Raw genomic sequence first — 57,671 nt, forward strand, 5'->3', positions numbered from 1 at the left:
AATTTTCTTCTACATGCGTTTAACGACTGGACAGAACATGCAAGCAGCGCAACCGCAACAAGAGGGCATGCCAGATATGGCTAAAATGATGAAGTATATGATGTATTTTTCACCAATCATGATGCTATTCTTCTTTAATAACTATGCGTCTGGTTTGAGTTTATATTATTTCATTTCAAACTTAATTAGTATTGGTATTATCTTGGTGATTAAGAACTTTATTCTTGATGAAGATAAAATTCATGCACAAATTCAGGAGAATAAGAAGAAGCCTAAGAAGCAAAACCGTTTCCAAAAGAAAATGGCAGAAATGATGGAGCAGGCTGAAGCACAACAAAAAGCTCAGAAAAAAGGTAAATAATACCATTTGATATATTTTAAAAGCTGCTGAAATTTATTTTGGCGGCTTTTTTGTTATAAAAACATCTTGAATTTTTATGTCATTCAACCTCGAACTAATTATTGTCGTCTTCAAAATGACGAGAATTATAAATGTTATACAATTAAAGAGGTATTAGACGTTTGTAAAGTATATTTCCGCGAAAGCGTTATAAATAATTTAATATATGAAAAGGATAATAGGGTTACTACTTGTTTTAATGATAAGTTATCCAACTTTTGCTCAGGAGATTAACCAACTTGATGCTGAAGGCAAACGTCACGGCGTTTGGAAAAAGAATTTTGAAGGCACAGATATCTTAAGATACGAAGGGCAGTTTAAGCATGGTAAGGAAGTTGGTTTGTTTAAATTCTATAAGAATTATAAGAACAAAGCCATACTGAGCGCTACGAAGCAGTTTAATAACAGCACTTCGATTGCTGAGGTCAAGTTTTTAGCATCTAACGGAAAAGTGATTAGTGAAGGAAAAATGGATGGTAAATTACATATTGGTACTTGGAAATACTACCAAAAAAACTCAGAAGATATACTGATTTTAGAACATTATAATAATTCAGGTGAATTGACTGGTGAACGTTTGGTGTATTATCCTAATGGAGCGATCGCTGAAAAAAACAACTATATAAACGGGAAATTAGAAGGCACGGGTTATTCATACACTGAAAACAATACGATGCTCACTAAAAACGAATATGAAAATGACGTTTTTCATGGGAAGTCTGAGTTTTATAACGCTAAAGGCCAACTGGTGTCTGAAGGCATGTTCAAAAATGGTAAAAAAATTGGCATGTGGAAGTTTTACGAGAATGGCAAATTGGTTGAAGAAAAGAACTTTTCTTATGTCTCTAAGCGCACAAAAAAAACTCCTTAAATCTTAAGGAGCTCTCTTTTTTTATAGACAATTATTCGAGGGTGGAAAGAGTGATAATTGTCTACAAACTAACAAACCAAAACTAACTAAACTAATATTGTTTCAATAAATCGGTTTATCGATTATTGTATACTTTAAAAAAAACAGATACCGGTATTTAAAGATATCTTGTTTTGTAAATGTCAAATTTCACGTATCTATTAGTAAATATAATAAAAAAGACAGAAAAATAACACGAATTAAATTAATACTTTTCTGTATGTAGTTTTATTATTACTATTGATGTCGTATAAATATAGCAACAATTATGTTAAATAACAATTTTTGTAATGCTTTTTTTGTTAAACTGTTAAAAAAATCGTTTTATGTTACATTTGATATAAACTATATTGTTTTACGCATCTTGTAATTATATGTATCTTTGTGCCCTAATTTTTTTAGAATGAAACGAGTAATTATTGGCCTATCTGGCGGTGTAGATTCAAGTGTAGCAGCCTATTTGTTAAAGGAGCAAGGCTACGAGGTTATTGGTTTGTTTATGAAAAACTGGCATGATGACTCGGTAACCATTTCTAATGAATGTCCGTGGCTAGACGATAGTAACGACGCCATGCTAGTGGCTGAAAAATTAGGTATTCCGTTTCAAACCGTCGATTTAAGCGAACAGTATAAAGAACGTATCGTAGATTACATGTTCAATGAATATGAAAAAGGGCGTACACCAAACCCTGATGTGCTTTGTAATCGTGAAATTAAATTTGATGTGTTCATGAAAATCGCCCTTGATTTAGGTGCAGATTATGTGGCAACAGGCCATTATTGCCGGAAGGGCACTATTGAAAAAGATGGAGCTGAAACTTACCAGTTATTGGCTGGTGTAGATGGTAATAAAGACCAATCCTACTTTTTATGTCAGTTATCTCAAGAACAATTGGCTAAATCTTTATTTCCAATAGGGGAGTTAACCAAGCCTGAGGTACGTGAAATCGCCACAAAATTAGATTTGGTTACAGCGGATAAAAAAGATTCTCAAGGCCTTTGTTTCATAGGAAAAGTAAAACTTCCAGATTTTCTTCAGCAACAATTAAAGCCTAAGGAAGGGGTTATTGTTGAAATTCCTAATAATTTTGAAAACTACAATCAAGACGTTCCCGATTTTTCTTCGGAAGAAGAGAGTTTAGCCTTTTTATCTCAAAAACAACACTATCAAATTGCTGATGGTAAAGTAGTAGGTAAGCATCAAGGTGCGCATTATTTTACGAAAGGGCAACGTAAAGGTTTAGGTATAGGCGGCACCGTAGAGCCTCTGTTTGTTATTGATACCGATGTTGAAGAAAATGTCATTTACACAGGTCAAGGCAAAGAACACCCTGGCTTATATAAAAAGGCCCTGTTTGTAACCAACCAAGAATTGCATTGGGTGCGTGAGGATTTAGCCTTAGCAGATGGTGAAACCATGGACGTTAAAGCACGCATTCGTTACCGACAAGCTTTAGAAACGGCAACACTGCATAAAGTAGAAAACGGTTTATATGTGACTTTTGATAATAAGCAATCAGCCATTACCGAAGGACAGTTTGTGGCTTGGTACTTGGAAGACGAGCTTATTGGTTCGGGGGTAATTTCGTAAATTAGTCCGATTCTAAAATTGAACTATGAAGAAACAATTACTTTGTTTGGGCTTTCTTCTCTTACAATGCCTTGTGTTTTCTCAAGTCGAAGACGCTTGGGTGTACTTCATTGATAAAGAAAATGTCACTGCGGCTTTAAATAACCCTATCAGTATCCTCACTCAAAAAGCTATTGATAGAAAACAGAAAGATGGCGTAGCTATAGATTATAGAGATGTTCCTGTCAATGAACAATACATCACAGTGCTTAAAAGTGCTACCGGAATTTCTGTATTGGCGAAGTCCAAATGGTTTAATGCCGTTCATATTCGTGGTTCAAAAACAGCTATCGATAATTTAAGAAGCAATGCCACGCTTTCATTTATAGATTATATTGATTTTGCTGATAAAAGTTTGAATGCTAAATACGCTACACGGTCAAAAATAGCTCAAGTCACAGATAAATTCAGTTTAGAAAATTCAAATTCCGATTTTGTGTATGGTAATACGCAGAATCAAGTCGAAATGATTGCTGCTCATCAATTACATCAAGATGATTTTACAGGTGAAGGCATTAGTATTGCGGTTTTAGATGCAGCCTTTACGAATGTGAATACGATGAATGCTTTTGAACGTTTAAGAACCGCAGGGAACTTAAAAGATGGTTATGATTTTGTAGACCGTACCCATGATGTTTATGCTTATGCGCCAGGAGCTGGAAGTATTAGCCACGGCACACAAGTATTGAGTAGTATGGCTGCTTATGTGCAAGATGAATATGTAGGCACGGCTCCCGATGCGACTTATTATTTATTTAGAACTGAAGATGGCAATGATGAAAATCCCGTAGAGGAAAGCTATTGGGTGGAAGCTGCAGAACGTGCCGATAGTTTAGGCGTTGATATCATAAACACCTCATTAGGTTATAAAGATTACAGTCCGAATTACCCAAATTACAGCTATTCCAATGCCGAAATGAACGGTAACACAGCGTTTATCACAAAAGGGTCTAATATCGCTTTCGAAAAAGGGCTGCTTTTGGTGACTTCAGCCGGAAACTCGGGGAGTTCTGGTGTAGGAGCACCGGCCGATTCGCCTGTTGTGTTGTCTGTTGGAGCAGTTGATGCTTCAGAAAATTACGTGAGTTTTAGTTCTGTTGGCAGTGCAAACCAACCCTCTCAAAAACCAGACGTGGTGGCTAGAGGCTATCGCGCTTACCTTATAGATAGAAATGATGCCATCGTTCAAAATAATGGTACCTCTTTTAGCGGGCCTATTATGGCAGGGGGTGTGGCTTGTTTAATGCAAGCCTTGCCAGATAAGAGCCATGAAGATATTTTAGCACTCGTTCGAGCTTCAGGTTCTCAGTTTAATAGCCCAGATAATCAATTGGGTTATGGCGTTCCTAATTTGTACCAAGCTTTTCAAAAAGGCTTGTCGAATACCGAATTCAATAATTTAAGTTTCAAAATATACCCAAATCCTGTAATTTCAACCCTATTTATAACATTTGATTCAGGTAGCAGTGAAGCACAATTGAAGTTATATAATACATTGGGTGTTTTAGTATTAGATACTGTTGTGAATAATAAAAACGGTGTTTCTTTAAGTCATTTGCCTGAAGGGCTGTATCTAGGTGAAATTCATTTAGAAAATGAAAAGAGCAGCTTTAAAATCATTAAAAAATAATGAATCGTATTTGTGAATTGTTCCGAATAAAATATCCTATCATTCAAGCCGGTATGGTTTGGAATAGTGGTTGGCGCCTAGCTTCAGCGGCTAGTAATTCTGGTATATTAGGACTTATAGGCGCGGGGTCTATGTACCCCGAAGTATTACGCGAACACATTCAGAAATGTCAGAAAGCTACCGATAAACCGTTTGGCGTAAACGTACCCATGTTGTATCCGAATATTGAAGAGATTATGGGTATTATTGTGGAGGAAGGGGTTAAAATCGTGTTTACTTCTGCAGGAAATCCTAAAACCTGGACCGCTTGGTTGCAAGAACGTGGCATTACTGTTGTTCATGTGGTAAGTAGTTTAAAATTTGCCTTGAAAGCTCAGGATGCTGGGGTTGATGCTATAGTCGCTGAAGGTTTTGAGGCTGGAGGTCATAACGGGAGGGATGAAACAACCACGCTAACTTTAATCCCCATGGTTAAAGAAAAAATTCAAATTCCTATCATTGCCGCTGGAGGTATAGCCACAGGAAAAGCCATGTTGGCTACCATGATTTTAGGGGCCGACGGGGTTCAAATTGGTAGTCGTTTTGTTGCTAGTGTAGAAAGTTCTGCCCATCAGTCTTTTAAAAATGCCGTGGTTGAAGCCCAAGAAGGGGATACCAAATTGACTTTAAAAGAACTCGCTCCGGTACGTTTACTTAAAAATAAGTTCTTTACGGAAGTGGAAGACTTGTACAAAACGAGCCCGACTACCGAAGCATTGAAAAACTTATTAGGTCGAGGTCGTGCCAAAAAAGGCATGTTTGAAGGTGATTTAGAAGCTGGAGAATTGGAAATCGGACAAGTTTCAGGGTTAATTCATGATATTAAGCCGGTGGCTGAAATTGTTTCAGAAATTATGGCCGAATTTGAGCAGGCTAAAAACCAAAATCTGAATATTTATTAAGCTTAATAACAAGCCTTTTACTTTCAATAGTTTTTGATTATTTCCGATAAAATAAGGCTACTTTTGCAGCATGCAATTATCTCAATACACCAAAGAATTTAAATACAATTGGCAACTCGCAGCGCCTGTCATGCTTGGCATGTTGGGACATACCTTCGTGAGTTTTGTTGATAATATCATGGTGGGGCAATTAGGAACCGCCCAACTTGCAGCTGTGTCTTTAGGAAATAGCTTCATGTTTATTGCCATGTCATTGGGTATTGGGTTTTCAACAGCGATTACACCAATCATCGCAGAATCTGATGCAGCCAATGATTTTAAAAATGGAAAATCAGCCTTTAAAAACGGACTGTTTTTGTGTACCGTTATTGGTGTTTTACTATTTCTATTGGTGTTTTTAGCCAAACCACTTATGTATTTGATGCAGCAACCAGAAGAAGTGGTGACTTTGGCTATTCCGTATTTAGATTTGGTGGCTGTTTCTTTAATCCCCCTAGTGGTTTTTCAAGCTTTTAAGCAATTTAGTGATGGTTTGTCCATGACCAAATTCCCCATGTATGCTACGCTTTTAGGAAATGTGATTAATATTGTTTTGAATTACATGCTAATCTTTGGGAAATTCGGCATGCCAGAAATGGGTATTGTAGGTGCGGCTTATGGTACTTTGGTGTCTCGTTTAATTATGGTGTGGTACCTGTGGTACTTATTAAAAGGAAGAGAGAAGTCTAAAGCCTATGTGACCAACATTAAGTTTTTTATTTTAGATAAACTCATGCTTCGGAAGCTGTTAGATTTAGGGGCTCCAAGTGCCATGCAGATGTTTTTTGAAGTGGCCATTTTTACCGCGGCTATTTGGTTAAGTGGGTTACTAGGAAAAAATCCGCAGGCAGCTAACCAAATTGCTTTAAATTTAAGTTCGATGACCTTTATGGTGGCTACAGGTTTAAGCGTTGCAGCCATGATTAGAGTAGGAAACCAAAAAGGCTTAAAAGCGTATCATGAATTACGACGTATAGCGTTCTCTTTGTTTTTAATGGGCACCTTAATGGCAACTGTATTCGCCTTGTTTTTCTTTGCTTTTCATGCGTATTTACCTAAAATTTATGTAGATTTTGATGATGTAAAAAACCTTGCCGATAACACCGAAGTGGTGAGCATTGCCTCTAACTTACTGATTGCTGCAGCAATTTTTCAAATTAGTGATAGTATTCAGGTGTTGGTTTTGGGGGCTTTACGCGGATTACAAGATGTTAAAATCCCAACCCTAATCACCTTTATTTCTTACTGGCTTATTGGATTTCCCGTGAGCTGGTATTTTGGAAAAGCAGACCAACTGGGAAGCTTTGGTATTTGGACCGGACTTTTAGCGGGTTTAACTACCGCTGCGATTTTATTGTATATAAGGTTTAATTATTTAACGAAAAGGTTAATTTTGTCGAACAACAAATCATAAGAAACATGAGTCTTCCAAAGTTTATTTTAGGTGATAATACCGAATTTCCAAATGCTATCTATGTTATTCATACCGAATTTCCGCGTTTTATTATTAACCTTGAAAATGATGAGGTGGAGTGGTTTGAAGATTTTGATGCTGAAGACCAAAAGGAACTAGAATCTGAAACTGAAAATGCTATTAAATTGGCAACAGACTTTTACGATAACGAAGTAGCCAAATACGAAGAGTAAGTTTTTTTATGATTGAAGAATTAATAAAATACGATACCGAACTATTTTTATTTTTAAATAATTTAGGTACACCAGCTTGGGATAACTTTTGGTTGGTAGTAACCGATAAACTCACTTTTGTTCCTTTATACGCGCTATTATTATATTTAATTTATAAGAAACTCGGACTTAAATCTTTATTGATTATGGTGGTGGTGATAGCCTTAATGATTACTTTCACCGATCAAATTACCAATGTTTTTAAACGTGGTTTTCAACGTTTACGACCTTGTGGCGAGCCAAGTATTGCCGATCAGGTGCGTTTTATAGCTGTGCGTTGTGGTAAATATGGTTTTTTCTCAGGGCATTCTTCTAATTCTATGGCAGCTGCTATTTTTGCAGGATTGATGCTAAAACCGTATTATAAATACCTCATGCTTATTTTAATCGTGTGGAGTTTAATGGTAGCCTATAGTCGTGTTTACGTCGGGGTTCATTACCCGTTAGATCTTTTGTGCGGACTCACCTTTGGTGTTATTGCTGGCGTATTGTTTTACTATATAGCTCAGTTTGCCTTAAAGCGTTACGCGATGGATTAGAACTTTAATTTTAGAAGAACTTCAGCGGCGGCAAAAGGACTGGTTCTATTCCTTTCTAATAATTCTATTTGTTGGTTTAAAGCTTCTTGGATTTCTGGCTTACTAAAGAAGTTAGATGATAATTTGTTCGCAATGGTTTGAATGAGCCAGTATTTATTCTGTTCTAGCCTTTTTATACTGAAATAGTTGTTCGCTGTAGTGACATGTACATAGTCCAATATCAAGTTCCAAATCACATCAATACCTTCATTTTTTAATGCGCTACAAAGCTTTACAGGTGTTTGCCAACCCGATTGGTTTTTTGGGTAGAGGTGTAGGGCATTTTTAAAATCGGTTTGCGCGATTTTAGCCTGATTAAGATGGTCACCATCAGCTTTATTAATAGCTATCGCATCAGCCATTTCAATAATACCACGTTTGATGCCCTGAAGCATATCTCCAGCACCGGGAAGCTTTAAAAGTAAAAAGAAATCGACCATACTATGCACCGTTGTTTCACTTTGTCCCACACCAACGGTTTCAATGATTATGACATCAAAGCCTGCGGCTTCGCATAAAATTATAGACTCACGAGTGGTTCTAGCAACACCTCCCAAAGCTTTTCCAGCCGCAGAAGGTCTAATAAAAACGTTCTTGTCACTTACCAAAGCAGCCATTCTGGTTTTGTCGCCTAAAATACTCCCTTTGGTTATGGCGCTACTCGGGTCAATGGCTAAAACCGCAACACGTTTGCCTTGATCTGATAAAAACTTAGCAAAACTTTCAATAAAAGTGCTTTTTCCAACACCAGGTACACCGGTGATGCCAATACGAATGGATTTATTAGCATGGGGTAAACAGGCTTTAATAAGGGTGCTTGATTGCTCGGTATCGGAGGGTTTATGACTTTCAATTAGGGTAATGCTTTGGCTTAAAGCGCTGATGTTTTGATTTCGAATACCTTGGAACAAATTCTTAGGAGATGCCTTTGCTTTTTTATTTGCTTTAAATTTTTTGATGGCCGCGGCTTGCCCAAGTTCTGGGGTAGAATCATTGGCTTCTGAAGAAGTGCTATGTTTGCTGTGGTCTAACACGGATTTAAAACTTTTTATAAATGTACAAATTATGTGAAAGTGTTACGTGTTTTGTTTTTTCAGAAGAGACTTTTTGTAAATACAGTATACATGAAAACCTTTAAAGACTTAAGCTACTAGCTAGGTGCTCTCAAATTCTATTTTAGATTGTGTTCTTTTGATTTCGCGGTCGAGACCGGATGCGCTATCATTGACGTGATAAGACCCTTCAGATTTTTGAAACCTGAAGGGTCTGCAAAACAAAAATTTAAAACACGTCAATATCACCGTTTTTTTAAATTTTTATAGTGGGTCTCGCAAGGACAATTACAATTTAAGTGCTTTAACTCTAGAACAAAGAAGATAATACTACTTGATAAGGTTAAGTCACAAAAAAAAAGCGTTCATATGATGTTATCCACCACATGAACGCTTCATATAATCGTTTATAAAAAACTTAGTCTTTATCTCCGAAATAAGATACACCACCACCAGTTAAGAAATCTTCTCTTACTGGGCTAAATGTATCAATTAACATACCTTCTTCTAAGCAAACAGCACTGTGTAGTAAATTTGGCTCGATATAAACACCGTCACCAGCTTCTACGATTTGCTTAACACCGTCAATTTCGAATTCGAATTTACCGGCAACAACGAATGTAGCTTGTGTATGGAAGTGTTGATGTGGAGCTCCTAATGCACCTTTATCAAATTTTACTTTAACCATCATAATTTGGTTATCGTAACCTAAGAATTTTCTTGATACTCCGCCACCAAGTTCTTCCCAGTCCATGTTTTTCGTAATTACGTACTTCTGACTTACTCGTTCCATTTTGTTATTATTTTTGTTATAAAATTTAAGTTCTATTGATTTAATCAATATAATTTATTTCTAAAATTCAAAGAAATAAATACTGGATTTTTTGAATTTTTTATGATTTGACATCATTTTTTTTAGACAAAAAATCCAAGAAATGGTAGCGTGCGTTTAGTTACTTCAAAGGTAATGCTATTTTTACGTTATCCCAAGCCATTGTTAAAAATAAATGGTCGGTTGAATTATCAAACGCAATAGTAAATTGTTCTACGGTAGTGTCAAGTTTTTGGACAGGAACTTCTGTGGTAATCACATCGTAATTTGGGTCCCACATGGGTTGCATTTGTGCATTAACACCCCACTTGTATTGTTTTGAGTTGAAAATAACTGTCCAAGTAGAATCTTTTGGTACAGTCCACAGCGTGTATTTTCCTGGTTTCAAAGGCATCCCATTGATTTCAAGATCTTCGTTGGTTTCAAAAGTAGTGGCTTCGTTGGCACCTGTTCGCCATACTTGATTGTATGGCACTAAGGCTCCAAAGATTTCACGGTCTTTCTTAAAAGGCCTGTTGTAGAAAACCTCTAGTTCTAAATCGTTTAATTTAAACTCAACGGTGTCTTCCGGACTTAATCTCGGAGCAAAAATATTTTCAACAAAAACTGAATATAAAAATAACCCTAATGCTACCACAGATAATAGTATTAAGATGCGTTTTAAAAAGGTGTTCATACTAATAGTGAGAATTAAATAGGTGATAAAGATAAATTAAATGGAATAACTACTAAGCTGCAAACGCAGTTTTATTTGGCTTTGGTGTAAAATCAGTGAAATATGTGTCTAAAAACGCTCCGTGTGCTTCTGTGAAACCTCCGCGCACCTCTGTGTAATAATCTAGCAAGAGTAAGTAGCCAACGATCAACAACTAACAATTTTCTCGTGAAGACGTTAAGCCGCCAAGTAGTGGTGCATAAAAATCAGTGAAAATCAGTGAAATTCATGTCTAAAAACACCTCAGTGAAACCTCTGTGTAATAATCTAGTAAGAGTAAACAACCAACAACCAACAACTAATATGTTTCTCGCGAAGATGTTAATCAGCCAAGATGTAGTACGTATAAATTAGTGATTAATTTGTGAAATTCGTGTCTAAAAAGAACTTAGTGTAACTCAGTGAAACCACTGCGCACCTCTGTGTAATAATCTCGCAAGAGTAAGCATCCAACAACCAACAACTAACTTCACGTAACAGTCTAAAACTAAAAACTAATCAACCCATTTTCATATTTCTATAAAATTATAGTATTTTTATGGAGCTATGAATAATAAACAGACACTACGGAAAGGCTTTGTATTCAAAACCTTCGAAGCGCCTTATCAATCGCCTTTTGATAAACTTTTTGAAATTTTCAAAGAGTTGATTACCCATACTTCTGGCGATTTTGATGAAGCCATATCTTGGTTGCGCGAATTGGATGTGGAATACAAATTAACCACACCAGAATATACCATTGATGATTTTATTGAAGATCTTAAAAAGAAGGGTTATATACGCGAAGAAATTAAACCAGACGGTAAAGGTGGTACAGCGATTACAGCCAAAACCGAACGCGCTATCCGGCAGCAGGCTTTAGACCGTATTTTTGGGAATATCAAGCGTAGCGGACAAGGAAATCATATAAGTAAAAGCCTCGGAGCAGGCGATGAGCATACCGGTGATTTCAGAAACTATCAATTTGGCGATGCGCTCGATAAAGTTTCTATGACCGAGAGTTTGAAAAATGCACAAATTAGTCATGGTATTGATGATTTTACCCTTTCGGAAGACGATTTGGTGGTTGAAGAAACCTTGCATAAGTCGCAAATGAGTACCGTACTTATGATTGATATCAGTCACAGTATGATTTTATACGGTGAAGACCGCATCACACCAGCCAAAAAAGTAGCTATGGCTCTAGCCGAATTAATTACCACACGTTACCCCAAAGACACCTTAGATATTTTAGTTTTTGGAAACGACGCTTGGCAGATTGAAATTAAGGATTTACCCTACCTTAAAGTAGGGCCTTATCATACCAATACGGTGGCTGGTTTGCAATTGGCTATGGATTTACTTCGCCGTAAACGGAATACCAACAAGCAAATTTTTATGATTACCGACGGAAAACCAAGTTGTTTAAGGCTTCCCGACGGCGAATATTATAAAAATAGTATGGGCTTAGATGCACATATCGTGAATAAATGCTATGCCATGGCCCAGCAAGCACGGCGTTTGCATATTCCAATAACCACATTCATGATAGCTCAAGACGCTTATTTACGCCAGTTTGTTAGAGAATTTACCCATGCCAATCAAGGTAAAGCATTCTACACCGGCATTAAAGGCTTAGGCGAAATGATTTTTGAAGATTACGAAACAAATAGAAAGAAACGAATACGAGGGTAGGATGAAGTTGAATATTAAAAGTTAAATATTAAATATTAAAAGTTAAGAATTAAGAATTAAAAGTGAAAAATGAAGAATTAAAAGTTGAAAATTTCAGGTGTCAAGTGTCAAGCTACTTAACTACCACACTCCTTAACTCCTTAACTCCTTAACTCCTTTTCAACTGTACTCCTCAACTCCTTAAAAACAACTCAACATACAATGAACATAAAAACCTTAGGAGCTCTTAAAGCTTCAGAATATAAAAGTCAGTCGATAAAAGATGAATTACGAAACAATCTCATTCAGAAAATAAAAAATAAAGAAACCACTTTTGAAGGGGTTCATGGTTATGAAAACACGGTGATTCCTGAGCTGGAACGCGCCATTTTATCACGCCATAATATTAATTTATTAGGCTTACGCGGACAAGCAAAAACACGTTTAGCACGTTTAATGCTGAATTTATTGGATGAATATATTCCCTATGTAGAAGGTTCAGAGATTAACGATGACCCTTTGCAACCTATTTCAAGATTTGCTATAGAGTTGATAAAAGAAAAAGGAGATGATACACCCATTGCTTGGTTACACCGTAGCGAGCGTTTTGCAGAAAAACTAGCCACTCCCGATGTGACAGTAGCTGATATCATAGGTGATGTAGACCCAATAAAAGCGGCCAATTTAAAGTTAAGTTATGCCGATGATCGTGTGATTCACTACGGCATGATTCCTCGGGCGAACCGCTGCATTTTTGTGATTAATGAATTACCAGATTTACAGGCCCGTATTCAAGTAGCGCTATTCAATATATTACAAGAAGGTGATATTCAAATTAGAGGGTTTAAACTGCGTTTGCCTTTAGATATTCAGTTTTTATTCACGGCAAACCCTGAAGATTATACCAATAGAGGAAGTATAGTAACACCTTTAAAAGACCGTATTGGTTCGCAAATTTTAACGCATTATCCAATAAATATTGAAACAGCAAGACAAATTACGCAACAAGAAGCAAAACTTGTGGAGTCACAGAAATCTACTGTAACAGTTCCAGATTTAGCTCGCGATTTATTAGAGCAAATTGTTTTTGAAGCCCGTGATAGTGAATATATCGACGCTAAAAGTGGTGTGAGTGCCCGATTAAGTATTACGGCTTTAGAAAATTTATTAAGCACCGCCGAGCGTCGTGCTTTAATAGCCGGTGATGAAAAAACGACCGTGCGTTTGTCTGATTTTGTGGGAGTGATTCCGTCTATAACAGGCAAAGTAGAACTAGTCTATGAAGGTGAGCAAGAAGGTGCTGCCTTAGTAGCTTTTAATTTAATAGGTGAAGCGGTAAAAACTCTATTTGTAGAATATTTTCCTGAAATAGAAAAGCTTAAAAAGCAAGATGAAGATGGAGAGTATGATGATATTGTGTCTTGGTTTTTTAATCAAAAGGAAGGTTTTGAATTGTTAGATGATGCCAAAGACAAGGATTACCAAAACTTGTTAAACGTAATTTCGCCTTTAGATGATTTATTAGGAAAGCATCAGCCCAACCTCGCTGTTGAAGATAGTTACTTTGTGAAAGAGTTTGTGCTTTGGGCTTTAGTCGAGTTTAAGCAACTTAGTAAACATCGATTTACCGAAGGCTTGCAATTTAAAGATCCTTATGGTGGTTTTATAAGCGGAATTTAGTTTTGTATTGGGGTATTTCCATATTCATGGTATTAGCTGCTTATATTTTTAAATACATATTTTCATGCATGTAATATTTTTATTTCAGTAAAAATAAATTCAACAGTTAATATCAAATCCTATAGAGGACGTTTTTATGGCTTTTTTGCGTAAATTAAGCCAATAAACCTGTTTTTTTGATTGTTTTTAGTCGAAATCAATCAAAAACGCTTAAAAAATGTCTTTCTTATATATGGAAACAAACCCTGTTAATAAGAGCACCATTAAGCTCTTGTCCTTCGATATTGACAACACGTTAATAGAATTTCACACCTACAAAAGTAATTTTCGTAAAATTTGGGAACAGTATAAACCGTCAAACGATGTGTTATTAACCTATAACACGGGACGGCTTATAGATGATGTTTTAAATCTTATAAAAACTAAGGTTTTACCAGAGCCTGATTATATCATTTCAGGAGTAGGAACACACATTTATAATTATAAAACTAAAAGTGTTGTTAAGGAGTTTAATGACATTTTAGATGATGGCTGGAACTTAGAAGCCGTTGAGAAAGTGGTAAAAGGCATAACGCACCCTATAAGTGATCAACCTTCTAGATTTCAACATGCTTATAAGAGAAGCTACTTTCTTCACGATGCAGAACCTGCATTAATAGAAAGTATTGAAAAGGATTTTATCAAGGCCAATATGGACATCAACCTGGTGTACTCAGGAAACCAGTTTTTGGATGTCTTACCTAAATGGGCTAATAAAGGAAATGCTTTACAATGGTTACTTCGAAATCTCGATATAGAATTTTGTGAGGTTGTAGTCGCTGGAGATAGCGGTAATGATTCGGCTATGTTCGATTTAAAGGATGTTAAAGGTATTGTTGTAGCTAATGCTCATGAAGAACTTTATGCCTATACCAAACACCGTCAGGTTTACCATTCAGAAAAAGAACAAGGTGATGGTATAATAGAAGGTTTGGTGTTTTATGATGTATTACCAGAAGAAGCAAACTGTGCTGTAGATGTTGATCATACCGATGATTTCTTTGTTCAGCAGGAGTTAAATAATATGGCTTCGGAAGATGAAGATGAAAAAATCGCCCTCATTAAAGAAGGCTATAAAAAAGCGGTTGAAGCCTTAAAGAAAAACATTACGCCTCTAGGGTTTTCGGCATGTTCTATTGAAGATAATATTACCCATGGAACCGATGTTAATTATCATAGTGTTTGGGCAAGAGACGGCGCGATTACCGTGATTGGTTCTTTACCACTTATTCATGATGAAGAGATTCATAAGTGTCAGCGTCAAACCCTCTTAACCTTGTTAGAACACATTTCTAGAAATGGTCAGATTCCATCGAATGTGCGTATTAAAGACAATGTTCCTGATTATTCTGGTGTGGGTGGCATTTGCTCAATTGATAGTGGTATTTGGGTGATTATAGCACTGTATGAATATGTTAATGTGACGAAAGACATCGAATTCTTAAGAACTCATATAGACGATATTAAGAAAACCATGAATTGGCTTGGGGCTCACGATAGTAATAACGATGCTTTATTAGAAATTCCTGAAGCAGGAGATTGGACCGACTTATTCGGAAGAAGTTATAATATTCTTTACGATGAAATTTTATGGTACCGCTCTAATGTGTGTTTCGGACGCATGTTAGAAATGTTAGGCGATTCTGAACAGGCAGGAGAATACATTCGATGGTCACAAGTGATTAAAAAGGAAATCGTTCAGAATTTTTGGCCTTCCACAAAACAACAAATGTTTAATTCGGTGTCTTTTGCCGAAAAACAATTCACCCTAGGTGATACATCATATTTAATTGCACAAACCACACCTTTCGATTTTAGCTGGCGCTGTGATACTTTAGGAAATATTTTAGCTTTTCTACATGGTACAGTAGACTCAGAAAAGGCTCATCAAACCTTCCGATTTATGTTGGGCGCTGGAGTAAATGATCCTTTTCCAGTGGCCAATGTATATCCTGTTGTGATGCCAGGTGATCCTGATTGGCGTCCCTATTATACCGTGAATCTCTTAAACTTACCAAATCACTATCATAATGGTGGTATTTGGCCTTTTGTAGGTGGTTTTTGGGTGAAGTTTGTTAATAAACTCGGCCAAAAGGAAATGGCCATTTCAGAGCTGTACAAACTAGCCTTAATTAATAAAGAGGGGATGAGTGAAGAATGGGAGTTTACTGAATGGGCTCATGGCGTTACCGGAAAACCTATGGGTAAAGCCTATCAGGCATGGTCTGCTGCGCAGTACATTTCAGCTTGTCACGATTTAAAAATAACTAAATAATAACTAAAATATAGATACAATGAAGTCAATATTAATGATCTCGTTGCACGGTTACGTTGCAGCACAACCAGAATTAGGAAAACCAGATACAGGCGGACAAGTAGTTTATGTTTTAGAACTCGCCGAGCGTTTTAGTCGTTTAGGGCGTAATGTTGATTTGGTAACCCGTCAATTTGAGGAGCAGCCTGAATATGATGAGGTGAATGAAAATTATAATGTTTGGCGTATTCCTTTCGGAGGAAAAAAATTCATTCGAAAAGAAGATATGCACGACCATTTGAAGGCTTTTGTAACCAACACTTTAGCGGCCATTAAAAAAGAACGCAAAAAATATGATATTGTGTATTCGCATTATTGGGATGCCGGTTGGGCTGGACAAAAAATTGCTGAAGAGTTAGGTATTTCACACGTACATACGCCGCACTCACTAGGTTGGTGGAAACAGCATTCTATGGGGAGTGACATGGATGAAAAGAAAATGGAGCAGACCTACCGTTTTAAGGAACGTATTAGAAAAGAGTATTTTGTGTATCAAATGTGTAATTACGTGATTGCAACAACGCTACCTCAAGTCGATTTATTAACCCAGCAATATGATGTGTTACCGCGTAACTGTGGCATGATTCCACCAGGAATTGATGAAAACCGATTTTACCCGGTACCTACAAAGGAAAATGATAAAATTAGACTCAAATATGATATTCACCCTACCGATATTTTAGCCCTTGGCCGAATGGCACATAATAAAGGTTATGATTTATTAATTAAAGCATTGCCTACGGTATTTGATCTTTGTCCTGAAGCACGACTCGTTGCAGCTGTAGGTGGCGATTCCAAACAAGATCAACAAGGGGTTGAGAAATTAGTAAAGTTAGCCACAGAATTAGGTGTTGCCGATAAAATTAAGTGGAAAAATTACATTGCCGATGAAGATTTAGCCAATGTTTATCGTTCGGCGAATATTTTTGCCATGCCTTCACGTTACGAACCTTTTGGGATGGTAGCCATTGAAGCTATGGCCTGCGGTACACCAAGTGTCGTGACTGTTCATGGTGGTCTCTATGATTTAATTGATTTTGGAAATCAAGCCTTGTTTGCTGATCCACATCGCCCTGTGGAGTTTGGTGCTATGATGTCAATGCCTTTATTGTATCCGAATTTAAGAAATGAATTGTCTGTGGAAGGCGCTCGCTTTGCGCGTCGTAACTTTGGATGGACTGGTATTGCAAAACGTATTTTGGAGATATTCAAGAACTCCATTAATCAGCAAACCATGGAATCAAATATTTATTAAATTGAATGATTTCCGTTATGTAAAGGTTAAGTTCTCAGATCATACGTTTTTCAGCTAGAGCACTGCTGTTGATCTGAGATTGCGATGTCAGTTTGAGCGTAGTCGAAAGCGTTTTTAGAATGATAAACCTGAACTCAGGCCTTCTAGTGATGGTGTTCGAGCGGAGTCGAGAACATTGATGCTGTTGGTTACGACTGCGCCTGTCTTCGGATAAGCAGGCTTCATTTGACACATTGAGGAAAATTCAATTTGAGGAAGCTATTCCTAGTATAAAGATGATGAAATGCTGAAACAAATTCAGCATGATGAAAACTAATAAAAATTAAGACATGTCCAATATTGTTTGTTTTGGAGAAGTACTTTGGGATGTTTTTCCAAAGCATAAAAAAATAGGAGGCGCACCTTTAAATGTAGCCCTAAGACTGGCTTCGTTTGAACACGAAGTATCCATGATTAGTGCGGTAGGAAATGATGAACTAGGCGCAAGTTTATTAAGCTTTATTGAAGAAAATAGCATTAATACAGAGCACATACAAAAGTCAGAAAGCTTTCAAACCGGTGATGTTCAAGTGAGTTTGAATGAAAAAGGTTCCGCCAGTTATACCATTGAATATCCCCGTGCATGGGATAAAATCACTGTGGAAGCTCCAGCCGTTTCCGCGGTAAAAAACGCTGACGCTTTTGTTTTTGGAAGCTTAGTGACTCGTGATGCCATTTCAAAACAAACCCTTTTTGATTTACTTGAAGTTGCAAAATATAAAATATTTGACCTGAATCTACGACCACCTTTTTATACCGTAGAAATTCTAGTCTATTTGATGAATAAGACTGATTTTATTAAGTTTAATGACGATGAGCTTTTTGAAGTGAGCGCCTATTTAGGTTCAAAATTTAAGGGCCTTGAGCAAAACTTAAGGTTTGTTGCCGAAAAAACAAATACTGAAACGATTTGTGTGACCAAGGGGGCGCATGGTGCGGTTTTACTCTATGAGAATCAACTCTACTACAACAGTGGTTATCAAATTAAAGTAGCCGATACCGTAGGTGCTGGAGATTCTTTTTTAGCTTCATTAGTGAGCCAGTTATTAAATAATGTAGAACCACAAATCGCTATTAATTTTGCCAGTGCTGTTGGAGCACTTGTTACGGAAAGGGAAGGGGCTAACCCTAAGTTGTCTACTTATGATATTGAAACTTTTATTAACCCGAAGTAGAGGCTTATTGATTACATTGAGATTATAACACAGAGACTCATCAAGCTTCCTTTTTGATACGAATTTCAGTAATTCTCATAGATATAATTGTTTTTCAGACCCTTCAGGTTTTTAAAACCTGAAGGGTCTATTATCACTACAAATTATATGCGACATTATATGGTTAAAATGGTATTAAACTAAAAAAGTCTGAACCGAAGTCCAGACTTTTTATATAATTATACTAGTGTTAACTTGCAATTAGATATTACTTAATCTCTACAAGCTCTAAATCGAATGTTAAATCCTGACCAGCTAATGGGTGGTTTGCGTCAACAACGATGAATTCATCTTGTACTTCAGCAACTCTAAACTGTACTTCTCTACCATCTGGGTCTTTAGAAGCCAAGCCCATACCTACTTCAGGAGTCATATCTGGTGGTAATTGTTCTTTTTTTACCTCATAGAATAATTCCTGACGAACATCACCGTATGCTTCAGCAACAGGGATATTCACTGTTTTTTTCTCGTTTACTTTCATGTCAATGATACCTGCTTCAAAACCAGGAATAAGCATCCCTTGTCCTAGAGTAACTTCTAAAGGTTCTCTTTCTAAAGAGCTGTCAAAAACTTGACCATTTCCTAATTTTCCTGTGTAATGAACTTTTACAGTATCATTTTCTTTTACTTGACTCATAAATTATGATGTTTTCTGTTTTAATAAATCGAAAGGCAAAACTACAATTTATGAATTGAACACCACAGTTTTATACGTTAAATCCTGTTAATTTGGGAAATTTTAAAGTTCTATGGTTATAAAGTTATAAAGTCGAAAAGTTACAAAGAGGTAAAGTTTCAAAGAAACATACTGCGTAAAGCTTATTGCATAGAGCTTATGGCTTATTGCCTACCTGGGTGCCTTACCGGGAATTCAATAACCTCTAAATTATCAATTTTGCGACCGTCTATTGTGAAGCGCAACATGGTTCGCACTTTATGAAATCCGTGTTTACCAACGGCTCCTGGGTTCATATGAATTAAATTGAGTTTTTTGTCTGGCATGACCTTAAGAATATGAGAATGCCCACAAATGAATAAACGTGGCGGATTGGCTTTAATATCCTGAATCACGCGACTGTTATATTTGGGTGGATAACCACCTATATGAGTGATCCAAACATCAACGCCTTCACAGGTAAAACGGTTGTGTTCTGGGAATTCTACACGAACTTCAGAATCATCAATATTACCGTAAACGCCGCGTAGTGGTTTAAGTTTTTTAATAGCATCAGTCACTTTTAAGCTACCTATGTCGCCAGCATGCCAAACTTCATCGGCTTGCTTGACGTGTTTTAAAATAGCTTCATCAATATAGCCATGGGTGTCTGAAAGCAATAAAATTTTAGTCATGAAAATCTTTTAATGTAGAATTAAGACGCAGGCTTCTAAAGAAGCATAAAACTGTCTATCTTTGTTGATTGAACAAATGTATTAAAATTGAGATATTTTTTAGAACTTTCTTATAACGGAAAACCTTATCACGGTTGGCAAAATCAGCCCAATGCCATTTCGGTACAAGAAGTTTTAGAAAAGGCGCTAAGCACCATTTTAGGTGAAGCTATTTCCATTATGGGAGCGGGAAGAACCGATGCAGGCGTTCATGCTTCACAAATGTTTGCACATTTTGATACTGAGCGACCATTTGAAAACAACCACTTGCTATATAAACTTAATTCATTTTTGCCCTTAGATATCGCGGTGCATGATGTTTTTGAGGTGAAATCTGAAGCACATACACGGTTTGATGCTTTAAGCAGACAGTATTTGTACCGTATTACGACCAAGAAAAATGTGTTTCAATATGAAAGCACGTATTTTGTAAAGAAGTCCTTAAATATTGATAAAATGAACGCTGCTTGCCAGGTGCTATTTAAATATAGAGATTTTCAATGCTTTTCAAAAAGTAATACTGATGTTAAAACCTATAATTGTGATATCATGAAGGCGGAATGGTTTTATAAAGATGAAGAGCTTCATTTTGTGATTAAGGCCGATCGTTTTTTACGAAATATGGTGCGCGCCATTGTTGGAACCATGATTAACATCGGTTTAGGAAAAATGGAAGTGGAGGCCTTGCATGAGGTCATCCAATCGAAAAGTAGGTGTGAAGCCGGTTTTTCAGTGCCAGCTCACGGTTTGTTTTTAACCCATATTGAATACCCAGAAGATATTAAAAGAATAGATGAGTAAACCAAAAGAAAATTTATTTGACTTTCAGCTTTTTAAGCGGCTTTTTGATTATATCAAACCATATAAAGCGGTTTTTTATAGTCTTATTGTGGGCGTAATTTTGTTGGCAGCTTTTAGTGCCGCTACACCTTATTTGACGAAATATGCCATTGATGAAAGTATCACTAAAAAGGAGGAAAGAGATTTCTTGTTTTATGTGATGGTTATGCTAGGTGTGCTCATATTTTCAACCGTTTTACAATTATTCTTTATTTATTATGCCACTTGGTTAGGTCAGAATTTGGTGGTTGATGTACGTATCAAATTATTCAACCATTTGCTGCGATTCAAGATGAAGTATTACGATAATTCTTCGGTTGGGGTTTTAATCACGAGAGCGGTCACTGATATGGAGCGCATTGCCGATATTTTTGGTCAGGGATTGTTTATGATTGTTCGTGACTTATTAACCATGGCTGTGGTTTTTGGGGTGATGATTTACATCAATTTTCAATTAAGTTTGATTGTTTTTGCCATGTTGCCGCTGTTGTTATATGCCACACGTGTTTTTCAGAAGTATATGAAAAAGGCTTTTGAAGAAGTGAGAAATGAAGTGTCTAACTTGAATTCCTTTGTTCAAGAACGTTTAACAGGGATGAAAATTTTGCAACTGTTTACGCGTGAAGATATAGAATATAAAAACTTTAAAGCTATTAATGAGCGCCATAAAAAAGGTTGGTTAAAAACGGTTTGGTATAACTCTATTTTCTTTCCTTTAGCCGATTTATCAGCTTCCATTACAATCGGTTTGGTTGCCTGGTATGGTGGTTTAAATGTGGTATTGGAAACAGGCGGTGTCTCTCAAGGTGATTTAGTGGCCTTTATTATGTTTGTGCCTATGCTTTTTAGACCATTACGTCAAATAGCCGATAAATTTAATACGCTTCAAATGGGGATGGTTGCGGCTAACAGAGTTTTTAAAGTCATTGATACCACCTCTCAAATTGATGATCACGGTACAACTATTGCCGATAATTTTAAAGGCGCGATTTCTTTCGAGAAGGTATATTTTAATTACGTAGAAGAAGAAACAGTACTAAAAGGTATTTCCTTTGACGTGAAAGCGGGAGAAACCATTGCTATTGTTGGCGCGACTGGGGCAGGGAAATCGACCATTATTAATTTACTGAATCGTTTCTATGAAATTCAATCGGGTGTTATCTCAGTTGATGGCATCAATATCAAAGAAGTGACTTTAGGGTCTTTAAGAACCCAAATTGCAGTGGTATTGCAAGATGTGTTCTTGTTTGCCGATACGATTATGAATAATATTACATTGAATCACCCAGAAATCACTGAAGAACAAGTTTTTCAGGCAGCAAAAGATATCGGTATTCATGATTTTATTATGACACTTCCAAATGGCTACAATTACAACGTGAAGGAACGCGGTGTGATGTTGTCTTCGGGGCAACGTCAACTCATTTCCTTTTTACGTGCTTATGTGACCAATCCGAGTATTTTGGTGTTAGATGAAGCCACGTCTTCGGTAGATTCGTATTCAGAACAACTCATTCAAAATGCCACTGACAAAATCACCAAAGGACGTACTTCTATTGTGATTGCACACCGTTTAGCAACCATTCAAAAAGCAGATAAAATTCTTGTTATGGATGCTGGTGAAATTGTTGAACAAGGCACACACGAGCAATTACTTAAAAAGGAAAATGGCTACTATAAAAACTTGTATGAAGTACAGTTTTTAAAGGAGGATGTAGCGTAGGTTAACTAAAGTAAATCTCCCTTAATAATATTCTTCAATTCATTTAAATCATCATAAACCACAAATTCACCATCTTTAAAGCAAGAAATATGTCCGGTTTCCTCACTAACGACTAGAGCCAAGGCATCCGTTTTTTCGGAAACACCAATACCAGCCCGATGACGTAAACCAAAACGTTTTGGAATGTTCTTTTCATTGTTTACCGGTAAAATTACACGTGTCGCTTTTACCGTATTATGGTTTATTATGATGGCGCCATCGTGCAGCGGACTGTTCTTAAAGAAGATGCTTTCAATAATGGGTTGGGTGACTTTGATATTCATTTCATCACCAGATTCTGATAAAAAATCTAAGTTGTTATTTCTCTCAAAAACAATTAAAGCACCAGTTTTGGTCTGCGCCATTTTAGTACAGGCGGTCATAATGGCATCCACATCCGTTTCGTTACTCGCTTCAGTTTTTAAGAAATTAAACTGCTTAAATATTTGTCCGCGACGCCCTATATTTGTTGAGCCTACCATAAGCAAGAACTTCCGTATTTCAGGTTGAAAAACAACAATTAAGGCTATAATTCCTACCTTCATAAAACCTCCAAAAATACTGGTTAGGAGTTCCATGTTCAGGAAGTCGGTTAAACGCCAAGCCCCGTAAATAATAATGATTCCGATAAAAATGTTAATCGCTACGGTGCCTTTAACCAAACGATAGAGGTAATAAAGAAGGACGGCAACTAGAATAACATCAATAATATCTACTATAGTAAAGTTTAGGATGTTTTTAAATATTTCCAATAGTTAAGCGGTTTTTGGTAAATTTAGTGAAATATGATAAAGCGTTCTAATTAAAAATAAATTCGTGATTTGAGACGCTAACATTTTCTAAATGTAATGTGCTTAGTTCAGATTTAAAAGCAATATAATCGTTAAAGGATAGCTTGTCGTAAAAAGATAAGCCTATAGAACGTTCACCTATACCAACTGCGGTGGCTTCTTCAAGCGTTGCGAGTAAATCGTTGAGGTTGGTTTTATAATCGGCGCCTTCTAATCCATAAACAATAATCTGGTTCAAATCTAAAACAGCCACATGGTAGGTGTTTTCAGGAAGTATCTCGTCTTCTTCAGTAAAATAAACAACATCGGTAAATTCAATAAAGCCTAAATCTTTTCGGCTTAAGTCATTACAGGTATAGTAGTTTTTTGCATGTTCATTCTTATGACTAGAGTTTTCCTTTTTGCTCTGTAAAAACTGAATGTGTGGCAGCACCTGTCTTAAAGTAAGTCGTTTGTCAACATTCACCAACCAATTGGTTGATACAATTAAATTTTTTCGGTTGAGCTCTACACTGTCTTTTTGTGTTTCATCATAAAACAAATAAGCAGGAGAAACATCGTTAATTTCGTTAATTTCAGAATGGTTAATTACAGGAAGCTCAATTACTTTTTCGTTTCCGCAGGCAAAAAAAACAAAGGTTAACAGTATTAAAATAGAATATCTCATGTTGTTTATTGTTTTAAGGCTTCAATGAGTTTGATCGTTTCAACAGCTTCTTTGACATCGTGAACACGCAAAATTGAAGCGCCTTTTTGTAAAGCTACGGTGTTTAAAACTGAAGTACCGTTTAAAGCCTTATCAGCTGTAGTGTTTAAGGATTTATAAATCATAGATTTTCTTGAAACGCCTATTAGCAAAGGTTTGTCGGTCATTTTAAAAAGCTCAAGTTTATTGAGTAGTTCAAAATTCTGCTCTAAGGTTTTCGCAAATCCAAAACCAGGGTCTACAATAACATCAATGATTCCAAAGGCTTTAGCGGCAGCAATACGTTCAGAAAAATAGAATAACACCTCTTTTGTCAAATCGCTATAATCAGTTTGGTGTTGCATGGTTTTTGGAGTGCCACGCATGTGCATCATAATGTAGGGTACTTTTAAATCGGCCACCGTTTGTAGCATATTATCATCTAATTTCCCCGCTGAAATATCATTAATTAAAGCCGCGCCGGCTTCTATACCTTGTTTGGCGACTTCACTTCTAAAGGTGTCGATAGATAATAAAATATCAGGAAAGTTTTTTACCAGCGACTTAATAATGGGAATAATACGATTCAATTCCTCGGTTTCACTCACATGGTCGGCATTGGGTCTAGAACTGTAAGCGCCAACATCTATAAAAGTAGCACCGGCTTTGAGCATTTTTTCAACAGCAAGAAGTACCTCTTTTTCATTTTTATGAGCCCCGCCATCATAAAACGAATCGGGCGTGATGTTTAATATGCCCATCACTTTTGGTGACGTTAAATCGATGAGCTGTCCTTTGCAATTTATGGTCATTAATGTGGTTTTGTGAGGTCTAGCCATGTTAATATAACTTTAAGACATAAACCTTTGAACATTCTAATTATTTATGCGAAATTTACGCAAAATTCAATTTATTCATGCAAGATACTTCAAAACAATACGATGCCGTAATAGATACCTGCAAAAGTTTATTTATTAAGAAAATGAGTGACTACGGGAGTGCATGGCGAATTTTAAGATTACCATCACTTACCGATCAGATTTTTATTAAAGCACAACGTATTAGAGGCTTGCAGCAAAATGATGTTAGAAAGGTTGATGAAGGCGAAGTCAGCGAGTTTATTGGGATTATTAACTACAGCATTATGGCTTTAATTCAGTTAGAGAAAGGGGTAGTAGAACAACCTGATTTATCTACTGAAGAAGCGACCGAGCTATACACCAAAATGGCGGCAACCACCAAAAAACTCATGGAAGATAAAAACCATGATTACGGAGAAGCTTGGCGTGACATGCGCGTGAGTAGTTTAACCGATTTAATTTTGCAAAAATTACTTCGTGTCAAGCAAATTGAAGATAATCAAGGAAAAACATTAGTAAGCGAGGGTATAGATGCCAATTATCAAGACATGATTAATTACGCCATCTTCGCCATGATTCATTTAAACGCCCACAACGCATGAGAATATTAGTAGCACTTTCAAGAATTTTTGTTGGAATTTTATTTATCATTTCAGGATTTATTAAACTTAATGACCCGCTTGGGTTTTCATATAAATTACAAGAGTATTTTAGTGCCGATGTTTTGAACATCGAATTTTTAATTCCTTATGCCCTTGGTATTTCGATTTTAGTCGTGGTCTTTGAGGTAGTTTTAGGGGTATTCTTATTAATAGGGTATAGGCCTAAATTCACAGTTTGGAGTTTACTGTTAATGATTGTCTTTTTTACATTTTTAACGTTCTATTCAGCTTATTTTGATAAGGTTAAAAACTGTGGGTGTTTTGGAGACGCTTTAAAATTAACACCTTGGGAGAGTTTTACTAAAGATGTAATCTTGTTGATCTTTATTCTTATTCTTTTTGTAGGTGTTAAATATATTCATCCGGTGTTCGGAAAGTTACAAACCACCATTTTAGCTTTATTGAGTTTTATTTTAAGCTTGTGGTTTGGATTTCATGTTTTAGAACATTTACCTGCTATAGATTTTAGAGCTTATAAAATTGGAGCTAATATTACAGAAGGCATGACGGTTCCAGAAAATGCTCCAAAACCGGTTCAGGAATACAGTTGGACTTTCAATGTGAATGGCGAAGAAAAGGTCATCAAAACCAACGGATCATACCCCTCTGTAGATGGTGATTACGTGAGTGTAGAAACTAAAGTGATTGAAGAGGGTTACGTGCCACCAATTTATGATTTCTCTATTGAAACGGACGGCGAAGATCTAACCGCACAGTTCTTAAGTGAAGAAAATCTTATTGTTGTGGTGTCTTACAGCCTTGAAAATATTGAAAAAGGGGGCGCTATAAAATTAAAAGCCCTACAGGATAGAGCCCGTCAAAACGGATTCAAAATTATTGGCTTAACTGCTTCAGGAGAAGATGCTAAACAACGTATCAAAGACACTTATAATATCGATTTTGAATTTTATCTTTGTGACGAAAAAGCATTGAAAACTGTTGTTCGCTCAAACCCTGGAGTTATAGAATTAGATCAAGGTACTGTAAAACAAAAGGTACATTGGAACGATATTGAAGATTTAGAATTGTAACTTTAGCACAGTTAAACGAAAAAACAAACCAAACCGAAACTATTTGATAGGCTATTTATTAAATAAAATTTTATATGCGATACTGACTCTTTTTGGGGTGGTTACCGTGATATTCTTTTTATTTAATGTACTTCCTGGTGATCCTGCACAAATGATGTTGGGGCAGAATGAAGATAGCGAACAATTAGCGCTTGTTAAGAAAAAATATGGTTTTGATAAATCTATAAGTACCCAATATCTGTATTACATTAATGATTTATCGCCTGTATCCTTTCACTCAAATAATCCCGACGATTATACCTTTTTAAGAGAAGGGAAATATCACGAAACACAATTGTTTTCAGTGGGAAATACCACTGTAGTATTGAAATTACCCTATTTAAGAGAATCTTTCACCAAACAAGGCAAACTGGTGAGTCAGGTTTTAGGTGAAACCTTACCTAATACCTTTGTTTTAGCCATAACAGCTATTGTGATCGCCATGATTTTAGGCGTTTCTCTAGGGGTTGTTTCCGCTTTAAATAAAGATACTTGGCTCGATAAACTGATTCAAATTATAAGCACCTTTGGTATGAGTGTGCCATCCTTTTTTAGTGCCATTCTATTTGCTTGGTGCTTTGGTTATGTCTTGCATGAATACACCAATTTAGAAATGACAGGCAGTCTGTATGAGCTGGATGATTTTGGTGAAGGCATGCATATCCGCTGGAAAAACTTAATTCTTCCAGCTATTGTACTAGGTATTCGTCCGCTAGCTGTGGTGATTCAACTCATGCGTAACTCATTATTAGAAGTATTTAATCAAGATTATATCAGAACCGCTCGCGCCAAGGGTTTGAGTGAGTTTCAAATTATAAAAAGACACGCCATTAAAAATGCTTTAAATCCGGTGGTTACAGCCATTTCAGGATGGTTTGCGTCCATGCTAGCCGGAGCCGTTTTTGTGGAGTATATTTTTGGCTGGAATGGACTAGGGAAAGAGATAGTAAATGCATTAAATACCCTAGATTTACCAGTAATAATGGGAGCAGTACTTATTATAGCATTGCTTTTTATCATCATCAATATTTTTGTAGATCTTATTTACGTGTGGTTAGACCCTAAAGTGAAGCTAGAATAAACTTTACTAGTGTTAGTTTAATGAAGAAAGTAAGACCAATGAGTTTAATATTAAATTGTCTTCAAAATGAAAAAAATAGTTTACCTACTTGTTATCTTATTGAGTTTTACGGGTTGTGACGCACAAACCCCAGAAAAATTTACCGAAGCCGCTTTAAATGATGAATTTTTAAGTTTATCAGGCCAATCTGTGGCACTTAAAGATATTTTAAAAGCACACGAAGGCAAGGATATTGTCGTCGAAATTTGGGCATCATGGTGTAGTGACTGCATCAAAGGGATGCCTAAAGTGAAAGCCTTACAAGCTAAGCACAAGGATGTCGCTTATATCTTTTTATCTTTAGATCGTAAAATTAGTGCGTGGAAAAACGGGATTGAAAAATATGAAGTAGAAGGTGAGCACTATTTCCTAGAGCAAGGGAAAAAGAGTGCTTTTGGTGAATTTGTAAATATTGATTGGATACCACGCTATATGGTTGTTGATGCCGCAGGAAACATTAAGTTGTTCAAAGCAGTTGAGGCCGATGACCAAAACATAGAACACATTTTAAACAACTAAATAAAAATCCTTGATAAAACAAGGTACAACTACCATGAGAAAACAAATTGTAGCAGGAAACTGGAAAATGAACAATGATTTAGCGCAAACTGAAACGCTTATTTCAAGTTTAAAAGCTCAAGTGAAAACCTCAAATGCAGAAGTCATGATTGCACCTACCGCAACCAATCTATGGCATGCTTATAACAGTACAAAGAATGCAGGTATTGAAGTGATTGCTCAAAACATGCACTTCGCTGAAAATGGTGCTTACACAGGCGAAATTAGTGCAGCCATGCTAAAGAGTATCGGAATCAATACAGTGATTTTAGGGCATAGTGAGCGTCGTGAGTACTTCAATGAAACCGATGAAACTCTAGCCAAAAAAGTAGATGCTGCGCTTGCAAAAGGCATGCGTATTATTTTCTGTTTCGGAGAAGAATTAGCCGACAGAAAATCAGGAAACGAAGAGAATGTTGTAGGCGATCAGATTAAAAAAGCCTTATTTCATTTGTCTGCAGCCGATTTTCAAAATATCGTATTGGCTTACGAGCCTGTTTGGGCCATTGGAACCGGAGAAACAGCCACAGCAGAGCAGGCACAAGACATGCACGCTTTCATAAGAAAAACTTTAGCCGATAAATACGGTAACGATATTGCTGAAGACGTTTCTATCCTTTATGGTGGTAGTGTAAAACCAGCAAATGCCGAAGAGATTTTCTCTAAACCAGATGTAGATGGCGGATTAATAGGAGGTGCTGCGCTTAATGCCGAAGACTTTTTCGGAATCGTTAATGCCTTTTAATTCATAAAAATATAGTTCACTTTCAATAATATGGAAATGAATTAAAATAATTTGGGCGTTACCCCGATGAAAAATCGGGGTCGCGCTTTACGTTATATCTTTTTCTCGTATCCTCAAAAAAGGATGCCACTTCAATCGCTAACGCGGCACCACGTGTTTATACCTGATTTTTTATAGAATGTTAAGTCATTTAGACTCTTGATAGTGGTTAACTTCGCATTTCTTTCTCTAAAGTAGAAGTTATTGTATTCAGACTTTCTTCATAATCAAACCATAGCGTATTTTGGTTTCTTTTGAACCAAGTAAGCTGGCGTTTTGCAAAACGGCGAGAGTTCTTTTTAATTTCTGAAATGGAAAATTCTAAAGACCATTCGCCATTTAAATAGTTGAAAATCTCTTTGTAGCCTACCGTATTTAGGGCGTTTAATTGTTGAAATTCTTGTAAACTTTTAACCTCGTCCAGTAAGCCTTGTTCCATCATAATGTCTACACGCCTGTTAATACGGTCGTAAATGATTTCGCGGTCGGCTTTTAGTCCAACGGTTAAGGTCTTAAATGGACGTTTATCTTTGCCTTTATTTAAAAACGAGCTATACGGTTTGTTGCTACCCAAACAAATTTCAAGAGCACGGATAACGCGATGCGGGTTATCTATAGCAATGGTGTTGTAGCTTTTTAGGTCTAATGCTTTGAGCTGGTTTTGTAGGTGTTCTAAACCTTTAGTTTCTAAATCCTGATTTAGGCTTTCGCGTATTTTGGGGTCTACTTCAGGGAAATCATCTAAGCCTTTAACCACAGCATCTACATACAAACCCGAGCCTCCTACTAAAACCACTACATCATGTTTTTTGAACAAGTGTTCTAAGCAATTAAGGGCGTCTTTTTCAAAAGCACCAACATTATAATTTTCTTCAACAGATTTATGCTGAATAAAATGATGCGGAGCAGCTGCGAGTTCTACTGGACTTGGGGCAGCGGTACCAATTTGCATTTCTTTAAAAAACTGGCGGGAATCGGCTGAAATAATTTCGGTGTTGAAGTGTTGTGCTAGCTTGATACTAAGCGCTGTTTTTCCAATAGCCGTAGGGCCAACAACAGCAATAAGGTATTTGTTTGTTGAGTTTATGATATTAAAATTTAGATATTTTGTAAAGTTATATTGAAAAACGGATTGCACAAATGTTTCACATGAAAATATGTTTGGAGTTCTGGTTTGCGTTAAGGATTGCAGTGGAAATCCTTTTTAAAACATGAAGTTAGCCATAGCCATTAAAAAATACCGATAAGCTTAATGGTGTACGGAAATTTCAAATGAGTAATTTTAAAAAGATTGCAACGGAAAGCCTGACCGCGCCAGAGCGTGGTAACGCCCAAAATACATTTATAAGTTTTCACCACAACGGTAACAAAACTTAGCTTTGTCTTTATGATGTTCGGCGGTACAATTAGGGCAGGATTGTGAATTTAAGTGAACAAAGGGCTCGGAATTCCCTTCTTTTTCAGGGTTTTTATTGCTTTGGCTGGTGTATTCGGCAGAGACAATTCCGGTGGGAACCGCAATAATTCCGTAACCTAAAACCATAACTATGGCGGCGATAAATTGACCTAGTGGGGTTTGAGGCGCAATATCTCCAAAACCAACGGTTGTGAGGGTTACAATACACCAATAGACGCTTCGTGGAATGTTTGAAAAACCGTTTTCTTCACCTTCAACCAAATACATAATGGTACCTAAAATGATAGCAATAATGACTACGGCAAAAAGAAATACCCCAATTTTGGCACGACTGGCTTTTAAGGCATTGACTAAGTTTCTTGAAGCGCCTAGGTAACGAGCGAGTTTTAAGATTCTAAAAACACGAAGTAAACGTAGGGCACGTAAAGCTGCCAAAGCGTGGATGCCTCCAAAAAACAATGAAATGTATTTTGGTACGGTAGAAAGTAAATCTATAATGCCATAAAAGCTACAAATATAACGGATGGGCTTTTTGACGGTAACAATGCGTATGATGTATTCGATGGTAAAGAGTATGGTGATAATCCATTCTGAAATATTTAAAAACGCATGATATTGTTCGTCTATACTTTTAACGCTTTCCAACATCACAAGTAAAATACTGGCAATGATGGTGATGAGTAAAATAACATCAAAAAGTTTACCCGCACGGGTGTCTGCTTCATAAATGATTTCATGAAGTTTGCGTTTCCACGATTTTTGGGGTTGACTCATAGGGCTTAAATGTAATAAATGATTACGAGCTTTTGGTAATGAGTATGGTTGAATTGTTTTGTACCTCTAGAATTTTACTCATAAATTCCTTTAAGTACTCATAATATTCCGGTTCGTAAATGGATTTATTGAAAGTAATCTTAAGCATGACGTTTATAGCATTATTGACTTGTTTTGAAGTAAAAACGAAAGTACCCGTGTTATTTGGTAATTGAAAGGCCATATCTTCTGGCATGCTTTTAACAGCATATCCGCTGCCTATATTGATGTTAGCAGAATAAAAATAGGTGTCCTTATAACCAAAATCGATAGGGTAGGTGCGCTCTTGTAGTTTAAACGGATTTTCGCTAAAAAACTGCATTAAAATCGGGCTTAAATAAATGTTACCTGCGATGCTTTCCAGTTCATGTTTGATATGATAACTTTCCTTAAATTCGGGACTACTGTGGTCTTCTAAGTCGGTTTCAAGATCTGAAACTTCGCTATTGAGATGCATTTCTTCTAAGTCTTTAAGATAGGCGTTTTCATCATTGCGATAGGCTTTTTTACTATCATAAGCATGATAGCCTGTTTTTTTAGTGCGTACTTGACCACTAAGTGCATTGTTGTCGTCTAAACTTAATTCAGCCATATAGTAACTGGCTGTTTGATTGTTGGGTTTTAAATCAATCCATTTACTTTCGTTTTTAAAATCAAATAATCGACCGTGGTGATTTAAACATCGGTACGGAATTTGGCCAAAGCTTAGGTAGTCATCGGTAGCATCAAGTAAATAAGTTTTATCGTTTATTATGGCTTGAACAAGTATATAATTATAGTCTGAAAGCACAGGGTAAAGCATAGTAGGAAAACCGTTATTTCTAGTAGAAAGCAAAACCGGTTTAACCTTAACTCCAGCTTCGTTTAATAGATTATGGAGTAAAATATTTATAGACGAAACGTTACCCGATTTATTTTTGATAAGGTCTTTTACAGCTACATCGTTGAAAATGTCGTATTCTTCATTCCAAGTGTAGTTTGTTTGAACATAGGAGAAAATGGCTTGTGCTTTTTTAAGTGGGTCGTTTTCAGCTATAATTTCTGGGGCTAGAAATTCTTCTAAATCAATTGATTTTTTTAACTGTTTGCCAATGTCTTTATCGGTTCTAAGTTCTTTGTCTACATCTTTCCATGATTTGGTATAGTGTTGCTTGACACCATCAGCTTGAGTAAAAGTTTTGAGCTCATATTCAATACGAGCTAGGTAATTTTGTTTGGTTGTAATAAAATCTTCTTCAATAAAAGCAGGAACGTCTTTCATGACATAAGTGGAAATGGCACAATCTGCAGATCCACGGCCAACTTCCAAACAGGTTTTCTTGAGTTCAGAATCGTTTATTGCTAGTTTTTTACCGCCTACAAGTTTTATGTGGTAATCCCAGTAGCCTGGAATGCTCGTATCATACTGACTATAAAGTGTAGGGATATCACTTTGAAAAGCCCAACCATGATATTTAAACATAAACGGTGAGGTGATGGTATAACTATAGGTAATTACCGAACCTGCTTTGATGTTGGGCAATGTAAACTTGACTAGGGTATGGTTTTCATCGTATTCTTCTCTGAAGATATGGGCTTCTTTTAGTTTTGTGGTTTCAACTTGTCCGCCAACTTGATTGCGGGTGGTCCCAATGATTTCAGAAGCTTTTTCGTAGCGTCCGCTATCATTTTTGTATAAATGAATGAGTACGTTGGCATGGTCAAAACCTTCTTGATTTAAGATTTTGATTTTTCGTTTTACTTCTGTTCTTAGTTTGAAGTCGTTTTTATCTACATAGCTATTACCATATTCATAAATGACGATAGCGTTGGCGGTAGAATCTTTTTTAAAGGTGTTTGTGGTAAGGTCGCCAGAAGTAATATTAAAGGAATCGGCGTTGTAATTTTCTTGAGCAAAAATGTGAAGGAAAGTGCATAATAAGAATAGCACCAGTAAGGCTTTATTCATGTTTTTTAGTTGGTTTGGTGGTTGGTTGGTGTTGGTTTTAATCGAAGTTTATAATTTTTAAGCGTTTGTGTTTTCGTAAATAGCTTTGAATAATATGTTGGGAATCGCGGTTATTTTCCATAGGGGTGATGATGGATTCTAGAACGTCTAAGTTGTTAATTTGGTAGTTGAGGTTGTAGAACCCTGTACCTTTAAATACACCGTTTTCAATGAGGATGGCACTGCGTTCATCAACCTCGCGACCGCGGTCAATAATCACCATGTTTTTATTGGCGTAGCTATATTTATCAATGAGCGCTTGAACCCGTTTGTTATAAGATTCTGGTGATTCTTCTTGTACACAGGCACCGTGACAACTTTTTACCTCGTAATGAAAACAACTGTTTTTAGTTTTGTATATGCCCGTTAGTTTTTGGCAGAGTTCGAATTCCTCATCAGCACGTGTGATAAAACTTTTGGCACTTTGGAGGTTAGTAAAGGTTGTTATGGCTTTTTTTCGGCCGTCAGCCTTGTCAATTTTTAGATTAATGTAGCCGTTATCATCTACAAAATGATAAAGAGCATAATTAAAAATGGAGCGTTTTAAAGCGTGATTAAATCGTGGTTTTATACGTTTTATGGCTTCGTTTTCTTTCAAAAGGGCGATTAACTCACTGCCTGTGAGTTCATAAGTGACATTGGTGACTTTAGATTGAAGCCTTTTGGCTTTTGAATTGGTATTGGTAAAATGCTGGTTCACCCGTTTTTTGATATTGTTGCTTTTACCGATATAAACAATGTCGCCATCTTCTTGATGCATGTAGTATACGCCAGTAGTCGCAGGCATTTCAGCTATAATATCAAGGTGTTTGGGGGCGACTTTCTCCTTAAGATTGACCTTAATTGAATTTTTTATAATGGTTTTAGTTGTGTCTTTGTCTAAGAGTAATTTAAACAACTTTACTGTAGCTAGGGCATCACCAGAAGCACGATGTCTATCGGTTACAGGAATGCCAAGTGAGCGTACGAGTTTACCTAAACTGTAAGAGGCTTGCCCAGGAATCAATTCTTTAGACAGTTCAACCGTACAAAGGGATTTACGCTCGTAGTCGAAACCTAAACGACGGAATTCCGTACGTAAAATACGGTAATCAAATTGAGCGTTGTGAGCCACTAATATGCATCCTTCGGTAATTTCAACAATACGTTTTGCTACCTCGTAAAACTTTGGGGCATTCTTAAGCATATTACTGTTTATACCGGTTAGATTTACTACGAAAGGTTGAATTTCACGTTCGGGGTTGATTAAGCTTATAAATTGATCGACCACCTCATATCCGTCAAATTTATAGATGGCTATTTCGGTTATGCCTTCTTCGTTAAATTTTCCTCCGGTGGTTTCTATGTCTAGTATGGCGTACAATATATGTTTTTACGTTTTTAAGTAGTTAAAGTAGTTAAGTAGTTAAGTAGTTATGTAGTTAAGGAGTTAAGTTGCTATGTAGTTAAAAGTTAATTTATAAATATTTAATCATCATTTTTCAATAATCAATAATCAATAGTCTTCTGTACTCTGTCACTCTTCATTATTCATTTTTACTTATTCATTATTAACTCCTATGCCCAAATATACTACTTCCCACGCGAACCATGGTACTGCCACAGGCTATGGCTAATTTATAATCGCCACTCATGCCCATGCTTATAGTTTCGGGTTTAAAGTTAGGATGTTCTATGTTTTTTAAGCTATCGAAAGCCGATTTTAAGCTGTTAAATTCATTTTTAATTTGAGCTTCATTTTCCGTAAAGGTGGCCATGCCCATCACGCCGGTGACTTTGATGTTTTTTAATGATGAAAAGTCTTCCGACTGAAAAATAGCTTCAGCATCTGATAAGGTCATTCCGAATTTAGAATCTTCCGAAGCAATTTTTATCTGAAGCAAACAGTTGATGGTTCTCTCATGTTTTTCGGCTTGCTTATTAATTTCTTTTAAGAGCTTGAAATTATCAACACCATGAATTAAGGACACAAACTCAGCCATGTATTTTACTTTGTTGCGCTGCACATGACCAATCATATGCCACTCGATGTCTTTAGGCATGATTTCGTGTTTTTCGGCCATTTCTTGAATCTTATTCTCTCCAAAAATACGTTGTCCAGCCTCATAAGCTTCCATTAAATCACTTACAGGTTTGGTTTTAGAAACCGCCACCAAAGTGACCTGTTCTGGTAATGTGGATTTTATGTTTTTCAGGTTTTCTGAAATGCTTGTCATATATATTGTTTTTCTTGTTAAGCCGTTAAACCGACAAGATTTTTTAATTTCAGTTAAAAGAAAATGGAATTTAAGCTTTCACAAACTGTTTGGCAATTTTTTCAGCCTTTTTACTTTCTGAATAATCGTAAAAGCCTTCACCAGATTTCACTCCCAATTTACCTGCTCTAACCATATTAACGAGAAGGGGACATGGGGCGTATTTCGGATTTTTAAAACCGTCATACATGACGTTTAAAATTGATAAACACACGTCTAAACCAATAAAATCAGCTAATTGTAATGGGCCCATAGGGTGTGCCATGCCTAGTTTCATTACCGTATCAATTTCATAGACACCAGCCACGCCGTTGTATAAGGTTTCAATCGATTCGTTTAGCATGGGCATTAAAATACGATTGGCCACAAAGCCTGGGTAATCGTTGACTTCAACAGGTTCTTTTCCTAAGGTTCTAGAAAGTGCCATGATGCGTTTGGTCACGTGATCACTAGTGTTATAACCCCGAATGATTTCCACCAGTTTCATAATGGGCACCGGATTCATAAAATGCATACCAATAACACGCTCTGGCTTTGCAGTAACAGCCGCAATTTGTGTGATTGAAATCGAAGAGGTGTTGGTGGCTAAAATGGCGCTATCCAAACAAGCTTCATCAATGTTTTTAAAAATTTTGAGCTTTAATTCTAAATTTTCAGTAGCCGCTTCAACAATTAAATCGGATTGCGAGATGCCTTCAGCTAAATTGGTAAATGTTTCAATGTTGCTTAATGTGGAAGCTTTATCCGTTTGAGTAATTTTTTCCTTAGCCAACATGCGGTCTAAGTTCGTCGTGATGGTTTGAAGCCCTTTTGTTAAAGCTTCGTTGTTCACATCAATTAAACTGACTTTAAATCCGCTTTGCGCAAAAGTATGCGCAATACCGTTGCCCATAGTTCCTGCACCTATAACTGCAACATTTTTCATTTAGAAACAGTTTATAATTTGTGTGGCTACGCGAAGTGCTTCGGTGCCGTCATGTAAAGAAACAATTGGCGTTTGGTTGTTGTTAACCGCATCGGCAAAAGTTTCTAATTCATCTAAAATTGAATTGTTATCAGGGACTTCAGGATTATCAAAATAGATTTGCTTTTTTACGCCTTCAGCATTCTGAAGAATCATATCAAAATCGCCAGGGTTTTCTGGTGCGTCTTTCATTTTAACCACTTCACATTTCTTAGTTAAAAAATCAACCGAGATGTAAGCATCCTTTTGAAAGAAACGCGCTTTACGCATCTTTTTAAGTGAAATACGACTCGCGGTTAAATTGGCCACACAACCATTTTCAAATTCTAAGCGTGCATTAGCAATATCTGGTGTTTCACTAATAACAGAAACGCCACTGGCTGATATGTGTTTCACTTTAGACTTCACGATACTTAAAATAATATCAATATCATGAATCATTAAATCTAGAACTACAGGCACATCAGTTCCTCTAGGGTTAAATTCTGCCAAGCGGTGTGTTTCAATGAACATTGGTGATTTAATATCGTCTTTAATCGCGATAAAGGCCGGATTAAAACGCTCTACGTGTCCTACTTGTCCGCGTAAATTATGTTCGGCTAGAAGCTCACGAATATGTTCGGCTTCTTCAACCGTATTGGTAATAGGTTTTTCAATAAATATATGTTTGCCATTAGCAATGGCTTGTTTTGCGCAATCGTAGTGTGAAAGTGTTGGGGTAACGATATCAACCACATCAACAGCTTCAATAAGGGCGTCAATGGAGTTGAAAAATTTATAACCAAATTCGGCTTCAACCTTTTTACCGTTTTCTTCATCGGCATCATAAAAACCAACCAGATTGTATTTTTCAGATTGATTAAGCAGTCTTAAATGAATTTTACCTAAGTGTCCCGCACCTAGTACTCCAGCTTTTAGCATAATTTTTTAGGTTTTCAACAAAAATAAGATAATTAAAACACGAAGTTGGCTATTTGATGCTTAATTTTTGCTTTTAAAAAATGAAAAATAAATTTCAAAAAAGGGTTTGCTCTTAAAAAGGTTGGCTTATTTTTGTATGCCAAACCACCAGCCAAATTGAAAGATACTTATAGACATCAGGGATTACGTCAGCAACTCGTTAATGTATTGATAGATAAAGGGATAAAAGACCAAAACGTTTTGAAAGCCATTGGTAAGATTCCGCGTCATTTGTTCATGGATTCTAGTTTTTTAGACCATGCTTATCAAGATAAGGCTTTTCCAATTGCTGCTGATCAAACCATTTCACAGCCCTATACCGTAGCCTTTCAATCAGAATTACTTCAAATAAAAAGAGGCGATAAGATTTTAGAAATTGGCACGGGTAGCGGGTATCAAACCGCGGTACTTTGTGAATTGGGAGCACGTGTTTATAGTATTGAACGCCAGCATGAATTATTTAAAATTACCAGCCGTTTTTTACCAAAATTAGGCTATCGGGCTAAGAAGTTTATTTTCGGTGATGGTTATATCGGTTTAGAGGAAGAAGCACCTTATGATGGTATTATTGTAACCGCTGGAGCACCTTATGTACCAAAAGCTTTACTGAAGCAACTTAAAGTAGGGGCAAGGTTGGTTATTCCGGTAGGCGATAATGTACAAACCATGACCATGTTTACAAGAAAAGGCCCAAAAGAATTTGAGCAAGAAGAGTTTGGTGAATTTCGATTTGTGCCCTTATTAGAGGATAAAAATTAATAGGAAAATATCTGGTTGTAGGCAGAGGAGATCTTAAGTTATATATACAAAAAAATGCTTCTCGTCTCCGAAGAAGACCGTCACGAAACATCAAAGGAACCGATGTTCGAGCGGAGTCAAGCACGTTTCTGACAGGCAATAAAATAAAGCGCCAAGACCTAGATACATAAAGACGCGAATCGTAATAAATCAATAAAAATCAGTAAAATCTGTGTCTATAAAACTCTCTGTGAGTCTCTGCGAAATCTCCCCGAAGCTCTGTGTAACAATCTCGCAAGAGTAAGCCACCAAAAACCAGTAACTAATAACTAAAATAATACCTCGCCAAGACGTGAAGGCGCAAAGGTGTCGTAAGTAATAATTAGTGAGAATTAGTGAAATCTGTGTCTGTAAAACTCTCTGTGAGTCTCTGCGAAATCTCCCCGAAGCTCTGTGTAACAATCTCACAAGAGTAAGCTACCAAAAACCAGTAACTAATACCGCCCTTTTCTAGGCAAATATTCCTTAGGAATTAAATATCTATGCGTTTCATGTGTCCAAAACACATTGATAATCCACCAACGTTCCTCATCGTATAACAGTTGAAAGCTGTTGATGCCTCTTAAAAAAGGTTCTTCATCCGATAGATCATGATGAGCTTCAAAGGTGCTAAAAACTTGAGCGATATTGCCATAGATTTGAGTTTTTCTATGCAGTTCATGAATTAAAAATCCGTGGGTTTTGAACCATTCGCTCGATTTTTTCTTGTATTCATCGGGCGATAAGTAGCCCACTTGATACACGCCCATTTTACCTTCGCCAGTAGGAATCAGTTTGGCGTCTTTCTTAAAAAGGAACTTGAATTGTTTCCAGTTTCTTAGTGTATCTTTTTTTGCAGAAAGCACCTCGTAAAAGGTTTTAATCGTACCGTCTAGGGTTAGAACCACTTCTTTGTCCACGGTAAATTCCACTTTTTTAACGGTAGTGGTATCAATTTTTTCGGTGTCTTGAGCATGCAAATTAAGAACGCATGCGAAAAGAAATAGAACTGTAAATCTATTTAACATAAGAGGTTGTATTGATTTTTATGAGTATCAAACATAACGCTCAAAACCTAGGTTACTTATATATTTTTTTAATGCGGTCTAAATTTCTTTTATTATCACGGTCTTTAATCGTGTCGCGTTTATCGTAAAGCTTTTTACCTTTGGCTAATGCAATGTCTAATTTGGCATAACCGTTATCGTTGATAAACATGCGCAACGGAATAATAGTAAGCCCCGTATTTTGGACTTCCTTATTTAATTTTTTGAGCTCTTTCTTATTTAGTAAAAGTTTACGTTCAGCTTTCGGTTTGTGATTGTAGTAAGTCCCATAAATGTATTCTTCAATGGTCATATTAATAACAAAAAGTTCGCCCTTTTCGTTAAATTCACAAAAGCTTTCGGCAATAGAAGCCCGACTGTTTCTAATAGATTTTATTTCGGTACCGGTAAGCACAATGCCCGCCGTGTACTTGTCTAAAATTTCATATTGAAACCGTGCTTTCTTATTCTGTATGTTTATTTTTTTTTGCATGAAGCACAAAATTAAACAATTTTTAATTTGTGACTTCTATAAACTGCGTTTTGTTGGTTGTTTTTGTTCAGGTTTACAAAAGGTCTAACCGTTCATGGTAAAACCCAGCTTGATGGTCACTTGCCACCTGTCTACTTTTCCATCTTTAATAGAGCCTCGGGTATTGGTAGTTTCAAACCACCGTAGGTTTTGAATGGATTTTGAAGCCTTGTTTAAGGCATTAGTCACAGCGTCATCACTTGATTTTTCAGAGGTTCCAACAATTTCAATGATTTTGTAAATATGATCTTCCATAATATAAATGGTGTTAAAAGTTAATTGATATAAAATACAAAATTGTTAACGATAATATAAGTTTTGTGTTGATTACTTGCTGATAGTTTAAACTTTGTAAAGAATAATAGTGTTATGTGTAATGTTGATTATGATAGAAAAAAATCGGTATTTAGAATGATTTTTAATATATTTAGGAATATACCTTAGCTTAAATTTAGAAATTATAAATTCACTTTATAAAGCCCGAATTTTTATTGTTGAAGCGTAAAACATTCGTATTTTTGATTCTGACATTAATTTAAGATAATTTCAAAAATATATTATGAATTCATACGATGTAGCCGTTATTGGCTCGGGTCCTGGAGGATATGTAGCAGCGATTCGTTGCGCACAATTAGGCATGAAAACTGCCATTATAGAGAAATATGCAACGCTGGGTGGAACCTGTTTAAACGTGGGATGTATCCCAAGTAAAGCACTTTTAGATTCATCTCACCATTATGAAGATGCGGTTAAGCATTTTGAAGAGCATGGTATTGAAATTCCGGGTGACATTAAAGTGAATTTGGAAAAAATGATTGCCCGTAAGCAAGCGGTTGTTGATCAAACTACAGGAGGTATTGACTTCTTAATGAAGAAAAACAACATTGATGTATATCAAGGTTTAGGAAGCTTTAAAGATGCGACTCACATTACCATTGAAGGTGAGGAATCGACAGAAATTGAAGCAAAAAACACCATTATCGCAACAGGAAGTAAGCCATCTAGTTTACCGTTTATCAAGTTAGATAAAGAGCGTGTGATTACATCTACCGAAGCTTTAAAATTAAAAGAAATCCCTAAACATTTAGTAGTTATCGGTGGCGGCGTTATCGGTTTAGAGCTTGGTCAAGTGTACAAGCGTTTAGGTGCTGAGGTAACAGTTGTTGAGTATATGGATAGAATCATCCCTACTATGGATGCTGGTTTATCGAAAGAATTAAATAAAGTACTTAAAAAGGCGAAGTTCAAAATGAACTTGTCTCATAAAGTAAAATCGGTTGAAACTGTAGGCGACGAAGTTGTAATTAAAGCCGATAATAAAAAGGGCGAAGAAGTAGAAATTAAAGGTGATTACTGTTTAGTTTCTGTAGGTCGTCGTCCTTATACAGATGGTTTAAATGCTGAAGCTGCAGGCGTAAAGTTAGACGAAAGAGGTCGTGTAGAAGTTAACGATCACTTACAAACTAGCGCATCAAACATTTATGCGATTGGTGATGTTGTTAAAGGCGCCATGTTAGCTCATAAAGCAGAAGAAGAAGGTGTTTTTGTTGCTGAAACTTTAGCAGGTCAAAAACCACATATCGATTATAACTTAATTCCAGGTGTGGTTTACACATGGCCAGAAGTTGCAACAGTTGGTAAAACTGAAGAGCAATTAAAAGAAGCTGGTGTAGCTTACAAAACAGGGTCTTTCCCAATGCGTGCTTTAGGTAGAAGTAGAGCGAGTATGGATTTAGACGGATTTGTAAAAATCTTAGCCGATAAAAATACAGATGAAATTTTAGGCGTACATATGGTTGGTGCACGTGCTGCCGATATGATTGCTGAAGCTGTAGTTGCGATGGAATATCGCGCTTCCGCGGAAGATGTTTCTCGTATGTCTCATGCGCACCCTACATTTACAGAAGCGATAAAAGAAGCGGCACTTGCTGCTACTGAAGATCGTGCTTTGCATATCTAATTTTCAGAGATTTTATTCTATCATACAAAACGAGGCTGTTCATTTGAACAACCTCGTTTTTTTTTTTTTTTTTTTTTTTAAGAAAGGTGGGTAGATCTGTAAAGGCGCAAATTTCGGGTCTTCGAGCGGAGTCGAGAAGTGCTGGCCTAACTGAAATAACTTGTTCTCGACTCCGCTCGAAGACCGTAAGGGGTTAAATACCTGATTTTAATAAGGCTCTGTGTAACTCTGTGAATCATTGCTGAAACTCTGTGTCGGGATTTATGATAGCCTTGGTTATATTTCTGAAGAACAATTTAATGTTAACGATTACCGAGTCGTCCTCAGCCTTATCGCAACTGTTTAATACTCCCTTTATTCATAACCAACAAGGGCAACGCCACACCAAAAGTAAGACCTATCAGTACATAAATCATTTTAAACCCGTGTGAAAAGATAGCATCTATAAGAAGCAATCGTTTTTGAGGGTCAGTTTCAATAAAAACGAAATTCATAATCGATAAAATGGTTTCGTATGCAAAATACCCAGGAATCATAGGAATCATGGTTGGAATAGAAAACACCACAGGCGGATGATGTATTTTATGAGCTATAGGAATACTAATCCATCCCACAAACGAGGCAGCGGCTAAACTCGCCAGCGCAATATGGTGCTCAAAGTGCAAAAGGCTAAATTTTATGAGGCCTGCTAAAAATCCTAAAATAAAAATAGAAATGATGGTTTTTCTAGGGACATTAAACAGAATACCAAAGCCTACGGCTGCAATTCCAGACCAAAACGAAACTTCTAAAAGATGTAAAATAAGGTCGGTCATATTAATTAAGTTTTATAGAAAAAAGGTACATGGCTAAGAAGAGTCCTGTGGCGATGGCAAGTACAATCATCGAGCCCACAGCAAAGCGTGCCAAACCATTTAAAATGTTGTTTTCTAGTAAGTCCGTAAACGAATTAATAAGCGGTACTCCGGGGATAAGAAACAGAATGGAGGTAGCCAAAGCAGTTTGAGGATTGGCGCCAATATCCCAAACAATACCCATAGATGCGACTACCGAAGCGGTTAATGAGGCTAAAAAGATTCTAACATATAAATTGTAGTGCTTTTTGTGTACTTGCTGCGAAACAAAAAGGCCTAAAAAGGCACTCATAAAGGCTACCGTCATATTCAGGTAATCGCCTTTAAAAATATTACAAAATCCGGCTACGGCTAAACTTACTGCAATTAAAACTACTAAGTTTGAGTATTTGTCAAGACCTTTAATACGTTCAATTTCCGTAGCAATTTCATCTATGGTCCAATCTTCTCGCATGGCTTTCCAACTGGCTTTGCTTATTTCAGAAATAGTTTTAAAGTTTATAGCGTGTGGCGGCAAATTATAGACTTTAGTGGCGCTTTCTTGCGTTGCTTCATCCGTTAGCGTCATGATGATGGTTTTCTGATGAATCCAACTGTGAACGTTGAAATTTAAAGCCGAAGCAAAGCGACTAATATTTCTATTAATCCTACTCGTATTCGCACCAGAAACCATTAAAAGGGATGCGATTTCTAAAAGTAAATTGGCAGTTTTTGTAAACTTATCAGAATCTGACATGCATGTCATGCGTTTGGTTTTGTGGAAATTTAATAGAACGCTAAGCGTTCAGAATTTAAAAATACAATAAAAACAAAAACCATTACTTTCTTTTGTTGCGCTTATTATAATTTTTGTCACCTCTGGTTTTAGGCTTTTTATATTTAGCTGCAATTTTAAATTTATAAGAACCGCCTAAATTTTCTTTAGAGTTTTTAGCTGATTTTTCATGAAAGGCAGGGCCTGGCGCATCTTCATCTGTACGCTTGGTAGGATTGTTACGCTCTTTGATTTGCGGACGCTCCTCTTCGATAAGTTCGGTGGAAATTTGAACATCTTCAGGAATCTCCAAAAGCGGAATGGTCATTTTCATTAAAGACTGAATGTTTTCAATAAATTCCTCTTCCTTTTTAGTAGAAAATACAAGGGCTTCACCTTCACGTTCGGCGCGACCTGTTCTACCAATTCGGTGCATGTAGTTTTCAGGATATTCTGGCGTGTCAAAATTGATAACGTGTGATACGTTATCAATATCTAAACCACGAGCCATGACATCGGTCGCGATTAAAATACGATTATGACCTTCTCTAAACTGTTCGATGCTTCGTAAACGGTAATTTTGCGTTTTATTAGAGTGAATCACGCATAATTCTTCTTTGAAAAATTCATCGAGTTGCTCAAATAAACGGTCGGCCATACGTTTAAAGGCCACAAATATGAGTACTTTATTATATTTTTCTTCGTCACGTAATAAATGCGTGAGCAAATTAACTTTCGTATAAAAGTTAGGAACCTCGTAACGGGCTTGATTGATATTTTCTAAAGGCGTTCCAGAAACGGCAATAGAAACACGTTCTGGAGTTTTAAAGAAATCATTAATAAGTAAATCCACATCCTGAGTCATTGTGGCCGAAAACATGATGTTTTGACGACGCTCAGGCAGGATATCAAATATATTTATCAGTTGGTGTCTAAACCCTAAATCGAGCATCACATCAACTTCATCAATCACTAATTTTTGAATGGATTTTAATTTTAACACACGGCTTAAAGCGAGGTCGTACAAACGTCCCGGTGTTGCGACTAGTATGTCTACACCTTGCGCAATGGATTGTTTTTGAGTGTTAATATTCGTGCCTCCATAAACACCTAAAACACGATTGTTTATGTATTTTGAAAGTTTTTCAATTTCATCAACGACTTGCACCACCAATTCACGAGTAGGTACCAATACTAAAACTCTCGGATTTTCTTGCGTTGAAAATTTCAAGTTTTTTAAAATAGGCAACATGTAGGCAAAAGTTTTACCTGTTCCTGTTTGTGCAATTCCAACTACATCTTTCCCTGAACTCACTACATTAAAAGCTTGCTCTTGAATAGGTGTAGGCGTTGTAAAACCTAAATCATCTAAGGCGTTATATAAAGGCGTGTTTAAATTTAAATCTTGAAATTGAGCCATAAAAAAGGAGGTTTCCGTGAATGTTGTGACTTACTACTATATAGAAGCAAGTTCTGGTATGCTATTTTGCTGGCAAAGTTACGTTTATTATTCTATTTAGCTTAAATGCTTTTCGTCTATTTCAATGGTATAACGTGCGGTAAAGGTTTTGTTAGGCGCTAAGCTTAAAATGCCTTCCTTGGTTTTGAGGTTTTGATTGGTGTTTTCAGCATCGGCAATGCCTAGCCAAGGTTCAATACACACATAGTCGCCCGTTGGTTTGGCCCAAATGCCTAAATAAGGAAAATCGTGATAGGAAACCGATAAAATGTTTCCATGTTTTTTACTTTTTAAAGTGACCTTTTTTGATTTTAAATCTTTAAAAACAAGCGCATCGGCATTAAATAAATCATGGGTTAGTGCTAAGGTTTTACTAGCACTGAAAATAGATTTGGTTTCAGAAGAAATTAAACCGTTTTCCATGTTTATGAGGTGGGTGCTAGAATTTTCTTGGTGTTCAAATTCAAGTTGGTAGTCTTCGTAATTTTCATCGGCATAAACCGGACATTTAAAAGCGGGATGACCGCCTAATGAAAAATACATGATTTTTGAATCTTCGTTTTTAACGCTGTGTGTTAAGGTTAATGTCGAATTTTCGAGGGTGTAACTTAAATAGAATTCAAATTTAAAAGGATAAACTTTTAAAGTGTCTTCGTTATATCTCAGCTTAAAAGTTAAACTGTTTTTACTTTGTTCATGGAGTTCAATATTAGGATTGTTTCTAATGATACCATGCTTCGGAAGGCTGTATGTTTCACCTTCAAAGTGATAAGAGTTCTCTTTTAAAGCACCGATAATAGGAAATAAATTTGGAGCATAACTCCCCCAAACATCAGGATTGGCGTCCCACATAAATTGGGTATCATGTTTTTTAGATTGTATTTGGCATAATTCGGCGCCTATTTTTTTAACGGCTATTTTGAGTAAATCGTTTTCTAAAGTAAACATCAAAGGAAATTTTAATCTAAGATACAAAACTTGCTATGTTTTAAGTATTCTAATTAACTTTACGGTCTAAATTTCAAGCTTGAGAACAAAACAAAATCATAACCCAGAAGATATTCAGCAGTTTAAGGAAAAAGCGCTGCTTTGGAGTCAGCAATATGATGATGTGGTGTGGTTAGACTCTAATGATTATGCTCAAAATAACAGCAGTTATGATGCGGTTTTAGCGGTAGATGCTTTCACGAGTATACAAAACGATTATTTTGATGGTTTTGAAAAGCTAAAAGAATACCAGTCGCAAACCAAAGACTGGATTTTTGGTTATTTGACATACGATTTAAAAAATGATGTGGAAGTTTTAAAATCTGAAAACCATGATGGTTTAGGGTTTCCGGATTTATTCTTTTTTCAGCCGAAAAAGCTTTTTGTTTTTAAAGGCAATCGTGTTGAAATTCAGTATTTAAATGGTGTTGATGATGAATTGGAAGCTGATATTGAAATGATAAACACTTCCGAAGAAAATATTATAGAAACCCCTTCTGAAGACCTAAAAATAAAACTCCGCATTCATAAAGATGCTTATTGCGAGAAGGTAAATACCATGCTCAATCACATTCAGCATGGTGCGATTTATGAAGCCAACTTTTGTCAGGAATTTTATGCGGAAAATACGGTAATCAATCCACTCCTTACTTATAATAGGTTGAATCATATTTCGAAACCCCCATTTGCGACTTTTTTGAAATTCGGGGAAAAGTTTGTGATAAGTGCTTCGCCCGAGCGCTATCTGAAAAAAGAAGGCACCCGTGTGATTTCTGAACCTATAAAAGGCACGGCCAAACGCTCTAGAAATTCAGAAAAAGACGAACAGCTAAAAATTGATTTGGCTAAAGATGAAAAGGAGCGTAGTGAAAATATTATGATTGTTGATTTAGTACGTAACGATTTATCGAAAACAGCCATAAAAGGTAGTGTTCAAGTAGAAGAATTGTGTAAGATTTATACGTTCAAACAGGTGCACCAAATGATTTCTACGGTGACATCAAGGGTTGAAGTTTCGACGCATCCGGTTGATATTATAAAAAGCACATTTCCAATGGGAAGCATGACAGGAGCGCCTAAAATTTCGGCTATGAAAATCATTGAAAACCTTGAGGAAACCAAACGTGGCGTGTACTCTGGGGCGATTGGTTATTTTACACCTAACAATGATTTTGATTTTAATGTGGTCATTAGAAGTATTCTTTACAACGCCACTAAAAAATACGTGTCTTACTCGGTGGGTAGCGCTATTACAGCAAAAAGTAATCCGCTAAAAGAGTACGAAGAGTGTCTCATTAAAGCTAAAGCCATGCGTTTGGCTTTGGAGGATTAATAGAGCTATTTCTTTTGAAAAACTTAAGGTGATGTGATGCTGAAACGAGTTCAGCATGACGTTCCGGTTTATGGCGACCACACGATTAAACCATGAAATAAAAAACACAGCAAAGTGTAAATTTGTATCTTTGAAATCATGCTGAATACACTCAAATCTCATATTGAAAACCATCTAATTTTTTTAAACACCGGGAAGCTGCTTATCGCCATTTCTGGGGGAATTGATAGCGTGGTTTTAACGCATTTATGTGCACAATTAAACTTGAATATTGCCTTAGCACACTGCAATTTTAATTTAAGAGGCGATGAAAGTGACGCCGATGAAGCTTTTGTTAAAAACCTTGCGGAAACACTAAATGTAGAGTGTTTTGTACAGCATTTTGATACCGAACAATACAGTCGCGACCAGAAGTGTTCCATTCAAATGGCTGCTCGAGAATTACGTTATAATTGGTTTGACGAGTTGTCTAAGCAATTAAACTACGATTATATTTTAACAGCTCACCATGCCGATGATAACCTGGAGACTTTTTTAATCAATTTTACACGAGGAACAGGGCTTGAAGGTCTAACTGGAATTCCGGAAGTCAACGGTAAGTTTGTGCGTCCGTTATTACCATTTTCAAGTGAAAACATTGAAGCTTTTGCCAAAGAAAATAACATTAAGTGGCGGGATGATAGCAGCAATAAATCGGTGAAATATCTGCGAAATAAGTTACGTCATGAGGTGATTCCGATTTTAAAAGAAATCAACCCCAGTTTACTAAAGAGTTTCGATAATACCTTGAACAATTTACAAGGCACTGCAGTGATTGTTGAAGAAGCCGTCGATGGCTTTTTGAATAAAAGTATTGAAAGCATTGAGAACGGAATTGTGAAGTTTAAAATTTCAGAATTCAAACAAAAAGATAACCCAAAACCTTATTTGTATGAGGCTTTTAAGGCATTCGGGTTTACAGAATGGGATGATGTGCTACACCTTTTGGATGCCGAAACAGGGAAACAAATTTATTCCAACCAGTACCGCTTATTGAAAAACCGCGAGCATTTACTCTTGAGTGAAATGAAATCTGAAACCGAAGTGGCTATTCAAATTTCAGAAGCCGATAAAAAGGTGGAAACCGCATTAGGAACCCTGATTTTTTCTGAAGTAGAAGAGATTTCAGAAACGCCTACCAACTGTATTTATATAGATAAAGCACTTTTGAAATTCCCTTTAACACTACGTAAAAAGCAAGAGGGTGATGTGTTTTATCCATTAGGGATGGCTGGTAAAAAGAAGTTGAGTAAGTATTTTAAAGATGAAAAATTATCGCTTTTAGATAAAGAAAATACATGGTTATTATGTTCTGGAGAAGACATTGTTTGGGTGATTAACAGGCGTGCAGATAATCGTTTTAAAGTGACGCCAGAAACTGAAAGAATATTAAAAATAGAGGTTTTAGAAAAGTTATGATTTGTCATTCAGAAGGAGGTACGACTGAAGAATCTTTTCCTCGAAATATGAGATTCCTCGATTCCTCGGAATGACATCAAAGAAGTTATGCGTCACCAAACCGAGTTCGGTATGACCAAAAATAAGTGCAATTAATAGAAACTAAAAAGCAAAGCATTTTGAAACTACAAGGACAAATTGTTGATATAGAAAACAAGCGGATTTACAAAGGAGAAATAAGTGTTGAAGGAGGTCAAATAGTTTCTATTAATGAAAAAGACCACGACGCCACAAATTATATCCTGCCTGGTTTTGTAGATGCTCATATTCACATAGAAAGTTCAATGCTTGTGCCTAGCGAATTCGCTAAAATGGCGGTGGTTCATGGTACGGTGGCCACGGTTTCCGACCCGCATGAAATTGCTAATGTTTTAGGCGTTGAAGGCGTGAAATTCATGATTGAAAACGGTAAAAAAGTACCTTTTAAATTCAATTTTGGTGCGCCATCCTGTGTACCCGCAACTACTTTTGAGTCTGCCGGAGCAACTATTAATTCCGATGACATTAAAACACTTTTAGAGTCTGACGACATCAAATACCTAGCGGAAATGATGAATTACCCTGGGGTTATTTTTGACGACGACGAAGTGCTGAAAAAAATAGCTTGGGCAAAACATTATAACAAACCTGTGGATGGTCACGCACCAGGAGTAGTTGGTGAAAAACTCGATAAATACATAAGTGCAGGGATTTATACCGACCATGAAAGTTTTACTTTCGAGGAAGGTCAAGAGAAACTTCAAAAGGGCATGAAAATCTTGATTAGAGAGGGGAGTGCCGCCAAAAACTTTGAAGCTTTAATCGGTTTAGCGCCAGAGCATTTTGAAAATATGATGTTTTGTAGTGATGATAAACATCCAGACGATTTGCTTATCGGACATATCAACCAATTGTGTGCGAGAGCCGTTAAAAAGGGTGTGGATTTGTTTAAAGTCTTGCAAATGGCATGTTTAAATCCGGTGAAGCATTATAATTTGGACGTGGGACAACTAAAAGTTGGAGATGCCGCCGATTTTATTGTGCTTGAGGATTTATCTGAATTTAGAACCCTTCAAACCTACATCAATGGTGAGCTGGTTTTTGACCAAGGAAAATCCTTAATGCCAACCGTTGCTTTTGAAAACCTGAATAATTTCCATTGTGATGCTAAAACAGTTTCTGAATTTAAAATTCCTTCTTCTGCTAAAGAAATCCGAGTTATAGAAGCTTTAGAAGGCCAGTTAATCACAAACGCGATAATTGAAAAAGCAACCATTGAAAATGGAAATTTAGTTTCAAATACAGAAACGGATATTCTTAAAATGGCTGTGGTAAACCGTTATCAAAATCAGCCGCCAGCCCTAGCTTTTATCAAGAATTTTGGTTTGAAAGAAGGAGCTATTGCGGCTTCGGTAGGACATGATTCGCATAATATTGTGGTGGTAGGTGTAAGCGATGAAGCGATTTGTAAAGCAGTGAATTTAATTATTAAACATAAAGGCGGTGTTTGTGCGGTGTCTACTTCCGAAGAAAAAATAGTTCCGCTACCCGTAGCCGGAATTATGAGCGATCAAGACGGCGAAACCATCGGGAACGCTTACGCGGAACTCGACGAAATGGCAAAAACATTAGGTAGTACTTTAAAAGCACCATATATGACGCTGTCTTTCATGGCTTTGCTCGTTATTCCATCATTGAAATTAAGTGATAAAGGGCTTTTTGATGGCACTGGTTTTAAGTTTGTTGATTTGGAGGTTTTTAGTTAATAGGTTTAAAGTTTCAGAGTTTGCAATTAAAACTTGATTTATAAACATGTTGTAGGTAATTATATAGAACCCATAAAAAGAAAGAAAAACTATGAAAAAACTATTAATTGTATTGTTGATTTCAATATCAGGAAACTTATTTGCTCAATCCAGTCCTCAGGATCTTATTGACACCTTTTTTGCGACTTATAAAAAAGATGCAGGAAAAGCTGTAAAGGAATTATATGAAACCAATAAATGGACTGAAAGAATAAAAGATGACATTGATAAGATTATTGGAACAGTTAATGGCTTCACAGAAAGTTATATGGGAAAATATTATGGATATGAAATAATCACTAAGAAAAAATTTGCTGAAAGCTTTGAATTATATTCTTATCTTATAAAATATGACAGACAACCTATTCGATTTATTTTTAAGTTCTATAAGCCAAATGACAAATGGGTATTATATTCATATGCACTTGATGATAGTTTAGATGACGAAATTCAAGAGGCAGCAAAACTTTATTATTTGGAATTAGACAAAGAATAACTACCTACAACACCGTATAAAATTAATTGCTGGTTTTAGCCTACTTACGAAAGTCCTCGCGGACTTTCTTTCTGTGATTTATTTGCTAACTTTAGTGCTTAAAACACGCAACTAATCTTATACAACAACGATAAAGAGTTGTCAGTCCGAGGAGAGGAGGAATCTTTAGGTTTTAAGCTAGCATCAATGGGTGTTGAAGTTACAGAGTTAAAAGGACCCAAAGATGCAGGGGTTCATTGCTTGCAGTTTAAAGTTAACAATGAAATGGCTTAAAACTAGTGGAAATTTTATTTTTAACCAATAACCAATAACTATTAACCGACAACAATGCCAATTATAGATTCCACATACAAGCCTTTCTTCCTATTCCGCAACGGCTTTGTTTCTACGGTGTATTCAGGACTAGTACGTCGTGTAGATTTAGAACAAAAACGTGAACGTATCACGCTTAGTGATGGCGATTTTTTGGATTTAGATTGGAGTTATTCCGAAGAAAAAACCAATAAACTCATCATTTTACTGCACGGTTTAGAAGGTAACGGAAAGCGTCCTTATATGACAGGAACAGCGAAGTTATTTAATGAACATGGGGTTGATGCGGTTTGTGTAAATTTTAGAGGTTGTAGCGGGGAAACCAACTTAAAATATAGAAGCTACCACTCTGGAGCTACAGAAGATTTAGAGGAAGTCATTAATCATGTTTTAAAAGAGAAAGATTATACCGAAATCTATTTAAAAGGTATCAGTTTAGGTGCTAATATTATTTTGAAATATTTGGGCGAACGTACTGATGTACCTAAAGAAATCAAGGCGGCAGTAGCTGTTTCGGCGCCGTGTTTTTTACAAGGATCGGCAAGAGAGTTACATACCTTTAAGAATAAATTATTTCATGATCGGTTTTTAAGGCATCTTTCAGTTTCATTAAAAAATAAACAAAAACATTTTGAAGACGAATTGAGTCTGGAAACCATCGAGAATATCAAGTCGTTATACGATTTTGACAATGTTTACACCTCACAAGCTCATGGCTTTAAAGACGGATTAGAATATTACAAGCTATCCAGTAGTTTGCAGTTTCTTCCTTATATAAAAACACCAACGCTCATTATAAATGCACTTAACGATTCCTTTCTTTCACACGAATGCTACCCCGTAAAAGAGGCTAAGGAAAATGATTTCCTGCATTTGGAAATGCCTAAATATGGCGGTCATGTTGGGTTTATTTCTAAAAAGAATATTTATTATAATGAGTGCCGTGCTTTGGAGTTTATAAAAATGAATAATCGGTATAACCTCTAGCGCCACCACCTCCAAATAAGGTATGGGTGTCGCTAATATCATTCATTTGAGCGTGTTGCTTAACGCGCTCTGGATAATCTGGGTTGGTTAAAAATTTTCTTCCAAAGCCCACCAAATCAACGAGGTTGTTTTTTAATAAGCTGTTGGCCTGTTCTGGTGTTTTGTTACCAGTGGCTATAATGGTGTTGCTGAAAGTTTCACGTAATTCCGTTCTAAAATCATTTGGGATTTCAGGAGCGTCATCCCAATCGGCTTCACAAAGGTGAATGTAGGTAATGCCTATTTTTTCTAAAGCTTGAGAAGCAACCATGATAGTTTCTAGAATTTCAGGGTCGTTCATGTCTTTAAAACTGATAAAAGGTGATAAACGCACGCCTGTTTTTTCTTTACCAACTTCTATGGCTACAGCTTCGGTGATTTCCGTTAATAAACGCGTTCTGTTTTCTTTGTTGCCTCCATATTCATCAGTTCTTTGATTAGAATTACTTCTTAAAAACTCATCTATTAAATAACCGTTTGCGCCATGAATTTCAACGCCGTCAAAACCGGCTTCAATGGCATTTTTTGCCCCCGTTCGAAATTCTTCAATAACCTGCTTAATGTCTGCTTTAGTCATTTCACGTGGAGTTTCCACGGGAATAAATGTAGCATCACCGTTGGGAGCACCGTCAAAAATATATACATTGGTTTCTTTAGCTATTTTTTCCGAAGGCGCTATAGGCTGTAAACCATTCACTTTAGAACTAGAAACCCGTCCTACATGCCATAATTGTAAAAATATTTTACTTCCTTTTTTATGGACTTCATCGGTGATTAATTTCCAACCTTCAATTTGTTCTTTAGTGTAAATTCCTGGGGTATTGGCATAACCTTTGCCTTGTAATGAAACCTGTGTGGCTTCTGTAATTATGATACCGGCGGAAGCGCGTTGCCCATAATATTCTGCCATTAGAGTATTGGGAATATCACCCGGTTGGGTGGCTCTAGAGCGCGTCATGGGAGCCATTAAAAAACGATTTTTAAGATCTAATACTCCTAAATGATAGGTTGAGAATAGATCTGTATTTTGTGACATATTATTTCTTTTTAAAAATTTTATACAATAAAATACCAGTTACAATTAATAGTACAGGCTATATTAGGTATAAATCGGCTCTTATTACAGCTCCAACTTCTTTAGGAGCCCAAACAAAATCGATATAAGCTTCATATGCTAAATAAATAACTCGAATAATAATTAGTGCTATTGAGTACTTTTTTTGTTGTCCATATTTTGTTAAATTTTAAAATTCCTTTCTAAGTTAACAATAATGATTGGATTCTAATTCCTTGAAATTATTTAATTTTCATTATAAATCGCTTCAGAATTATCAATTGGTGTATTGGGTTCGTCTTTAATCATGTTAGCAATGTGATCTTTACGCATAAAAACCACGCCTTTATGAGTTTTTGCGTATTCTATAAACTTATTAACCGCATTTATGATGGATGGAGCACCGCCTATGCGATCATGCAGACTAACACTCATCATGCGTCTTTTTGTAGCACCTTCTTCATATAACTGGTCAAATTCTGCCTTTAACTGCGCTAAAAATTGGTCCGGACTCCATTGCTTACCTTCAATATTTACAATGTCGTTATTTCTTAGTGTGTAAGGCATCACCACGAAGTTTTTACCGCGTACTTTAGTGATAAAAGGCTCGTCTCGGCTTAAATCATCAATGTGGTATAGAAAATCCAAGTCTTGTAAAACTTTTAGGGTATTTGGGCCGCGTCTTAACCAATTGGCGTTGTAGCCAACACCACGCTGACCAGTAATGGCTTCTACGGTATCAATGCCTTTTTTTATGAAATTTAATTCTTCTTGATAGTCCATATTCCATTGATCGCTCCATGATATGCCATGGGCGGCTATTTCATGTCCGCCACTAGCAATGGCTTTAGCAACTTCGGGGTATTTTATAGCGGCTTCACCAACCACATGTGAGGTGACGTGAATGTCATGTTTTTTCCATAAATCAAGCATTCTATAAATTCCTTCTTTAGCACCGTATCTAAACCAGCTTTCTGCGGGCATATCAGGGTTTCCTGTAGGTAAAGGGTTTCCAGAAAACGGACTTTCAGCGCCCTCCGGTTGGCCTCCTGTTTCAAATTGCATAGAAAATGAAATGACCAGTTGTGCTTCGTTAGGCCAATGTAATGCTGTTTTTTTATTAGAATCTTTCATAGCATTATCTTTATTTTCTTTTTGTTTACAAGCAGTAAAGTTTAACGCAAGTACTAGGAATATAAAACCAGTAAATAGTGTTGTCTTTTTCATGATTTGTTATTTATAAGTAACAATTTGATTTAGGTTTCTTCGTGTTTTTGGTCTTGGCTCATTGACGCGGTAGCCAAATGCAACCATATAAGATAGACCGTATAAATTGGTGTCTATATTTAAGTCTTCTTTTAATATGTTTTCACTAACCAATTTATTGAAACCTTCAATAGGGCAGGAGTCTATACCAATCATAGCAGCGCTTGTCATCATATTGGCTAAGGGAATGTAGCATTGTTTTGACGCCCAATCAAAAAGTTTGCGGTCATTGGAGAGGTCGAAATCACTTTTTTGAAAAGCTTTGTATGCCTCACCTTTTTGCTCTATTACATTTTGAGGTAATTTTTGAACATCTCGCATAAAATTTTTAATGTATGAGCTGTTATATTTTGTTAACGGCGCTTTCATGGTTAATCCTAGAACAAAATGGCTTGCGGTATCTAATTTTGCTGTGGCTCCCCAAGCGCTTTCTTTTAACTTTGTTCTTAATTCTGGATTTTGAACGACTACAAAGTGCCAAGGTTCAAAACCAAATGAGCTTGGTGATAATAGGCCTGTATCTAAAATGAAAGCCATATCAGAATCGTTAATTTTTTTCGATGTGTCGAAAATTTTACAAGCGTGTCTAAATTGATAGGCTTTTAATATGTCTTCTTTGGTAATCATGATGTTAGATTTAAATACAGAACAAAATTAAAGCATAAGTAAAGCTGTTTTGTTGTATTAATTCATGTTATATTTGTATAAATGTGAGTTTGATATGTCGAAACGGTTTTTTATTACTAAAGATTTAGATGTTTTAGAGTTTGAAGCGGTAAATGAATGGGGTTACCCTAGGCATAGGCATAATTTTTTTGAATTGACTTATGTATTGAAAGGTTCAGGACAGCATTTATTAAATGAAAGTGTGGTACCGTATAAAACAGGAGATATTTTTTTATTAACGCCTAAAGATGAACATGAGTTTGTTATTTCTGAGCCATCAACTTTTGGAATTATTAAATTTACAGAACAATTATTTCTAGAAAAATCTTCATTTTCAGCAAGTGCCTATTGGCGAAAAAACATTGAAACCGTTATTTTTCATTCCAATATTATTGCTGAAAGTATTGTGCACTATGAATCTGATAAAGCACAACTTTTAGGTTTATATCATTTGATAAAAAGTGAACTGGCAAAAGGTTTGGTGTATAACAGAAATGTTTTAACCGAATTGTTTGGAGCTCTTCTTATCATTTTATCTAGAAATTTAAAATCAACTGTAGAAGTTAAACCTTCAGAAACGCTTTCCGATGAAGAAAAAATAGAGAATATTTTAACCTACATCAGGCAAAATATTTTAAACAAAGACCGCATTAAAATCAAGTCCATTGCCGAAACCTTTTTCATGTCGCCAAACTATGTGAGTCTCTTTATAAAAAAGCATGCAGGCATTTCTATTCAATACTATGTGATGCAAACAAAAATAAAAATGGCAGAACGTTTATTGAAGCAATCACGTTTAAGTATTACTGAGGTGGCTAATAAACTTGGTTTTGTAGATGCGAGTCATTTTAACCGTACTTTTAAAAAATATGCTGGTGTCATTCCTAGTCATTATAAATAATTGGAAGGGATAGCAGTTTTATTTGTCATTTTTTTAATTTAAAAAGACGATATTTGAGAATAATAAAATATTAATTATGAGTTCATCTGCGGAAGAAAAATCAATAACACCAGAAAATTTTGAAGACTTAAAAACGACCAAGCCAGCTGTAGATAGCGTAGGTTTTGGAGGCATTTTCGCAACGCTTCAACAGACTTCTAAGTATATGAAGTTTACGGATGCTTTCGTATTAACGCGCAAAATGAATCAAAAAGGTGGTTTTGATTGTCCGGGGTGTGCCTGGCCCGATCCAGACGATGAACGATCTTCTTTAGGAGAGTTTTGTGAAAATGGTATAAAAGCCATCGCAGAAGAAGCTCAAAATAAAACGATTAGTGCCGTTTTTTTTTCAAAATATAGCGTAGATGAATTGGCAAGTTGGACTGATTTTGAAATAGGTAAATCGGGACGTTTGGCACAGCCTATGTTTCTTGCTGAAGGAGCCACACATTATTCGGCCATTTCTTGGGATGACGCTTTTGAGAAAGTTGGAGCGCACTTAAACGCTTTAGATTCCCCCGATGAGGCTGTTTTTTATACCTCGGGAAGAACTACAAACGAAGCCGCTTTTTTATATCAATTGTTTGTTCGTGAGTATGGTACTTCTAATTTACCTGATTGTTCTAATATGTGTCATGAAGCCAGCGGAAGCGCCTTGTCTGAAACCTTAGGTATTGGAAAAGGCTCTGTAACTTTAGATGACTTATATAAAACAGAATTGGTTTTGGTTGTTGGGCAAAATCCAGGAACCAACCATCCCAGAATGCTTTCGGCTCTTGAAAAATGTAAATATAATGGAGGTAAAGTGATCGCCATAAATCCGTTACCTGAAGCTGGGCTAATTAAATTTACAGACCCTCAAAATCCTTTAAAATTATTATTCGGGGGTACGCAAATAGCAGATGTTTTTGTGCCAATCACTATTAATGGTGATGTGGCTTTTTTTAAGGCCATTCTTCTAAAATTATTAGCCGAGGAAGAACAAAAGGGAGGGGTATTTGATAAAGATTTTATAAATGAATTTACACATGGTTATGAGGCGTTTATCGCTGACTTAAAAACTTATAATTTTGATGCTTGTTTAAAGGCTTCGGGCGTTTCCATGGCGATTTTCGAACAAGTTTATGAATTGATTCTCAATAAAGATAAAATCATCATTTGTTGGGCCATGGGCTTAACTCAACATGAAAATGCCGTAGATAATATTCGCGAAGTTGTCAATTTATTACTTCTTAAGGGAAGTATTGGAAAGGAAGGCTCGGGTACCTGTCCAGTTCGTGGGCATTCTAATGTTCAAGGCGATAGAACGGTTGGTATTTGGGAAGCCGCACCACAAGCCTTTTTAGATAAAATTGAAACTAAATATGGTTTTAAGCCAAAAACGGCACATGGTTTTTCAGTTAT

At 36.4% G+C, this 57,671-nt stretch carries 54 protein-coding genes (2 of these 54 running past the window's edge); 29 read left to right on the forward strand and 25 right to left on the reverse strand.

Annotated elements, in window-relative coordinates; translation table 11 throughout:
- The 8 genes from yidC to F6U93_RS11900 form a co-directional block, all read left to right on the forward strand.
- Nucleotides 1–361 carry the end of a membrane protein insertase YidC gene (gene yidC, locus F6U93_RS11865; RefSeq protein WP_150940080.1) on the forward strand. The gene continues 1,535 nt to the left of window position 1, outside the view, so only the last 361 of its 1,896 coding nucleotides appear in the window; its start codon lies off the left edge, out of view; the stop codon is at nucleotides 359–361.
- Nucleotides 362–566: 205 nt separating this feature from the next.
- The gene (locus tag F6U93_RS11870; protein WP_150940082.1) at nucleotides 567–1,271 is read left to right on the forward strand and encodes a toxin-antitoxin system YwqK family antitoxin; all 705 of its coding nucleotides are present in this window, start codon (nucleotides 567–569) and stop codon (nucleotides 1,269–1,271) included.
- Between the two features lie 442 nt (nucleotides 1,272–1,713).
- Complete coding sequence (mnmA, locus tag F6U93_RS11875) at nucleotides 1,714–2,901, forward strand: tRNA 2-thiouridine(34) synthase MnmA (protein WP_150940084.1); 1,188 nt, start codon at nucleotides 1,714–1,716, stop codon at nucleotides 2,899–2,901.
- Nucleotides 2,902–2,926: 25 nt separating this feature from the next.
- On the forward strand, nucleotides 2,927–4,570 hold the full coding sequence (locus tag F6U93_RS11880; RefSeq protein WP_150940086.1) for a S8 family peptidase: 1,644 nt from the start codon (nucleotides 2,927–2,929) through the stop codon (nucleotides 4,568–4,570).
- Nucleotides 4,570–5,511 carry an NAD(P)H-dependent flavin oxidoreductase gene (locus F6U93_RS11885; protein WP_150940087.1) on the forward strand — a complete coding sequence of 314 codons (942 nt, stop codon included), beginning with the start codon at nucleotides 4,570–4,572 and terminating at the stop codon, nucleotides 5,509–5,511. The genes F6U93_RS11880 and F6U93_RS11885 overlap by 1 nt, the downstream gene beginning before the upstream one ends.
- 70 nt (nucleotides 5,512–5,581) lie before the next feature.
- Entirely contained in the window at nucleotides 5,582–6,964 is a 1,383-nt protein-coding gene (locus F6U93_RS11890) for an MATE family efflux transporter (RefSeq protein ID WP_150940089.1), read from the forward strand.
- Nucleotides 6,965–6,969: 5 nt separating this feature from the next.
- Nucleotides 6,970–7,197 carry a hypothetical protein gene (locus F6U93_RS11895; protein ID WP_150940091.1) on the forward strand — a complete coding sequence of 76 codons (228 nt, stop codon included), beginning with the start codon at nucleotides 6,970–6,972 and terminating at the stop codon, nucleotides 7,195–7,197.
- Nucleotides 7,198–7,205: 8 nt separating this feature from the next.
- Nucleotides 7,206–7,775, forward strand: a complete 570-nt coding sequence (locus F6U93_RS11900) for a phosphatase PAP2 family protein (protein WP_150940093.1) — start codon at nucleotides 7,206–7,208, stop codon at nucleotides 7,773–7,775.
- On the opposite strand, the gene meaB is transcribed toward F6U93_RS11900, so the two are convergent.
- From meaB to F6U93_RS11915, 3 genes are all read right to left on the reverse strand, one after another.
- Nucleotides 7,772–8,848 (reverse strand): methylmalonyl Co-A mutase-associated GTPase MeaB, encoded by a 1,077-nt coding sequence (gene meaB / locus F6U93_RS11905; RefSeq protein ID WP_150940095.1) that lies wholly within the window; start codon nucleotides 8,846–8,848, stop codon nucleotides 7,772–7,774. The two genes, F6U93_RS11900 and meaB, sit on opposite strands and share 4 nt — an antisense overlap.
- Before the next feature lie 436 nt (nucleotides 8,849–9,284).
- On the reverse strand, nucleotides 9,285–9,659 hold the full coding sequence (locus F6U93_RS11910) for a cupin domain-containing protein (protein WP_150940097.1): 375 nt from the start codon (nucleotides 9,657–9,659) through the stop codon (nucleotides 9,285–9,287).
- 160 nt (nucleotides 9,660–9,819) lie between these two features.
- Nucleotides 9,820–10,374: a DUF2911 domain-containing protein gene (locus F6U93_RS11915; RefSeq protein ID WP_150940098.1), complete on the reverse strand. Its 555-nt coding sequence runs from the start codon at nucleotides 10,372–10,374 to the stop codon at nucleotides 9,820–9,822.
- Between the two features lie 585 nt (nucleotides 10,375–10,959).
- Between F6U93_RS11915 and F6U93_RS11920 the strand changes: the two genes are divergently transcribed.
- The 5 genes from F6U93_RS11920 (at nucleotide 10,960) to F6U93_RS11940 (ending at nucleotide 18,568) form a co-directional block, all read left to right on the forward strand.
- Entirely contained in the window at nucleotides 10,960–12,087 is a 1,128-nt protein-coding gene (locus F6U93_RS11920) for a vWA domain-containing protein (protein WP_150940100.1), read from the forward strand.
- 201 nt (nucleotides 12,088–12,288) lie between these two features.
- A complete protein-coding gene (locus F6U93_RS11925) occupies nucleotides 12,289–13,746 on the forward strand; it encodes a magnesium chelatase (RefSeq protein WP_150940102.1) in 1,458 nt (485 codons plus the stop codon).
- Between the two features lie 217 nt (nucleotides 13,747–13,963).
- The gene (locus tag F6U93_RS11930; RefSeq protein ID WP_225312685.1) at nucleotides 13,964–16,060 is read left to right on the forward strand and encodes an HAD-IIB family hydrolase; all 2,097 of its coding nucleotides are present in this window, start codon (nucleotides 13,964–13,966) and stop codon (nucleotides 16,058–16,060) included.
- Between the two features lie 19 nt (nucleotides 16,061–16,079).
- The gene (locus F6U93_RS11935; RefSeq protein ID WP_150940104.1) at nucleotides 16,080–17,354 is read left to right on the forward strand and encodes a glycosyltransferase; all 1,275 of its coding nucleotides are present in this window, start codon (nucleotides 16,080–16,082) and stop codon (nucleotides 17,352–17,354) included.
- 329 nt (nucleotides 17,355–17,683) lie between these two features.
- Nucleotides 17,684–18,568: a carbohydrate kinase family protein gene (locus F6U93_RS11940; RefSeq protein WP_150940106.1), complete on the forward strand. Its 885-nt coding sequence runs from the start codon at nucleotides 17,684–17,686 to the stop codon at nucleotides 18,566–18,568.
- A gap of 247 nt (nucleotides 18,569–18,815) precedes the next feature.
- Here the strand turns inward: F6U93_RS11940 and F6U93_RS11945 are convergent, their stop codons facing one another.
- Entirely contained in the window at nucleotides 18,816–19,244 is a 429-nt protein-coding gene (locus F6U93_RS11945; RefSeq protein WP_150940108.1) for an FKBP-type peptidyl-prolyl cis-trans isomerase, read from the reverse strand.
- 203 nt (nucleotides 19,245–19,447) lie between these two features.
- Complete coding sequence (locus F6U93_RS11950) at nucleotides 19,448–19,957, reverse strand: metallophosphoesterase family protein (RefSeq protein WP_150940109.1); 510 nt, start codon at nucleotides 19,955–19,957, stop codon at nucleotides 19,448–19,450.
- 87 nt (nucleotides 19,958–20,044) lie between these two features.
- On the opposite strand from F6U93_RS11950, the gene truA reads away from it, so the two are divergent.
- Entirely contained in the window at nucleotides 20,045–20,797 is a 753-nt protein-coding gene (gene truA / locus F6U93_RS11955) for a tRNA pseudouridine(38-40) synthase TruA (RefSeq protein WP_150940111.1), read from the forward strand.
- On the forward strand, nucleotides 20,790–22,559 hold the full coding sequence (locus F6U93_RS11960; protein ID WP_150940113.1) for an ABC transporter ATP-binding protein: 1,770 nt from the start codon (nucleotides 20,790–20,792) through the stop codon (nucleotides 22,557–22,559). The genes truA and F6U93_RS11960 overlap by 8 nt, the downstream gene beginning before the upstream one ends.
- A gap of 5 nt (nucleotides 22,560–22,564) precedes the next feature.
- Here F6U93_RS11960 and F6U93_RS11965 read toward each other — a convergent pair whose 3' ends face one another.
- The 3 genes from F6U93_RS11965 to folP are packed head-to-tail and all read right to left on the reverse strand — an operon-like array spanning nucleotide 22,565 to nucleotide 24,886.
- Nucleotides 22,565–23,350: a diadenylate cyclase gene (locus F6U93_RS11965; RefSeq protein ID WP_150940115.1), complete on the reverse strand. Its 786-nt coding sequence runs from the start codon at nucleotides 23,348–23,350 to the stop codon at nucleotides 22,565–22,567.
- A 46-nt stretch (nucleotides 23,351–23,396) separates the two neighbouring features.
- Nucleotides 23,397–24,056, reverse strand: coding sequence for a hypothetical protein (locus F6U93_RS11970; protein ID WP_150940117.1), 660 nt, complete (start codon nucleotides 24,054–24,056; stop codon nucleotides 23,397–23,399).
- Between the two features lie 5 nt (nucleotides 24,057–24,061).
- The gene (gene folP, locus F6U93_RS11975) at nucleotides 24,062–24,886 is read right to left on the reverse strand and encodes a dihydropteroate synthase (RefSeq protein ID WP_150940480.1); all 825 of its coding nucleotides are present in this window, start codon (nucleotides 24,884–24,886) and stop codon (nucleotides 24,062–24,064) included.
- 104 nt (nucleotides 24,887–24,990) lie between these two features.
- On the opposite strand from folP, the gene F6U93_RS11980 reads away from it, so the two are divergent.
- The 5 genes from F6U93_RS11980 to tpiA all read left to right on the forward strand — a co-directional run bounded on the left by F6U93_RS11980 (nucleotide 24,991) and on the right by tpiA (nucleotide 29,089).
- Nucleotides 24,991–25,536, forward strand: a complete 546-nt coding sequence (locus F6U93_RS11980; protein WP_150940119.1) for a DUF1599 domain-containing protein — start codon at nucleotides 24,991–24,993, stop codon at nucleotides 25,534–25,536.
- Nucleotides 25,533–26,627 carry a BT_3928 family protein gene (locus tag F6U93_RS11985; RefSeq protein ID WP_150940120.1) on the forward strand — a complete coding sequence of 365 codons (1,095 nt, stop codon included), beginning with the start codon at nucleotides 25,533–25,535 and terminating at the stop codon, nucleotides 26,625–26,627. The genes F6U93_RS11980 and F6U93_RS11985 overlap by 4 nt, the downstream gene beginning before the upstream one ends.
- Nucleotides 26,628–26,670: 43 nt before the next feature.
- Nucleotides 26,671–27,747, forward strand: a complete 1,077-nt coding sequence (locus tag F6U93_RS11990; protein ID WP_150940122.1) for an ABC transporter permease — start codon at nucleotides 26,671–26,673, stop codon at nucleotides 27,745–27,747.
- 66 nt (nucleotides 27,748–27,813) lie between these two features.
- Nucleotides 27,814–28,305, forward strand: coding sequence for a TlpA family protein disulfide reductase (locus F6U93_RS11995; protein ID WP_150940124.1), 492 nt, complete (start codon nucleotides 27,814–27,816; stop codon nucleotides 28,303–28,305).
- Between the two features lie 34 nt (nucleotides 28,306–28,339).
- Nucleotides 28,340–29,089, forward strand: a complete 750-nt coding sequence (tpiA, locus tag F6U93_RS12000; protein WP_150940126.1) for a triose-phosphate isomerase — start codon at nucleotides 28,340–28,342, stop codon at nucleotides 29,087–29,089.
- A gap of 208 nt (nucleotides 29,090–29,297) precedes the next feature.
- On the opposite strand, the gene miaA is transcribed toward tpiA, so the two are convergent.
- From miaA to F6U93_RS12035, 7 genes are all read right to left on the reverse strand, one after another.
- A complete protein-coding gene (gene miaA / locus F6U93_RS12005; RefSeq protein WP_150940482.1) occupies nucleotides 29,298–30,215 on the reverse strand; it encodes a tRNA (adenosine(37)-N6)-dimethylallyltransferase MiaA in 918 nt (305 codons plus the stop codon).
- A gap of 255 nt (nucleotides 30,216–30,470) precedes the next feature.
- Nucleotides 30,471–31,319, reverse strand: a complete 849-nt coding sequence (locus F6U93_RS12010; RefSeq protein ID WP_150940128.1) for an ion transporter — start codon at nucleotides 31,317–31,319, stop codon at nucleotides 30,471–30,473.
- Nucleotides 31,320–31,341: 22 nt separating this feature from the next.
- Nucleotides 31,342–33,306 (reverse strand): DUF3857 domain-containing protein, encoded by a 1,965-nt coding sequence (locus tag F6U93_RS12015; protein WP_150940130.1) that lies wholly within the window; start codon nucleotides 33,304–33,306, stop codon nucleotides 31,342–31,344.
- A 37-nt stretch (nucleotides 33,307–33,343) separates the two neighbouring features.
- The gene (locus F6U93_RS12020; protein WP_150940132.1) at nucleotides 33,344–34,708 is read right to left on the reverse strand and encodes an exonuclease domain-containing protein; all 1,365 of its coding nucleotides are present in this window, start codon (nucleotides 34,706–34,708) and stop codon (nucleotides 33,344–33,346) included.
- A gap of 187 nt (nucleotides 34,709–34,895) precedes the next feature.
- Nucleotides 34,896–35,561, reverse strand: a complete 666-nt coding sequence (locus F6U93_RS12025) for a YggS family pyridoxal phosphate-dependent enzyme (protein WP_150940133.1) — start codon at nucleotides 35,559–35,561, stop codon at nucleotides 34,896–34,898.
- A gap of 70 nt (nucleotides 35,562–35,631) precedes the next feature.
- On the reverse strand, nucleotides 35,632–36,525 hold the full coding sequence (locus F6U93_RS12030) for a 3-hydroxyacyl-CoA dehydrogenase family protein (protein ID WP_150940135.1): 894 nt from the start codon (nucleotides 36,523–36,525) through the stop codon (nucleotides 35,632–35,634).
- Nucleotides 36,526–37,485, reverse strand: a complete 960-nt coding sequence (locus tag F6U93_RS12035) for a Gfo/Idh/MocA family protein (protein ID WP_150940137.1) — start codon at nucleotides 37,483–37,485, stop codon at nucleotides 36,526–36,528. It abuts the gene before it with no gap.
- A 156-nt stretch (nucleotides 37,486–37,641) separates the two neighbouring features.
- Here F6U93_RS12035 and F6U93_RS12040 point away from each other — a divergent pair, with 156 nt between their 5' ends.
- Nucleotides 37,642–38,283, forward strand: coding sequence for a protein-L-isoaspartate(D-aspartate) O-methyltransferase (locus F6U93_RS12040; RefSeq protein WP_150940140.1), 642 nt, complete (start codon nucleotides 37,642–37,644; stop codon nucleotides 38,281–38,283).
- 473 nt (nucleotides 38,284–38,756) lie between these two features.
- Here the strand turns inward: F6U93_RS12040 and F6U93_RS12045 are convergent, their stop codons facing one another.
- The 3 genes from F6U93_RS12045 to F6U93_RS12055 all read right to left on the reverse strand — a co-directional run bounded on the left by F6U93_RS12045 (nucleotide 38,757) and on the right by F6U93_RS12055 (nucleotide 40,134).
- On the reverse strand, nucleotides 38,757–39,329 hold the full coding sequence (locus F6U93_RS12045; RefSeq protein ID WP_150940142.1) for a hypothetical protein: 573 nt from the start codon (nucleotides 39,327–39,329) through the stop codon (nucleotides 38,757–38,759).
- A gap of 52 nt (nucleotides 39,330–39,381) precedes the next feature.
- Nucleotides 39,382–39,840 (reverse strand): SsrA-binding protein SmpB, encoded by a 459-nt coding sequence (gene smpB / locus F6U93_RS12050; RefSeq protein ID WP_150940144.1) that lies wholly within the window; start codon nucleotides 39,838–39,840, stop codon nucleotides 39,382–39,384.
- Between the two features lie 84 nt (nucleotides 39,841–39,924).
- Complete coding sequence (locus tag F6U93_RS12055) at nucleotides 39,925–40,134, reverse strand: dodecin (protein WP_150940146.1); 210 nt, start codon at nucleotides 40,132–40,134, stop codon at nucleotides 39,925–39,927.
- 304 nt (nucleotides 40,135–40,438) lie between these two features.
- Here F6U93_RS12055 and lpdA point away from each other — a divergent pair, with 304 nt between their 5' ends.
- A complete protein-coding gene (gene lpdA, locus F6U93_RS12060) occupies nucleotides 40,439–41,839 on the forward strand; it encodes a dihydrolipoyl dehydrogenase (protein WP_150940148.1) in 1,401 nt (466 codons plus the stop codon).
- A gap of 329 nt (nucleotides 41,840–42,168) precedes the next feature.
- Here the strand turns inward: lpdA and F6U93_RS12065 are convergent, their stop codons facing one another.
- From F6U93_RS12065 to F6U93_RS12080, 4 genes are all read right to left on the reverse strand, one after another.
- Nucleotides 42,169–42,654, reverse strand: a complete 486-nt coding sequence (locus tag F6U93_RS12065) for a threonine/serine exporter family protein (RefSeq protein WP_150940150.1) — start codon at nucleotides 42,652–42,654, stop codon at nucleotides 42,169–42,171.
- A 1-nt stretch (nucleotide 42,655) separates the two neighbouring features.
- Nucleotides 42,656–43,438 (reverse strand): threonine/serine exporter family protein, encoded by a 783-nt coding sequence (locus F6U93_RS12070; RefSeq protein WP_150940152.1) that lies wholly within the window; start codon nucleotides 43,436–43,438, stop codon nucleotides 42,656–42,658.
- Between the two features lie 73 nt (nucleotides 43,439–43,511).
- A complete protein-coding gene (locus tag F6U93_RS12075) occupies nucleotides 43,512–44,867 on the reverse strand; it encodes a DEAD/DEAH box helicase (RefSeq protein WP_150940155.1) in 1,356 nt (451 codons plus the stop codon).
- A gap of 96 nt (nucleotides 44,868–44,963) precedes the next feature.
- On the reverse strand, nucleotides 44,964–45,854 hold the full coding sequence (locus F6U93_RS12080; RefSeq protein ID WP_191963508.1) for an aldose 1-epimerase family protein: 891 nt from the start codon (nucleotides 45,852–45,854) through the stop codon (nucleotides 44,964–44,966).
- A gap of 79 nt (nucleotides 45,855–45,933) precedes the next feature.
- On the opposite strand from F6U93_RS12080, the gene F6U93_RS12085 reads away from it, so the two are divergent.
- The 5 genes from F6U93_RS12085 (at nucleotide 45,934) to F6U93_RS12105 (ending at nucleotide 52,302) form a co-directional block, all read left to right on the forward strand.
- Nucleotides 45,934–47,226: an anthranilate synthase component I family protein gene (locus F6U93_RS12085; RefSeq protein ID WP_150940157.1), complete on the forward strand. Its 1,293-nt coding sequence runs from the start codon at nucleotides 45,934–45,936 to the stop codon at nucleotides 47,224–47,226.
- A gap of 138 nt (nucleotides 47,227–47,364) precedes the next feature.
- Complete coding sequence (gene tilS / locus F6U93_RS12090) at nucleotides 47,365–48,684, forward strand: tRNA lysidine(34) synthetase TilS (RefSeq protein WP_150940159.1); 1,320 nt, start codon at nucleotides 47,365–47,367, stop codon at nucleotides 48,682–48,684.
- A gap of 158 nt (nucleotides 48,685–48,842) precedes the next feature.
- Nucleotides 48,843–50,468 (forward strand): adenine deaminase, encoded by a 1,626-nt coding sequence (gene ade / locus F6U93_RS12095; RefSeq protein WP_150940161.1) that lies wholly within the window; start codon nucleotides 48,843–48,845, stop codon nucleotides 50,466–50,468.
- Nucleotides 50,469–50,559: 91 nt separating this feature from the next.
- On the forward strand, nucleotides 50,560–51,003 hold the full coding sequence (locus F6U93_RS12100) for a hypothetical protein (protein ID WP_150940163.1): 444 nt from the start codon (nucleotides 50,560–50,562) through the stop codon (nucleotides 51,001–51,003).
- A 327-nt stretch (nucleotides 51,004–51,330) separates the two neighbouring features.
- Nucleotides 51,331–52,302: a YheT family hydrolase gene (locus F6U93_RS12105; protein WP_150940165.1), complete on the forward strand. Its 972-nt coding sequence runs from the start codon at nucleotides 51,331–51,333 to the stop codon at nucleotides 52,300–52,302.
- Here F6U93_RS12105 and F6U93_RS12110 read toward each other — a convergent pair.
- The 3 genes from F6U93_RS12110 to F6U93_RS12120 all read right to left on the reverse strand — a co-directional run bounded on the left by F6U93_RS12110 (nucleotide 52,271) and on the right by F6U93_RS12120 (nucleotide 55,288).
- Nucleotides 52,271–53,377 (reverse strand): alkene reductase, encoded by a 1,107-nt coding sequence (locus F6U93_RS12110; RefSeq protein ID WP_150940167.1) that lies wholly within the window; start codon nucleotides 53,375–53,377, stop codon nucleotides 52,271–52,273. The two genes, F6U93_RS12105 and F6U93_RS12110, sit on opposite strands and share 32 nt — an antisense overlap.
- 264 nt (nucleotides 53,378–53,641) lie before the next feature.
- A complete protein-coding gene (locus tag F6U93_RS12115) occupies nucleotides 53,642–54,622 on the reverse strand; it encodes a polysaccharide deacetylase family protein (protein WP_225312686.1) in 981 nt (326 codons plus the stop codon).
- Between the two features lie 6 nt (nucleotides 54,623–54,628).
- A complete protein-coding gene (locus F6U93_RS12120) occupies nucleotides 54,629–55,288 on the reverse strand; it encodes an NAD(P)H-dependent oxidoreductase (RefSeq protein ID WP_150940169.1) in 660 nt (219 codons plus the stop codon).
- Between the two features lie 94 nt (nucleotides 55,289–55,382).
- On the opposite strand from F6U93_RS12120, the gene F6U93_RS12125 reads away from it, so the two are divergent.
- Nucleotides 55,383–56,228, forward strand: coding sequence for a helix-turn-helix domain-containing protein (locus F6U93_RS12125; protein WP_191963509.1), 846 nt, complete (start codon nucleotides 55,383–55,385; stop codon nucleotides 56,226–56,228).
- Between the two features lie 76 nt (nucleotides 56,229–56,304).
- On the forward strand, nucleotides 56,305–57,671 hold the 5' portion of the coding sequence (locus F6U93_RS12130; RefSeq protein ID WP_150940174.1) for an FdhF/YdeP family oxidoreductase. Its footprint extends 928 nt past the window's final position; 1,367 of the gene's 2,295 nt are visible here — the first part of the coding sequence; its start codon is at nucleotides 56,305–56,307; its stop codon lies beyond the right edge, outside the window.

The organism is Pseudotamlana haliotis (genome assembly GCF_008806375.1).
Taxonomy (GTDB): domain Bacteria; phylum Bacteroidota; class Bacteroidia; order Flavobacteriales; family Flavobacteriaceae; genus Pseudotamlana; species Pseudotamlana haliotis.

Excerpts from the sequence above, each read along its gene's own strand:
- F6U93_RS11870 (WP_150940082.1), top strand. The coding sequence starts at position 567 with ATGAAAAGGATAATAGGGTTACTACTTGTTTTAATGATAAGTTATCCA.
- mnmA (WP_150940084.1), top strand. The coding sequence starts at position 1,714 with ATGAAACGAGTAATTATTGGCCTATCTGGCGGTGTAGATTCAAGTGTA.
- F6U93_RS11880 (WP_150940086.1), top strand. The coding sequence starts at position 2,927 with ATGAAGAAACAATTACTTTGTTTGGGCTTTCTTCTCTTACAATGCCTT.
- F6U93_RS11885 (WP_150940087.1), top strand. The coding sequence starts at position 4,570 with ATGAATCGTATTTGTGAATTGTTCCGAATAAAATATCCTATCATTCAA.
- F6U93_RS11890 (WP_150940089.1), top strand. The coding sequence starts at position 5,582 with ATGCAATTATCTCAATACACCAAAGAATTTAAATACAATTGGCAACTC.
- F6U93_RS11895 (WP_150940091.1), top strand. The coding sequence starts at position 6,970 with ATGAGTCTTCCAAAGTTTATTTTAGGTGATAATACCGAATTTCCAAAT.
- F6U93_RS11900 (WP_150940093.1), top strand. The coding sequence starts at position 7,206 with ATGATTGAAGAATTAATAAAATACGATACCGAACTATTTTTATTTTTA.
- F6U93_RS11910 (WP_150940097.1), bottom strand. The coding sequence starts at position 9,659 with ATGGAACGAGTAAGTCAGAAGTACGTAATTACGAAAAACATGGACTGG.
- F6U93_RS11915 (WP_150940098.1), bottom strand. The coding sequence starts at position 10,374 with ATGAACACCTTTTTAAAACGCATCTTAATACTATTATCTGTGGTAGCA.
- F6U93_RS11920 (WP_150940100.1), top strand. The coding sequence starts at position 10,960 with ATGAATAATAAACAGACACTACGGAAAGGCTTTGTATTCAAAACCTTC.
- F6U93_RS11925 (WP_150940102.1), top strand. The coding sequence starts at position 12,289 with ATGAACATAAAAACCTTAGGAGCTCTTAAAGCTTCAGAATATAAAAGT.
- F6U93_RS11930 (WP_225312685.1), top strand. The coding sequence starts at position 13,964 with ATGTCTTTCTTATATATGGAAACAAACCCTGTTAATAAGAGCACCATT.
- F6U93_RS11935 (WP_150940104.1), top strand. The coding sequence starts at position 16,080 with ATGAAGTCAATATTAATGATCTCGTTGCACGGTTACGTTGCAGCACAA.
- F6U93_RS11940 (WP_150940106.1), top strand. The coding sequence starts at position 17,684 with ATGTCCAATATTGTTTGTTTTGGAGAAGTACTTTGGGATGTTTTTCCA.
- F6U93_RS11945 (WP_150940108.1), bottom strand. The coding sequence starts at position 19,244 with ATGAGTCAAGTAAAAGAAAATGATACTGTAAAAGTTCATTACACAGGA.
- F6U93_RS11950 (WP_150940109.1), bottom strand. The coding sequence starts at position 19,957 with ATGACTAAAATTTTATTGCTTTCAGACACCCATGGCTATATTGATGAA.
- F6U93_RS11960 (WP_150940113.1), top strand. The coding sequence starts at position 20,790 with ATGAGTAAACCAAAAGAAAATTTATTTGACTTTCAGCTTTTTAAGCGG.
- F6U93_RS11970 (WP_150940117.1), bottom strand. The coding sequence starts at position 24,056 with ATGAGATATTCTATTTTAATACTGTTAACCTTTGTTTTTTTTGCCTGC.
- folP (WP_150940480.1), bottom strand. The coding sequence starts at position 24,886 with ATGACCATAAATTGCAAAGGACAGCTCATCGATTTAACGTCACCAAAA.
- F6U93_RS11980 (WP_150940119.1), top strand. The coding sequence starts at position 24,991 with ATGCAAGATACTTCAAAACAATACGATGCCGTAATAGATACCTGCAAA.
- F6U93_RS11985 (WP_150940120.1), top strand. The coding sequence starts at position 25,533 with ATGAGAATATTAGTAGCACTTTCAAGAATTTTTGTTGGAATTTTATTT.
- F6U93_RS11995 (WP_150940124.1), top strand. The coding sequence starts at position 27,814 with ATGAAAAAAATAGTTTACCTACTTGTTATCTTATTGAGTTTTACGGGT.
- tpiA (WP_150940126.1), top strand. The coding sequence starts at position 28,340 with ATGAGAAAACAAATTGTAGCAGGAAACTGGAAAATGAACAATGATTTA.
- F6U93_RS12010 (WP_150940128.1), bottom strand. The coding sequence starts at position 31,319 with ATGAGTCAACCCCAAAAATCGTGGAAACGCAAACTTCATGAAATCATT.
- F6U93_RS12015 (WP_150940130.1), bottom strand. The coding sequence starts at position 33,306 with ATGAATAAAGCCTTACTGGTGCTATTCTTATTATGCACTTTCCTTCAC.
- F6U93_RS12025 (WP_150940133.1), bottom strand. The coding sequence starts at position 35,561 with ATGACAAGCATTTCAGAAAACCTGAAAAACATAAAATCCACATTACCA.
- F6U93_RS12030 (WP_150940135.1), bottom strand. The coding sequence starts at position 36,525 with ATGAAAAATGTTGCAGTTATAGGTGCAGGAACTATGGGCAACGGTATT.
- F6U93_RS12035 (WP_150940137.1), bottom strand. The coding sequence starts at position 37,485 with ATGCTAAAAGCTGGAGTACTAGGTGCGGGACACTTAGGTAAAATTCAT.
- F6U93_RS12045 (WP_150940142.1), bottom strand. The coding sequence starts at position 39,329 with ATGTTAAATAGATTTACAGTTCTATTTCTTTTCGCATGCGTTCTTAAT.
- smpB (WP_150940144.1), bottom strand. The coding sequence starts at position 39,840 with ATGCAAAAAAAAATAAACATACAGAATAAGAAAGCACGGTTTCAATAT.
- F6U93_RS12055 (WP_150940146.1), bottom strand. The coding sequence starts at position 40,134 with ATGGAAGATCATATTTACAAAATCATTGAAATTGTTGGAACCTCTGAA.
- lpdA (WP_150940148.1), top strand. The coding sequence starts at position 40,439 with ATGAATTCATACGATGTAGCCGTTATTGGCTCGGGTCCTGGAGGATAT.
- F6U93_RS12065 (WP_150940150.1), bottom strand. The coding sequence starts at position 42,654 with ATGACCGACCTTATTTTACATCTTTTAGAAGTTTCGTTTTGGTCTGGA.
- F6U93_RS12070 (WP_150940152.1), bottom strand. The coding sequence starts at position 43,438 with ATGACATGCATGTCAGATTCTGATAAGTTTACAAAAACTGCCAATTTA.
- F6U93_RS12075 (WP_150940155.1), bottom strand. The coding sequence starts at position 44,867 with ATGGCTCAATTTCAAGATTTAAATTTAAACACGCCTTTATATAACGCC.
- F6U93_RS12080 (WP_191963508.1), bottom strand. The coding sequence starts at position 45,854 with ATGTTTACTTTAGAAAACGATTTACTCAAAATAGCCGTTAAAAAAATA.
- tilS (WP_150940159.1), top strand. The coding sequence starts at position 47,365 with ATGCTGAATACACTCAAATCTCATATTGAAAACCATCTAATTTTTTTA.
- F6U93_RS12100 (WP_150940163.1), top strand. The coding sequence starts at position 50,560 with ATGAAAAAACTATTAATTGTATTGTTGATTTCAATATCAGGAAACTTA.
- F6U93_RS12105 (WP_150940165.1), top strand. The coding sequence starts at position 51,331 with ATGCCAATTATAGATTCCACATACAAGCCTTTCTTCCTATTCCGCAAC.
- F6U93_RS12110 (WP_150940167.1), bottom strand. The coding sequence starts at position 53,377 with ATGTCACAAAATACAGATCTATTCTCAACCTATCATTTAGGAGTATTA.
- F6U93_RS12115 (WP_225312686.1), bottom strand. The coding sequence starts at position 54,622 with ATGAAAAAGACAACACTATTTACTGGTTTTATATTCCTAGTACTTGCG.
- F6U93_RS12120 (WP_150940169.1), bottom strand. The coding sequence starts at position 55,288 with ATGATTACCAAAGAAGACATATTAAAAGCCTATCAATTTAGACACGCT.
- F6U93_RS12125 (WP_191963509.1), top strand. The coding sequence starts at position 55,383 with ATGTCGAAACGGTTTTTTATTACTAAAGATTTAGATGTTTTAGAGTTT.